At 71.5% G+C, this 54,604-nt stretch carries 61 protein-coding genes (1 of these 61 cut by a window edge); 30 read left to right on the top strand and 31 right to left on the bottom strand.

Annotated features, from left to right (window positions below; all coding sequences use genetic code 11):
* Positions 1-114, bottom strand: partial view of a hypothetical protein gene (locus tag ACFHWU_RS22595; RefSeq protein WP_416591511.1) — the 5' portion only. The gene continues 42 nt to the left of window position 1, outside the view; only the first 114 of its 156 coding nucleotides appear in the window; the start codon lies at positions 112-114; its stop codon lies beyond the left edge, outside the window.
* A 155-nt stretch (positions 115-269) separates the two neighbouring features.
* Between ACFHWU_RS22595 and ACFHWU_RS22590 the strand changes: the two genes are divergently transcribed.
* Together ACFHWU_RS22590 and ACFHWU_RS22585 are read left to right on the top strand one after the other, a co-directional pair.
* Positions 270-998 (top strand): class I SAM-dependent methyltransferase, encoded by a 729-nt coding sequence (locus ACFHWU_RS22590; protein ID WP_416591510.1) that lies wholly within the window; start codon positions 270-272, stop codon positions 996-998.
* A gap of 236 nt (positions 999-1,234) precedes the next feature.
* The gene (locus ACFHWU_RS22585; RefSeq protein ID WP_416591509.1) at positions 1,235-2,047 is read left to right on the top strand and encodes a class I SAM-dependent methyltransferase; all 813 of its coding nucleotides are present in this window, start codon (positions 1,235-1,237) and stop codon (positions 2,045-2,047) included.
* Positions 2,048-2,099: 52 nt separating this feature from the next.
* Here the strand turns inward: ACFHWU_RS22585 and ACFHWU_RS22580 are convergent, their stop codons facing one another.
* Both ACFHWU_RS22580 and ACFHWU_RS22575 read right to left on the bottom strand, forming a co-directional pair.
* On the bottom strand, positions 2,100-2,561 hold the full coding sequence (locus ACFHWU_RS22580) for a hypothetical protein (RefSeq protein ID WP_416591508.1): 462 nt from the start codon (positions 2,559-2,561) through the stop codon (positions 2,100-2,102).
* Complete coding sequence (locus tag ACFHWU_RS22575) at positions 2,558-3,349, bottom strand: MerR family transcriptional regulator (RefSeq protein WP_416591507.1); 792 nt, start codon at positions 3,347-3,349, stop codon at positions 2,558-2,560. The genes ACFHWU_RS22580 and ACFHWU_RS22575 overlap by 4 nt, the downstream gene beginning before the upstream one ends.
* A 53-nt stretch (positions 3,350-3,402) precedes the next feature.
* Between ACFHWU_RS22575 and ACFHWU_RS22570 the strand changes: the two genes are divergently transcribed.
* Positions 3,403-3,873, top strand: a complete 471-nt coding sequence (locus tag ACFHWU_RS22570) for a DUF6194 family protein (protein ID WP_416591506.1) — start codon at positions 3,403-3,405, stop codon at positions 3,871-3,873.
* A 19-nt stretch (positions 3,874-3,892) separates the two neighbouring features.
* Here the strand turns inward: ACFHWU_RS22570 and ACFHWU_RS22565 are convergent, their stop codons facing one another.
* Positions 3,893-5,059, bottom strand: coding sequence for an erythromycin esterase family protein (locus ACFHWU_RS22565; RefSeq protein ID WP_416569425.1), 1,167 nt, complete (start codon positions 5,057-5,059; stop codon positions 3,893-3,895).
* 57 nt (positions 5,060-5,116) lie between these two features.
* Here ACFHWU_RS22565 and ACFHWU_RS22560 point away from each other — a divergent pair, with 57 nt between their 5' ends.
* The 4 genes from ACFHWU_RS22560 to ACFHWU_RS22545 all read left to right on the top strand — a co-directional run bounded on the left by ACFHWU_RS22560 (position 5,117) and on the right by ACFHWU_RS22545 (position 7,501).
* Positions 5,117-5,266 carry a MerR family DNA-binding transcriptional regulator gene (locus ACFHWU_RS22560; RefSeq protein ID WP_416591505.1) on the top strand — a complete coding sequence of 50 codons (150 nt, stop codon included), beginning with the start codon at positions 5,117-5,119 and terminating at the stop codon, positions 5,264-5,266.
* A gap of 15 nt (positions 5,267-5,281) precedes the next feature.
* Positions 5,282-5,794 (top strand): MerR family transcriptional regulator, encoded by a 513-nt coding sequence (locus tag ACFHWU_RS22555; RefSeq protein ID WP_416591504.1) that lies wholly within the window; start codon positions 5,282-5,284, stop codon positions 5,792-5,794.
* 43 nt (positions 5,795-5,837) lie between these two features.
* A complete protein-coding gene (locus ACFHWU_RS22550; RefSeq protein ID WP_416591503.1) occupies positions 5,838-6,587 on the top strand; it encodes a methyltransferase domain-containing protein in 750 nt (249 codons plus the stop codon).
* Between the two features lie 134 nt (positions 6,588-6,721).
* Positions 6,722-7,501: a Clp protease N-terminal domain-containing protein gene (locus ACFHWU_RS22545; RefSeq protein ID WP_416591502.1), complete on the top strand. Its 780-nt coding sequence runs from the start codon at positions 6,722-6,724 to the stop codon at positions 7,499-7,501.
* Positions 7,502-7,676: 175 nt separating this feature from the next.
* Here the strand turns inward: ACFHWU_RS22545 and ACFHWU_RS22540 are convergent, their stop codons facing one another.
* From ACFHWU_RS22540 to ACFHWU_RS22530, 3 genes are all read right to left on the bottom strand, one after another.
* The gene (locus tag ACFHWU_RS22540; protein WP_416591501.1) at positions 7,677-8,051 is read right to left on the bottom strand and encodes a hypothetical protein; all 375 of its coding nucleotides are present in this window, start codon (positions 8,049-8,051) and stop codon (positions 7,677-7,679) included.
* A 348-nt stretch (positions 8,052-8,399) separates the two neighbouring features.
* A complete protein-coding gene (locus tag ACFHWU_RS22535; RefSeq protein WP_123601560.1) occupies positions 8,400-8,591 on the bottom strand; it encodes a lysine biosynthesis protein LysW in 192 nt (63 codons plus the stop codon).
* A gap of 169 nt (positions 8,592-8,760) precedes the next feature.
* A complete protein-coding gene (locus ACFHWU_RS22530; protein WP_416591500.1) occupies positions 8,761-9,546 on the bottom strand; it encodes a phosphotransferase enzyme family protein in 786 nt (261 codons plus the stop codon).
* A 163-nt stretch (positions 9,547-9,709) separates the two neighbouring features.
* On the opposite strand from ACFHWU_RS22530, the gene ACFHWU_RS22525 reads away from it, so the two are divergent.
* From ACFHWU_RS22525 to ACFHWU_RS22515, 3 genes are all read left to right on the top strand, one after another.
* Positions 9,710-10,135, top strand: coding sequence for an Hsp20/alpha crystallin family protein (locus tag ACFHWU_RS22525; protein ID WP_281567351.1), 426 nt, complete (start codon positions 9,710-9,712; stop codon positions 10,133-10,135).
* A 121-nt stretch (positions 10,136-10,256) separates the two neighbouring features.
* On the top strand, positions 10,257-11,081 hold the full coding sequence (locus tag ACFHWU_RS22520) for an SDR family NAD(P)-dependent oxidoreductase (protein ID WP_416591499.1): 825 nt from the start codon (positions 10,257-10,259) through the stop codon (positions 11,079-11,081).
* A 121-nt stretch (positions 11,082-11,202) separates the two neighbouring features.
* Positions 11,203-12,216 (top strand): tyrosine-type recombinase/integrase, encoded by a 1,014-nt coding sequence (locus ACFHWU_RS22515; RefSeq protein ID WP_416591498.1) that lies wholly within the window; start codon positions 11,203-11,205, stop codon positions 12,214-12,216.
* A gap of 22 nt (positions 12,217-12,238) precedes the next feature.
* Here the strand turns inward: ACFHWU_RS22515 and ACFHWU_RS22510 are convergent, their stop codons facing one another.
* Both ACFHWU_RS22510 and ACFHWU_RS22505 read right to left on the bottom strand, forming a co-directional pair.
* Positions 12,239-13,243, bottom strand: coding sequence for a TerC/Alx family metal homeostasis membrane protein (locus ACFHWU_RS22510; protein WP_416591497.1), 1,005 nt, complete (start codon positions 13,241-13,243; stop codon positions 12,239-12,241).
* 155 nt (positions 13,244-13,398) lie between these two features.
* The gene (locus tag ACFHWU_RS22505) at positions 13,399-15,210 is read right to left on the bottom strand and encodes an acyl-CoA dehydrogenase family protein (RefSeq protein WP_416591496.1); all 1,812 of its coding nucleotides are present in this window, start codon (positions 15,208-15,210) and stop codon (positions 13,399-13,401) included.
* A gap of 116 nt (positions 15,211-15,326) precedes the next feature.
* Here ACFHWU_RS22505 and ACFHWU_RS22500 point away from each other — a divergent pair, with 116 nt between their 5' ends.
* Complete coding sequence (locus tag ACFHWU_RS22500; protein WP_416591495.1) at positions 15,327-16,343, top strand: reductase; 1,017 nt, start codon at positions 15,327-15,329, stop codon at positions 16,341-16,343.
* On the opposite strand, the gene ACFHWU_RS22495 is transcribed toward ACFHWU_RS22500, so the two are convergent.
* Positions 16,292-16,996 (bottom strand): thymidine kinase, encoded by a 705-nt coding sequence (locus ACFHWU_RS22495; protein ID WP_416555991.1) that lies wholly within the window; start codon positions 16,994-16,996, stop codon positions 16,292-16,294. The genes ACFHWU_RS22500 and ACFHWU_RS22495 overlap by 52 nt on opposite strands.
* Before the next feature lie 184 nt (positions 16,997-17,180).
* Here ACFHWU_RS22495 and ACFHWU_RS22490 point away from each other — a divergent pair, with 184 nt between their 5' ends.
* Both ACFHWU_RS22490 and ACFHWU_RS22485 read left to right on the top strand, forming a co-directional pair.
* The gene (locus ACFHWU_RS22490; protein WP_416591494.1) at positions 17,181-17,591 is read left to right on the top strand and encodes a hypothetical protein; all 411 of its coding nucleotides are present in this window, start codon (positions 17,181-17,183) and stop codon (positions 17,589-17,591) included.
* A 57-nt stretch (positions 17,592-17,648) separates the two neighbouring features.
* Positions 17,649-20,348 (top strand): Hsp70 family protein, encoded by a 2,700-nt coding sequence (locus tag ACFHWU_RS22485; protein ID WP_416591493.1) that lies wholly within the window; start codon positions 17,649-17,651, stop codon positions 20,346-20,348.
* Between the two features lie 35 nt (positions 20,349-20,383).
* Here the strand turns inward: ACFHWU_RS22485 and ACFHWU_RS22480 are convergent, their stop codons facing one another.
* Positions 20,384-21,430, bottom strand: a complete 1,047-nt coding sequence (locus tag ACFHWU_RS22480; protein WP_416591492.1) for a S1 family peptidase — start codon at positions 21,428-21,430, stop codon at positions 20,384-20,386.
* Positions 21,431-21,840: 410 nt separating this feature from the next.
* Between ACFHWU_RS22480 and ACFHWU_RS22475 the strand changes: the two genes are divergently transcribed.
* Complete coding sequence (locus tag ACFHWU_RS22475) at positions 21,841-22,830, top strand: threonine/serine dehydratase (protein WP_416569436.1); 990 nt, start codon at positions 21,841-21,843, stop codon at positions 22,828-22,830.
* A gap of 154 nt (positions 22,831-22,984) precedes the next feature.
* On the opposite strand, the gene ACFHWU_RS22470 is transcribed toward ACFHWU_RS22475, so the two are convergent.
* Complete coding sequence (locus ACFHWU_RS22470) at positions 22,985-24,064, bottom strand: cation diffusion facilitator family transporter (RefSeq protein WP_416569435.1); 1,080 nt, start codon at positions 24,062-24,064, stop codon at positions 22,985-22,987.
* Here ACFHWU_RS22470 and ACFHWU_RS22465 point away from each other — a divergent pair.
* The 8 genes from ACFHWU_RS22465 (at position 24,063) to ACFHWU_RS22430 (ending at position 29,793) form a co-directional block, all read left to right on the top strand.
* Positions 24,063-24,281 carry a hypothetical protein gene (locus tag ACFHWU_RS22465; protein ID WP_416591491.1) on the top strand — a complete coding sequence of 73 codons (219 nt, stop codon included), beginning with the start codon at positions 24,063-24,065 and terminating at the stop codon, positions 24,279-24,281. The two genes, ACFHWU_RS22470 and ACFHWU_RS22465, sit on opposite strands and share 2 nt — an antisense overlap.
* Entirely contained in the window at positions 24,251-24,478 is a 228-nt protein-coding gene (locus ACFHWU_RS22460) for a hypothetical protein (protein ID WP_416555973.1), read from the top strand. Before ACFHWU_RS22465 ends, ACFHWU_RS22460 begins: the two co-directional genes overlap by 31 nt.
* A 312-nt stretch (positions 24,479-24,790) precedes the next feature.
* Positions 24,791-25,207, top strand: coding sequence for a hypothetical protein (locus ACFHWU_RS22455; RefSeq protein ID WP_416591490.1), 417 nt, complete (start codon positions 24,791-24,793; stop codon positions 25,205-25,207).
* 99 nt (positions 25,208-25,306) lie between these two features.
* Complete coding sequence (locus tag ACFHWU_RS22450; RefSeq protein WP_416569432.1) at positions 25,307-25,984, top strand: adenylate cyclase; 678 nt, start codon at positions 25,307-25,309, stop codon at positions 25,982-25,984.
* Positions 25,985-26,474: 490 nt separating this feature from the next.
* Positions 26,475-27,962 carry a rifampin monooxygenase gene (rox, locus tag ACFHWU_RS22445; RefSeq protein WP_416591515.1) on the top strand — a complete coding sequence of 496 codons (1,488 nt, stop codon included), beginning with the start codon at positions 26,475-26,477 and terminating at the stop codon, positions 27,960-27,962.
* Between the two features lie 39 nt (positions 27,963-28,001).
* Positions 28,002-28,361, top strand: coding sequence for a hypothetical protein (locus ACFHWU_RS22440; protein WP_416555970.1), 360 nt, complete (start codon positions 28,002-28,004; stop codon positions 28,359-28,361).
* On the top strand, positions 28,358-29,020 hold the full coding sequence (locus ACFHWU_RS22435) for a nucleotidyl transferase AbiEii/AbiGii toxin family protein (protein ID WP_416591489.1): 663 nt from the start codon (positions 28,358-28,360) through the stop codon (positions 29,018-29,020). Before ACFHWU_RS22440 ends, ACFHWU_RS22435 begins: the two co-directional genes overlap by 4 nt.
* A gap of 113 nt (positions 29,021-29,133) precedes the next feature.
* Entirely contained in the window at positions 29,134-29,793 is a 660-nt protein-coding gene (locus tag ACFHWU_RS22430) for a flavodoxin family protein (RefSeq protein WP_416591488.1), read from the top strand.
* On the opposite strand, the gene ACFHWU_RS22425 is transcribed toward ACFHWU_RS22430, so the two are convergent.
* From ACFHWU_RS22425 to ACFHWU_RS22400, 6 genes are read right to left on the bottom strand one after another with little or no spacing between them, the layout of a single operon-like run.
* Positions 29,733-30,272, bottom strand: a complete 540-nt coding sequence (locus ACFHWU_RS22425) for a hypothetical protein (RefSeq protein ID WP_416591487.1) — start codon at positions 30,270-30,272, stop codon at positions 29,733-29,735. The genes ACFHWU_RS22430 and ACFHWU_RS22425 overlap by 61 nt on opposite strands.
* Positions 30,262-30,654 carry a carboxymuconolactone decarboxylase family protein gene (locus ACFHWU_RS22420; RefSeq protein ID WP_416591486.1) on the bottom strand — a complete coding sequence of 131 codons (393 nt, stop codon included), beginning with the start codon at positions 30,652-30,654 and terminating at the stop codon, positions 30,262-30,264. The genes ACFHWU_RS22425 and ACFHWU_RS22420 overlap by 11 nt, the downstream gene beginning before the upstream one ends.
* Positions 30,655-30,658: 4 nt before the next feature.
* Positions 30,659-31,888 carry an MFS transporter gene (locus tag ACFHWU_RS22415; RefSeq protein WP_416591485.1) on the bottom strand — a complete coding sequence of 410 codons (1,230 nt, stop codon included), beginning with the start codon at positions 31,886-31,888 and terminating at the stop codon, positions 30,659-30,661.
* 7 nt (positions 31,889-31,895) lie between these two features.
* Entirely contained in the window at positions 31,896-32,408 is a 513-nt protein-coding gene (locus ACFHWU_RS22410; protein ID WP_416591514.1) for an aromatic-ring-hydroxylating dioxygenase subunit beta, read from the bottom strand.
* 5 nt (positions 32,409-32,413) lie between these two features.
* Positions 32,414-33,679 (bottom strand): aromatic ring-hydroxylating oxygenase subunit alpha, encoded by a 1,266-nt coding sequence (locus ACFHWU_RS22405; protein ID WP_416591484.1) that lies wholly within the window; start codon positions 33,677-33,679, stop codon positions 32,414-32,416.
* On the bottom strand, positions 33,676-34,842 hold the full coding sequence (locus tag ACFHWU_RS22400; RefSeq protein WP_416591483.1) for a glycosyltransferase: 1,167 nt from the start codon (positions 34,840-34,842) through the stop codon (positions 33,676-33,678). The genes ACFHWU_RS22405 and ACFHWU_RS22400 overlap by 4 nt, the downstream gene beginning before the upstream one ends.
* Before the next feature lie 422 nt (positions 34,843-35,264).
* Between ACFHWU_RS22400 and ACFHWU_RS22395 the strand changes: the two genes are divergently transcribed.
* Both ACFHWU_RS22395 and lepB read left to right on the top strand, forming a co-directional pair.
* Entirely contained in the window at positions 35,265-35,624 is a 360-nt protein-coding gene (locus ACFHWU_RS22395) for a PadR family transcriptional regulator (protein ID WP_416555961.1), read from the top strand.
* Positions 35,625-35,626: 2 nt separating this feature from the next.
* Positions 35,627-36,367, top strand: coding sequence for a signal peptidase I (gene lepB, locus ACFHWU_RS22390; protein WP_416591482.1), 741 nt, complete (start codon positions 35,627-35,629; stop codon positions 36,365-36,367).
* Positions 36,368-36,423: 56 nt separating this feature from the next.
* Here lepB and ACFHWU_RS22385 read toward each other — a convergent pair whose 3' ends face one another.
* The 3 genes from ACFHWU_RS22385 to ACFHWU_RS22375 are packed head-to-tail and all read right to left on the bottom strand — an operon-like array spanning position 36,424 to position 38,965.
* On the bottom strand, positions 36,424-37,368 hold the full coding sequence (locus ACFHWU_RS22385) for an aminoglycoside phosphotransferase family protein (protein ID WP_416591481.1): 945 nt from the start codon (positions 37,366-37,368) through the stop codon (positions 36,424-36,426).
* Positions 37,365-38,354 carry a prolyl aminopeptidase gene (gene pip / locus ACFHWU_RS22380; protein ID WP_416591480.1) on the bottom strand — a complete coding sequence of 330 codons (990 nt, stop codon included), beginning with the start codon at positions 38,352-38,354 and terminating at the stop codon, positions 37,365-37,367. Before pip ends, ACFHWU_RS22385 begins: the two co-directional genes overlap by 4 nt.
* A complete protein-coding gene (locus ACFHWU_RS22375; protein WP_416555956.1) occupies positions 38,351-38,965 on the bottom strand; it encodes a TetR/AcrR family transcriptional regulator in 615 nt (204 codons plus the stop codon). Before ACFHWU_RS22375 ends, pip begins: the two co-directional genes overlap by 4 nt.
* 108 nt (positions 38,966-39,073) lie before the next feature.
* On the opposite strand from ACFHWU_RS22375, the gene ACFHWU_RS22370 reads away from it, so the two are divergent.
* Entirely contained in the window at positions 39,074-40,297 is a 1,224-nt protein-coding gene (locus tag ACFHWU_RS22370; RefSeq protein ID WP_416555955.1) for a macrolide family glycosyltransferase, read from the top strand.
* Between the two features lie 74 nt (positions 40,298-40,371).
* On the opposite strand, the gene ACFHWU_RS22365 is transcribed toward ACFHWU_RS22370, so the two are convergent.
* Positions 40,372-40,917, bottom strand: coding sequence for an NUDIX hydrolase (locus ACFHWU_RS22365; protein ID WP_416591479.1), 546 nt, complete (start codon positions 40,915-40,917; stop codon positions 40,372-40,374).
* Positions 40,914-42,053, bottom strand: coding sequence for an adenosylhomocysteinase (locus tag ACFHWU_RS22360; RefSeq protein WP_416591478.1), 1,140 nt, complete (start codon positions 42,051-42,053; stop codon positions 40,914-40,916). Before ACFHWU_RS22360 ends, ACFHWU_RS22365 begins: the two co-directional genes overlap by 4 nt.
* Before the next feature lie 385 nt (positions 42,054-42,438).
* Here ACFHWU_RS22360 and ACFHWU_RS22355 point away from each other — a divergent pair, with 385 nt between their 5' ends.
* Positions 42,439-43,407 (top strand): XRE family transcriptional regulator, encoded by a 969-nt coding sequence (locus tag ACFHWU_RS22355; RefSeq protein ID WP_416591477.1) that lies wholly within the window; start codon positions 42,439-42,441, stop codon positions 43,405-43,407.
* On the opposite strand, the gene ACFHWU_RS22350 is transcribed toward ACFHWU_RS22355, so the two are convergent.
* Together ACFHWU_RS22350 and ACFHWU_RS22345 are read right to left on the bottom strand one after the other, a co-directional pair.
* Positions 43,349-43,531: a DUF397 domain-containing protein gene (locus tag ACFHWU_RS22350; protein ID WP_278169122.1), complete on the bottom strand. Its 183-nt coding sequence runs from the start codon at positions 43,529-43,531 to the stop codon at positions 43,349-43,351. The two genes, ACFHWU_RS22355 and ACFHWU_RS22350, sit on opposite strands and share 59 nt — an antisense overlap.
* On the bottom strand, positions 43,521-44,408 hold the full coding sequence (locus ACFHWU_RS22345; protein WP_416591476.1) for a helix-turn-helix domain-containing protein: 888 nt from the start codon (positions 44,406-44,408) through the stop codon (positions 43,521-43,523). The genes ACFHWU_RS22350 and ACFHWU_RS22345 overlap by 11 nt, the downstream gene beginning before the upstream one ends.
* 228 nt (positions 44,409-44,636) lie before the next feature.
* On the opposite strand from ACFHWU_RS22345, the gene ACFHWU_RS22340 reads away from it, so the two are divergent.
* Positions 44,637-44,918 (top strand): flavin reductase, encoded by a 282-nt coding sequence (locus ACFHWU_RS22340; RefSeq protein ID WP_416555948.1) that lies wholly within the window; start codon positions 44,637-44,639, stop codon positions 44,916-44,918.
* Between the two features lie 40 nt (positions 44,919-44,958).
* On the opposite strand, the gene ACFHWU_RS22335 is transcribed toward ACFHWU_RS22340, so the two are convergent.
* On the bottom strand, positions 44,959-46,263 hold the full coding sequence (locus tag ACFHWU_RS22335) for a pentapeptide repeat-containing protein (RefSeq protein WP_416591475.1): 1,305 nt from the start codon (positions 46,261-46,263) through the stop codon (positions 44,959-44,961).
* Entirely contained in the window at positions 46,260-47,096 is an 837-nt protein-coding gene (locus ACFHWU_RS22330) for a PP2C family protein-serine/threonine phosphatase (protein ID WP_416591474.1), read from the bottom strand. The genes ACFHWU_RS22335 and ACFHWU_RS22330 overlap by 4 nt, the downstream gene beginning before the upstream one ends.
* 200 nt (positions 47,097-47,296) lie before the next feature.
* Here ACFHWU_RS22330 and ACFHWU_RS22325 point away from each other — a divergent pair, with 200 nt between their 5' ends.
* Both ACFHWU_RS22325 and ACFHWU_RS22320 read left to right on the top strand, forming a co-directional pair.
* Positions 47,297-47,686 (top strand): DUF1304 domain-containing protein, encoded by a 390-nt coding sequence (locus ACFHWU_RS22325; RefSeq protein WP_416591473.1) that lies wholly within the window; start codon positions 47,297-47,299, stop codon positions 47,684-47,686.
* A 274-nt stretch (positions 47,687-47,960) separates the two neighbouring features.
* Positions 47,961-48,785: a poly-gamma-glutamate hydrolase family protein gene (locus tag ACFHWU_RS22320; RefSeq protein ID WP_416591472.1), complete on the top strand. Its 825-nt coding sequence runs from the start codon at positions 47,961-47,963 to the stop codon at positions 48,783-48,785.
* 32 nt (positions 48,786-48,817) lie between these two features.
* On the opposite strand, the gene ACFHWU_RS22315 is transcribed toward ACFHWU_RS22320, so the two are convergent.
* Positions 48,818-50,248, bottom strand: coding sequence for an MFS transporter (locus tag ACFHWU_RS22315; protein WP_416591471.1), 1,431 nt, complete (start codon positions 50,246-50,248; stop codon positions 48,818-48,820).
* An 18-nt stretch (positions 50,249-50,266) separates the two neighbouring features.
* A complete protein-coding gene (locus tag ACFHWU_RS22310) occupies positions 50,267-51,202 on the bottom strand; it encodes a glycerophosphodiester phosphodiesterase (protein ID WP_416591470.1) in 936 nt (311 codons plus the stop codon).
* Here ACFHWU_RS22310 and ACFHWU_RS22305 point away from each other — a divergent pair.
* Entirely contained in the window at positions 51,186-52,511 is a 1,326-nt protein-coding gene (locus ACFHWU_RS22305) for an Hsp70 family protein (protein WP_416591469.1), read from the top strand. The two genes, ACFHWU_RS22310 and ACFHWU_RS22305, sit on opposite strands and share 17 nt — an antisense overlap.
* A 28-nt stretch (positions 52,512-52,539) precedes the next feature.
* Here the strand turns inward: ACFHWU_RS22305 and ACFHWU_RS22300 are convergent, their stop codons facing one another.
* Positions 52,540-53,697 (bottom strand): glycosyltransferase 87 family protein, encoded by a 1,158-nt coding sequence (locus tag ACFHWU_RS22300; protein ID WP_416591468.1) that lies wholly within the window; start codon positions 53,695-53,697, stop codon positions 52,540-52,542.
* Positions 53,698-53,933: 236 nt separating this feature from the next.
* The coding region (locus ACFHWU_RS22295; protein WP_416591467.1) for an IS66 family transposase at positions 53,934-54,604 on the bottom strand (671 nt) is incomplete at its 5' end.

The following is a 54,604-nucleotide window of genomic DNA, read 5'->3' as shown; positions in this document are numbered from 1 at the left end:
GTCGTTGAGGGCGGGGGTGAGGTGCGTCGGCACCTGGTCGATGTGGTAGATGTCGCGTTCGAGCAGGTGCCGGCGGTCCGCTCGTTCCCGTCGTACTGGTACGGCAGCCGCCATTTCCCACCCCTCACAGAGTGGATCATGGAGAAATCGCCGCCCTCCGGGATCCGTATCACTTCCGGCTCCGGTCACGCCTCCTGTCGCCTGAGCGGTTCGAGGACAGGTAGTCGATGTCCGTCACCGAGTCGCTTGACGGTGGATATGGTCCCCGGATGCCCGATGCGATCTTTGCCCACCCTCTCCTCGCAGGTATCTACGACGCTTTCGACGGAGACCGCGACGACCTGGCCGCCTACCTCGCGATCGCCGGCGAGTTGACCGCGAACCTCGTGCTTGACATCGGTTGCGGGACAGGATCCCTGGCAATCCTGCTCGCTGGAAGCGGCTACAATGTCGTGGGCGTCGACCCGGCCGAAGCGTCACTCAAGGTCGCGAAACTGAAAGATCAGGCAGGGAGGGTCCGCTGGATTCATGGCGACGTCACGGCACTGCCGGCGCTCGATGCAGATCTGGCGACGATGACCGGGAACGTGGCCCAAGTCTTCCTTACCGACGACGACTGGGCGCAGACCCTCCAGGGCATCCACGCCGCCCTTCGCCCGAACGGCTATCTCGTCTTCGAAACCCGACGCCCCGAACATCGCGCTTGGCGGGAGTGGGCGGCGGACGTCGATCCGGTCTCCCTCGAGATCCCGGGCATCGGACTGGTGGAACGGCGCCTTGAGGTCACGGACATCAGCCTTCCATTCGTCTCCTTCCGATACGCCTACCGGTTCCTGGCCGGCGGCGAGGTCATCACATCTGACTCGACCCTCCGGTTCCGCGGCCGCGACGAGGTCGAATCGAGCCTGGCCGCCAACGGCTACCGAGTCCTCGACGTGCGGGAGGCACCCGATCGCCCAGGTCGAGAGTTCGTGTTCATCGCCGAACGTTCGACCTGAAGCAAGCCGACCCGAACAACCTAAACCTCCTGTCAGCTTTGTTGGCAGGCGACAGCGACAGCAGGACGGCTTGACGCGGCCGAGCCAGTCCGCCAGCCGCCACCAGACGTCACGCTTAGCTTGGCGCTGGCGACGACCTTGGCCTTGGAGCCGCAGGGGTGCCGACATCTGATGTGTCGATCCGTAGGCTTGTCCGGAATCGGCACGTCGGCGACGGTCTCGGCGAGGATGGTGCGGTGGCAGGCGCGGATCGACGGGGCCTCGGTCAGGTGTTCAACGAGGTGCCGGAACTGTACGACAGGGTCCGGCCAGGGTACCCCGACGCGCTGTTCGCCGACCTCGTCACCATCACCGGCATACGTGAGAGGTCGCCTGTGCTTGAGGTCGGCTGCGGCACCGGTCAGGCGACCCGTTCGCTGGCGGCGCTCGGGTGTTCGGTGACCGCCATCGAGCCGGGCGCGGGTATGGCCGCGCTTGCCCGCCGACGGCTCGCCACCTTCGGCAACGTCACCGTCGAGTCGTCGACGTTTGAGGAGTGGGACGACCGCGGTCGACGCTTCGACGTCCTCGTGGCAGCTTCAGCGTGGCACTGGGTCGATCCTGCGATCGGCTGGCGGCGGGCACGCGAGGTGCTCCACCCCGGGGGCTGGACGGCGCTGCTCGGCCACGTCGTCATCCGCCGGCCCGGCGAGCCGGAGGTGTACGCCGAGACCACCGATCTCCACGAACTGTTCTCCCCCGGCAATCCCGACTGGGGCCATCCGCCGCTTGAGGGCGACGTGCGCAGCACCGACAAGGGCCGGGGACTGGTCAACGATCCCGGCAGCCTGTTCAGCCCCACGATCGTGCGCTGGTACCCCACCGCTCAGTGGTTCGACGGCGACGGGTTCGCCGACCTCCTGCGCTCACAGTCGTCGTACCGCAGGCTCGACCACGACATCCGCGAACCACTGCTCGACGCCATCGCCGAACGCATCCGCACCCGCATCGGCGACCGAGCGGCACGCCGGTACCTGAGCGTCCTGCGTATCGGTCAGCGAGCGGAGTGAGCTCAGCGGTAATCCGGTCACGTTCTTCAATGGCGTCCGTTAGCTGGTGCTCCTACACGGACGCCAGCAGCTGCGTCAGCCGGTCCAAGCCGGCTCCGATCAGCCGGGCGTACTCGTCGTCGCCGAGGGCGTCGATGCCCGCCTGCGCGTGCCGCAGGTGTTCCCGGGCCCGGTCGAGGTCACCGAGTCTGCGGTGGCACTCGCCGAGGTTGAGGTGCAGCGACGGGTACAGGCCGGCAACCGGCAGGGCCACCCCGGCCTGCGCCACCCGGGTGTCGGTGAGCAGGTCGGCCGCAGCCAGGGCCCGCTGGTCCCAGAGCAGCTCCTGGTGCACGTCGTCCTGCACGTCGGCCATCGCGTGGGCGAGGACGCAGACGTGCAGCGGATCTCCGTCCTGTCCGCCGATCTCGTCCCAGATCCGCGCGAACAGGTCACGGGCGGCGTCCCGTTGGCCGCGCTGGTGGTGCAGCTGCACCCCGTCGTTGATGCGGGCGAGCGTGGCGTCGACGGTCATCGGTCGCTCCCGGCAAGAGGTACGTGTCGCGGCACCGATCGTACCGTCGGGCGATGGCCCGGGGTGGCGGTGAGCGCGAGCACCGCGGCCAGTGCGGCGGCTGCGTCGACAAGGGCCCGGGACCGGGCGGTGAGGTCGACGTCACGGACCGCCAACGCGGCGGTGACGTCGGCCGACCGCCCGGCGGAGCGCAGTCGCGGCATCAGGGCCCGCAGCGGTGCGACCCGGTAGCCGGCCTGGCGTAGCTGGTGCACGACGCGGGCGTCGCGGACCTGGGCCGGGGTGTAACGGCGCGGTCCGCCCGGTCGGTCGCGGCCGGGCACGACGAGACCCTCGGCGTGCCAGTGCCGCAGGGTCGATAGGCGTACGCCGAGAGCGGCGGCCAGCTCGGAGATGCTCATCGCGTCGCAGTCGCGTACGTCGTCGAGGGGTTCGGCGGTGATGGCCCGGGCGGCCAGCTGGGCCTGTCGCAGGTCGGCGCGGTCGGTGTGCAGGCGGGCGTGGGCCGCGTCGAGCAGGGCGAGCATCCGGTCGGCTGGGCGGCGGTGGGCGGCCCGGACAATCCTGCGCGCCTCGGCCGGTCCGGTCGCCGCGGCCAGGGCCCGGTAGGCCAGCGCGCACCGCAGGTGCAGTTCCCCGAAGACCCGGTGGCCGGTGGCGGTACGGGCCGCCGGCGGCAGGACACCGTCGCGTTCCAGGTTGCGGATCTGCTGAACGCCGTACCCGGCCCGCCGGGCGACGTCGACCGTGCGCATTCGCAGCGAGTGGAGACCTTCCGCCTTGTCCACCTGCTGTCGTGACCGTGAAGTCTCCATAAGCACTGCAATGTAACGCTTGAGGTATGACCCAGGACGAGATCATCGCGTTCGTCGCCGGTCTCGGCGACGTACTGACCCTCAGACCGGCGTCCGGCGACGGCACGCCGCCGATCAGCTGGGGCGACACGTTCTTCTACGTCTCGCCCGACGGCACGGTGCCGACCGGGCGGCAGCCGTTCGCGACGATCGTGACCAAGGACTACCCGGGCGACGCGACGTCGCGCCTGGACCGGCCAGGGGTGTTCCGGCTCAACGTCGCCGTCGGACGGGACGATTTCCTGCGGCACGCCGGGCATGAGCCTCGCGGGGCCGCCCCGGCCGGGGTCGATCCCGCCGCTGCCGACACCGTGTTCGCCCATCCCGTGTACGGGGCCGGCGGCTGGCTGGCGGTGGTCGACCCCGGTCCGCGCACCGACGCCGTGGTGCGTGATCTGCTGCGCGCGGCACACCGACACGCCGGCGCACACCACCGACGACGAGCCGGCAGGAGTTAGCGGGTGGGCGCGCCGGTGGTCACGCCGGTGTGCCCGGTCGGGGGACGTGGTTGACGAACACGACGCCGTCGATCGTGTCGAGCCGCGCCGGGTCCAGCGGGAAGTAGGCGAAGTCGGGGCTGACCCGGGGTACGGCTGCGGTGAGGGTCCGGGCCAGTCGGCGGGTGTCGACGAGGCAGGTGTCCCACGGCAGGGTGGCGAGGGCACCTTCGACGGTGTCCGGTGGTGGGGTGGCGTCGCCGAGGGTGCCGAGGGCGCAGGCCAGGTGGGCGTACCGGTCACCGAGGCGGGCCGCGGTGATCGCGCCGGCGCTCCACATCCGTAGCTGCTGGTCGCCGAACGACATGACGCTTCGGGTGCGCTGCAGGTGCAGGTTGTGGGCGAACACCAGGGCGGGGCCGTGGTCGGCGACGGCCCGCAGGTTGGCGGCCATCATGGCGTCCCGCAGCGCCGACAGCCGGGCGATCCTGGTCGGGGACGGGTCGGCCATCGCGTGGTGGTAGCGGAGCAGGCCGACGGCGGTACGCCCGTACAGTTCGGCCCGTTCGCGGTCGGCGGGGTCCAGCTGCGGCGCCTGGGTGTCGAGCAGCGCCAGCAGGTCGTCGGTGATCAGCCGGAGCTGCTGGGCGTCGGCGGACCGGCCGATCGACCGGGACGGGTCGGTGACGGTGGCCGGGTCGGACCAGCGGTCGTCCGGGCCGAGCAGCGAGTCGAGGGTGTCCCGGGTGCCGGGCGGCGGGTCGTCGAGCAGGTCGTGCAGGCCGGTGAGTGCCTGGCGTGGGCTGGCCGCCCAGTACTCCAGGGGACCGTCGAAGCCGTGGAACCGTAGTTTGTCGTCGTGGTCGGTGTTGTAGGCCCGCATCCAGCTGACCAGGTCGCGGTTGGCCGGTGAGGTGCCGAACTGGTGGCTGAAGCCGTGACGCATGACGTCGTCGAGGGTGCCGGTGCCGGCCGTGACGTACTCGTCGACGACGAGGCCCATCAGGCAGTCGCTTTCGACGGCGATCGACCGGTAGCCCTCGTGGGTGACGAGGTGCCGGAAGATGTCGTTGCGCAGCTGGCCGAGTTCCTCCACGAAGTGCCGGGCCTCACCGAGGCCGAGCAGCAGGGGGCGGGCGGGCAGCGACCGCAGCAACGCCGAGATGCCCGCGCCGTCGACGGGGCGGGCGGTGTCCGTGATATCCATTCCTTCAACGGTATCGTTGAAACAACGGTGTAAGGTTTGTGTGCGTTCGGCGCTGGGATGCTTCGTCAAGTCTCAAACAGTGGGGTAGCTGTGCGGCCGGTGGACCTGGCGCGGGAGCATGGTCTGTCCCCTCAGGCTGTGCGCAACTACGAGCAGGCCGGTGTCCTGCCGGCGGCTGCGCGGACCGCCGCGGGCTACCGGGTCTAATCGATCATGCGGGCGGTGAACCGGGGCGCCGTCGACGAGGCGCTGCGACGTGTCGACGACAGCCACTGCCAGTTGGTCGAGGACCGGCGTACCGTGCAGGCGGTCGAGGTCGCGCTGCGTGATCTGGTGCCGGTCGCGCCCGAGCGCGGCGGGACGTTCATCGGCCCGTTGGCGGCCCGGCTCGGTCTGCGCCCGGCCACCCTGCGTGCGTGGGAGGCCGCCGGTCTGGTCCGGCCGGGCCGGGACCGGCGGACCGGCTACCGGGTCTACGACGCCGACGACGTGCGGGACGTGATGCTGGTCCACCAGCTGCGCCGGGGTGGCCATCTGCTGGCGCAGATCGCGCCGTTGATCACCCAGGTCCGTGCGGTCGGTGGCGTCGCCCCGCTGGAGTCGACGCTGCGTGTCTGGCGGGACCGGTTGTCCGCGCGGGGCCGGGCGATGCTCGCCGGTGCCGCCGAACTGGACGCCTATCTGCGTGTCCGGGCGGCGGCGTCAGCCGGGTCGGCTGCGGGTGGGCCGGACTGATTCTCGGTGGCCGGGGTCGCCCGGTGCGGGTCAGACTCGTCCGGTGTCGACGTTCGACGAGCTGATCGCCGAGGCTTCGGCGGTGCCGGTGGCGGGCTGGGACTTCTCCTGGTTCGCCGGCCGGGCCACGGAGCAGCGGCCGTCCTGGGGGTACGCGCGGCTGCTGGGCCGTCAGATGGCCGGTGCCCGGCGGGCGGTGGATGTGCAGACCGGTGGCGGCGAGGTGCTGGCTGGCGTCACGTCGGTGCCGCCGCTGCTGGTGGCGACGGAGGGCTGGCCGCCGAACGTGGCCGTGGCGCGGCGGCGGCTGGCGCCGCTGGGTGTGCATGTCGTGCGCGCCGCGCAGGACGGCGGGCTGCCGTTGCGGTCCGCCTGTTTCGACCTGGTGGTGAGCCGGCATCCGACGGTGGTGGGCTGGTCCGAGGTGGCGCGGGTGCTGGCGTCGGGCGGTTCGTACCTGTCCCAGCAGATCGGCCCGGACTCGGTCGGTGAGCTGCGGGCGGCGTTGGGGGTGTCGGTGCCGCCGCGTGCCGATCAGCGTCCGGACCGGGTGCGGGAGGCGGCGACGGCGGCCGGTCTGGACGTGGTGGACCTGCGGGTGGAGTCGCTGCGGGTGGAGTTCTTCGACATCGCCGCGGTGGTCGTGTTCCTGCGGAAGGTGGTGTGGACGGTGCCGGGTTTCACGGTGGACCGCTACCGGGACCGGTTGGCGGCGCTGCACCGCAGGATCCGCGCCGAGGGGGTGTTCGTGGCGTACTCGCGTCGGGTGCTGGTGCGGGCGTACCGGCGGTGACGTTGGTACGCCCGGGAGCGGGCATTCCGCATCTCGCCAGCCAGACCGACCTCACCTAACCCCCTATATGCCCCCACAGGGGCTAGGTGAGGTACGCTCGTTGGGTCCGACCCTGCACCGAGGAGGCGAAAGCCGTGCCGAAGATCAACGTTTATCTGCCGGACGACCTCGCGGACGCGGTCCGCGACACCGGCATCGCGGTGTCGGCGGTGTGTCAGCGGGCACTGGAACAGGCCGTCCGACGGGTCACCGCGATCCGGGCGACCAACCTGGCCGACCTGGACGCCGACCAGTTGGCGGCGCAGCTGCCCCACCTGACCGCCCGTACCCGCGACGTACTACTGCGGGCCCGGACGCAGGCGCGCTCCGCGCACGCCGCCGAGGTCGGCACCCGGCACCTGCTGGCCGCGCTGCTCGACGAGGGTGACAACCTCGGTGTCCGGGTGCTGCAGACGATCGAGGTGCCGCCGGCGCAGGTCACGGCCCGGTTGGCCGCCGTGGTCGCGACGAGCGGGTCGGCCCCGACGAGTGCCCCGGTGTCGACCCTGCGGTTCACCGGCACCGGAGCGGGCGCGCTCGAGTTGGCCGTCACCGAGGCCACCGCGCTCGGGCACAACTACGTCGGCTGTGAGCATCTGCTGCTCGGGCTGGTCGCCGAGCCGGACGGCACCGCGGGGCGGGTGCTGCGTGAATCCGGTGTCGAGCTGCGGGCGACCCGGCGTGCGGTGGTGGCGGCCCTCGCCGGGTACGCGCACCTGCGTGCCCAGGCGGCGACCGCGTCCGACGGCGGCGTGACCGCGCCGGCCGGGACGGATCCGCTCGCCGCCGTCGCGGCCCTGGTCCGCCGTGAGCTGGCGCCGGTCACCCGACGACTGGAGCAGTTGGAGCGCCGGGTCGGGGCCTCGGCCGAGTAGGACCGGGTCCATCGACGTTCGCGGGCCTGGATGTCCGCGTCGCCGGTGCTGGAACACGGTGACCGCCGTCGGTGCGGGAACGCAGCGGAACCGGTTCGGGAAGGCGGTCCTGGACGATGGCTGCTCCCGAACAGGTCAAAGGAGGTCTTCCATGCCTGTGCTCACCCTGTTGAGATCAGGCGGCGAGGGTGAGCCCGGAGCGCGCCACCTCGGTCGCGTACGCCGCGCAGTGGCCGGCCACGTCCACGCCGTGGGTGTCGCAGGAGCGGGCGAACTCGGGGTTCGCGTTGACCTCCAGCACCACCATCGCGCCGGTGACGCGGTCCTCGATCAGGTCCACGCCGTAGAAGCCGGGGCCCAGCGCGGCGACGACGTCGGCACAGAGCCGGCCGATCTCCGCGCAGATCTCCACGCGTTCCACCTGGGCGCCCAGGTGGGTGTTGGTACGCCAGTGTTCGCTGCGCCGCCGGAACGCGACGACCGGACGCTCGCCCACGACGATGACGCGCAGGTCGTGGCCGGGCTTGTCGACGTACCGTTGGACCAGCACGGGGAACAGCCTGCCGGCCGCGTCGGCGGATTCCCGGCCACCGGTCCACGCCTCCAGACAGCAGCGCCTGCAGGCCCTTGTCGCCGCAGACCTCGATCGCCGACGCGCTGTTGACGGTGGTGATCCCGGCCCGGTCCAGTCGCCGGGCGATGCTCAGCGCCTCGCGATGCGACAGGTTCCTGATCAGCGCGACCCGGGGCGGCTCCTCGCAGCCGGAGAGCACCTCGCCGATGTCGGGTGGCAGTGCCGGGCGGGCGGTCAGGCCCTGCGCGCGCAGGGCGTCCAGGAGCCGCTTCTCCTCCGGGCGCAGCACCGTCACCGACAGCAGGACGTCGGTAGGCGCGCCGCTCATTCGCCCCAGTCCTCCTCCACCTCCGGTGCGATGCAGACCTCGTACACGCCGTCGGCCGCCGCGGTCAGTTCGTGCTCCTGGCCGCAGGCCGAGCACTCGATGATTTCGCCCTTCTCGGCGTCGCCGTCGATGGTGAGCGGGCTGTCGCAGACGAGGCAGACCACAGCTTTGTCGGCGATAACCGGCATGACCTTCTTCCTTTCTGTCCTCGGTCGATGGCTGCTTCCGGGGCGGGCCGTTTCCCGGCTCCCGGGCATCTCCACGGTAAGAAGGCCGCGTCCGACGGCGCACTACGGAACCATGAAGCGCCGCAATGAACGGGTGGGTGTCCGCCGGCTCCCGCCCGGGGGGCGCCGGTCAGTCCAGCAGCGCGGCCGTCCAGTCCGCTGCCCGGTCGCCGATGTGCTCGGCGTCGCGGCGCCAGGTCTCGCCGTGGCCGTCGTCCCACAGTCGGGTCCACGGCAGCACGCCGGCGGCCGACTGCTCGGCGAGGAAGTCGTGCATCGACCGGGCCCGGCGGGCGAGCAGCGGGACGAGGTCACGGCGCTGGCGTTCGTCGAGGCCGTACGCGTCGACGAGGGTCCGTAGCCGGCGGGCGGCGTCGGGGCGCTGCCAGGCGGGGTCGGCGGTCAGCGGCACGAACGCCTTGGCCGCGTAGGCGAGGTCCCACAGCCGGGTGCCCGGCGCGGCGGTGTCCCAGTCGATGAAGGCCCACCGGTCGCCGACGACCAGGTTCCAGGGCGCGAGGTCGTGGTGGACGACCAGATCGGTGCCGTCGGGTGGGATGAGCCGCCGCCAGACGGCACCCGGTGGTGGGGTGAAGCTGGCGGCCGCGTCGTGCAGGTCGCGTACGAGCCGGCCGACCCGGCGCAGGGCCGCGACCGGGCCGAGCAGGTCGGACCGGTCCGGCCAGGGGACCGTTCCGGGCAGGTAGGTCAGCACCTCGCGGCCGGCGGCGTCGACGCCGAGCGGCCGGGGTGCGCCGCCGAACCCGACGTCGTGCAGGTGGGCGAGGAAGGCGTGCACAGCGGGGGTCCACGCGCCGGCGGGTCGGCGGACCGTGTCGCCGATCCGGACGACGGCGTCGGCGACGTTGCCGCCGGTCAGCGGCTGTTCCGGTGGGCTGTCGGCGGGGGTGGGCACGGCGGTGATCCTGCCGGAGGGCGGCGGGTCCGGTCGACCGGTTTGTCCCGCGCACGGGACGACTTGACGCTCACAGGGTTGCGCGCTATAGCTATAAGTAAGTTGAGTCTGCGGGGCTCAACTTGAGGGAGTGAGAAGCCCGCACCCGTGAGGAGGTCCGACAATGTTGATGCGCACCGACCCGTTCCGGGAGATCGACCGGATCGCCGAGCAGTTCTTCGGCACCACCACCCGTCCGGCCGTCATGCACCTGGACGCCTACCGCGACGGCGACTGGTTCTACGCCGCGTTCGACCTGCCCGGCGTCGACCCGGACAGCATCGAGTGCACCGTGGAACGCAACGTCCTGACGGTGCGTGCCCAGCGCCACCGCCCCACCGGCGACAAGGTCGAACTCGTCGCCGCCGAGCGGCCGATGGGCACCTTCACCCGGCAGCTGTTCCTCGGTGACACCCTCGACACCGACAAGCTGGAGGCCGGCTACGAGGCCGGCGTGCTGACCCTGCGGATCCCGGTGGCGGAGCGCGCCAAGCCGCGCCGGGTCTCGATCAGCGTCGGCGACGACGGCCGCCGGCAGCTCAGCAACTGAAACCCACCCACCGAGTCCCCGCCCGGCGCCGGAGCGCGCCGGGCGGGGACTCGTCATGTCCGGCGGGGGACAAGCCGGCAAACGCCTCGCGCCGGTGTCGCCGGCCGGGCATCCTGGGCAGATGATCGACCCCCGGTTGACCGGGCACGTCGCGATCGTGACCGGCGCGAACCAGGGCATCGGCGCGGCGATCGCGCTCGCCCTGGCCACCCAGGGCGCCGCGGTGCTCGCCACGTACCTGCGGATGGACCCGTCCCCCTACGCCGACGATCCGTCGTTTCCCGCCCAGTACGGGCGGGTCCGCGCCCAGGACGCCCGCAGTGTCGTCGACCGGATCGTCGCCGCCGGGGGCAAGGCGGTGGCCGTGGAGGCGGACCTGGCGGATCCGGCCACCCCGGCCCGGCTGTTCGACGAGGCGGCCGCCTCGTTCGGCCCGGTCGACATCCTGGTCAACAACGCCAGCGGCTGGCTCAGCGACACGTTCCGGCCGGACAGCCGGGACCGGTTCGGCCGGCCGTTGACCCACGTCGACGCCGGCACCTTCGACCGCCAGTTCGCCGTCGACGCCCGCGCCCCGGCGCTGCTGATCGCCGAGTTCGCCCGCCGGCACCTGGCCCGCAAGGCCAACTGGGGGCGGATCGTCGGGTTGACCTCCGGCGGCCCGCACGGCTTCCCCGAGGAGGTGTCGTACGGGGCGGCCAAGGCCGCGCAGGAGAACTACACCATGTCGGCCGCCGCCGAACTCGCCCCGTACGGGGTCACCGCCAACATGGTGCAGCCGCCGGTCACCGACACCGGCTGGGTGACACCGGAGGTGGAGAAGCAGATCACCGGTTCGAGTCCGCTGAGCCGCATCGCCCGCCCGGAGGACGTCGCCGAGGTGGTCACCCTGCTGGCCTCGCACCAGGCCCGTTACGTGACCGGCCAGATCGTCCGGATGTCCTGACCCCGCCGCACCGCAGGTCGCGGCCGCCGCTGGCCGGCCGGCCGAGGTCACCTAAAGCGCGGAAAGATCACGTACGGCGTTTCGGCGCTTGCGGCGACGCCGGTTTTGGCATCCTGCTGCGATGCGTCACCCCACCACCCCCGGTCTCGTCCCCCGGCCGGTCGACCGCGGCCTGACCGCCGCCACCGCCCCGGTCGACTTCACCGAGGCGTGGCTGCGTAACCGTCGGCTGTCCGAGCACACCCGGGCCGCCTACCGCCGGGACGTGACCGGCTGGTTGTCATGGTGCACCGCCACCGGGCTCGACCCGCTGCAGGCGTCGTTCCTGGACGTCAACGCGTACGCCCGGGCGTTGGAGGCCACCGTCGACCCGCGCAGCGGCCGGCTGCTGACCCCGGCGACGGTGGCCCGGAAACTGTCCGCCATGTCCAGCTGGTACGCGTTCCTGGTGCGGCTGCGGGCGGTGCCGGCCAACCCGGTGACCGACGCGGACCGGCCGAGGATCGACCGGGACCATTCGGCGACCGTCGGGTTGAGCCCCGACCAGGTCGACGCGTTGTTCGCGGCCGCCCGCGCCGACACCGGGGCGAGCGGTGCGCGCAACCTCGCCGTGCTGGCGCTGCTGGCCGATCTGGGGCTGCGCGTCGGTGAACTGGTCAGCCTCGACGTCGCCGACGTCGGCGACGAGCGGGGGCACCGCAGTGTCCGGTTCGTCGGCAAGGGCGGCCGGTCCCGCCGCCGGGCGCTCGCGCCGGACACGGCTGCGGCGCTCGACGCGTACCTGGCTGTCCGGGCCCGGACAGCCGGTGTCGCGGCCGATGCGCTCGACGGCCCGCTGCTGGCCACCGCCAGCGGCGCCCGGCTGGACCGGCACGCGGTGTTCCGGCTGGTCCGGCGGCTGGCCCGGGCCGCCGGTCTGCCGGCGTGGGACCGGCTGTCGCCGCACTCGCTGCGGCACGCGTTCGCCACCACCGCCCGCGCCGAAGGGGTGCCGCTGGAGGACGTGCAGGACGCGATGGGTCACGCCGATCCGCGGACCACCCGCCGGTACGACCGGGACCGGTACAACCTGGACCGGGATCCGGCGTACCGGATCGCGGCCGCGCGGGCCGCCCGCGCCGCCGCGTCCAGTTGAGCGTCTCACCGGATCCGGCAGGTCACCGTTGTCGCTGCTGGTCGTCGTGGCCGCGCAGCGAACCGGCGTGGGCGCGGGCGGTCGGGTCGCGGTGGACCTTGACCAGGCTGGCGACGACGGTGACGGTGAGGATCACCAGGATCAGCCCCAGCGACACCGGGGTCTGCACCTCGGGGACCCGGTCGTCGAGGGTGTGGCCCCAGTGCAGCACCAGTTTGACGCCGATCAGCGCCAGCACCAGGGCCAACCCGGTGGACAGGTAGACCAGCCGGTCCAGCAGGCCCTTCACCAGGAAGAACAGTGCCCGCAGCCCGATCAGGGCGAAGGCGTTGGCGACGAAGACGATGTACGGCTGCTGGGTGACACCGAACACGGCGGGGATCGAGTCGAGGGCGAACAGCAGGTCGGTGCTGCCGATCGCGATCAGCACGATGAACAGTGGGGTGACGACACGGCGACCGTCGAGGCGGGTGACGAGCCGCCCGTCGACGTAGTCCGGTGTCACCGGCAGCACCCGCCGGGTGGCGCGGACCAGCACGTTGTCGTCGACCTGCGGGTCCTCGTTGCGGTGCCGGAACAGCTGCACGGCGGTGAAGATCAGCAGCAGGCCGAAGACCAGGAACATGAAGGAGAACAAGTTCAGCAGGGTGGCGCCGGCGGCGATGAAGATCGCCCGCAGGACCAGCGCGGCGATGATGCCGAAGGTGAGCACCTTGTGCTGATGTTCCTCGGGAACGGCGAAGGTGCTGATGATGATGACGAAGACGAACAGGTTGTCGACGGACAGGCTCTTCTCCACCAGGTAGCCGGCGAAGTACTCGGTGCCGTAGTCGCCGCCGGCCCAGGCCATGAACACCAGGCCGAACACGACGGCGACCGCGACGTAGAACACCGACCAGGCGACCGCCTCACCGAACCCGACGGCGTGCGGTCGGATCGCCGCTACCGCCAGGTCGAGGGCGAGCAGCGCGATGATGACGACGAGCGTGACGGCCCACACGCCCGGGCCGATCTCCAGCGAACCCATGTCAGAGATCGTGCACCTGTCGGCGGCGTCGCGCGCGCCGACACACGGCATTGGTGGACAATCCGGGACGTTGCGCTACGATGCCCGGCCGCCGGGTGATGCGCGGCCGCGCAGGCTCGGTTGCTCATGGCCGCCGGCCGCCCGGGCGACGGGACTCAGGTCCGGCTGAGCAGTTCCAGGTGCCGGTGGGCGTCGGCGGCGATGTCGGCGCCGACCAGCCAGCGTCGGGTCCACAGCCGGGCCGCCACCTGGGCGGCGTCGGTCTCGTCGGAACCCGCCGCGTCGGCGGCGGTGTCGTCGGAACCCGCCGCGTCGGTGTCGCGACCGGGCCCGTCGGCCAGGTCGACGAGCAGCGCGGCGGCCAACGTGTACGCCGTCCGCAGCGCCAGCGGGCGCGCGCCGGCCGCCGTGTCGGCCCCACCCGGGTCGGCCGCGACCCGGGCCAGGTCCGTACGCAGCCGCCCGGCGGCGTCGGTGAGCGCCGCGGCCACCTCGGGGTCGGCGGCGGTGGCGGCCGCCCGGTCGACCCGGGCCAGCAGCGGCCCGGCGGCCTTTTCGCGGGTCACCGCCCGCAGCGCGTCCAACGCCAACACCGTGGTGGTGCCCTCCCAGATCGGCAGCACCTGGGCGTCACGCAGCAGCCGGGGCACGCCGGTGTCCTCGACGTAACCAGCGCCGCCGAAACATTCGACGTACTCGCTGGCGGCGGCGACCGCGAGCCGGCCGGTGGCGAGCTTCGCCAGCGGTGCGGCCAGCCGCAGTTCGGCCGCCGGGTCCACCTCGGCGGTGGCGTCCGGTCCGCCGGGTGTCGACCGGCCGGCGACGCCGGCCTCGACCTGTCCGAGCAGGTCGAACACGTGGCCGGCGAGGACGAACGCGCCGGCGGCGTCGACGGCGAGGGTGCCGAGCAGGCCACGGTGCGCCGGGGAGTCGACCAGCCGGCCGCCGGCGACCCGGCGGGCGGTGGCGTAGGCGTGCGCGTACGCCAGACCGCGGCGCATCCCGCTGGCCGCGGCGGAGGCGTTGTGCAGCCGGGTCACCACCACCAGGGTCATCGCCCGGGCCAGGCCGGGCCGTGCGGGGTCGCCCAGCGGCAGCGCGTACGCGTCGCGCAGGCCGACCTCGGCGGTGGGCAGCGCCCGGGTGCCGAGCTTGTCCTTGAGCCGGTGCACCCGCACGCCGGGGGCGGGTGCGTGCGGGTCGGTGCCGGCGGCGGCCAGCGGCGAGTCGGCGGCGTAGCGGGGCACCAGGAACGGCACGAGCGTGCGGCTGCCGTCGGCGGCGCCGACCGGGCGGGCCAGGGCGACCGCGACCGCCGAGTCGATCGCGGAGCAGAACCACTTCTCGCCGGTCAGCCGCCAACCGTCGCCGTCGTCGTCGGGGCGCGCCACGGTGGTCGACCCGGACAGGTCGGAGCCGCCCTGGGCTTCGGTCATCCACTGGCCGCTGGTGATCGCGGCGGCGGGGTCGGTGGCGGTGAGCCGGGGCAGCCAGGTGTCGCGGACCGCCGGGTCGACGTCGGGGTGGCGCAGCAGCGCGGCGGCCCCGTCGGCCATCGCGACCGGGCAGGAGAACGTCGCCGACTCCGGCGCGTACAGGTGCAGCAGGGCGTGCTGCACCATCCGGGCGTCCGGGCCGAAGGCGGTGCGGGTGTCGGCGCGGTACGGCAGCGCGACCAGGGCGTGCCGGGCGGCGGCGGCCCGTAGCCGCTGCCAGCCGGCACAGGTGTCGACCCGGTCGACGCGCCGGCCCCACGGGTCGTAGCGGACCAGCCGGGGCGGGTGCTGCTCGGCGTCGGTGTGCGCGGCCCGCAGCGGGCCGGTGACGTCGGCGGCGAGGGCGGCCAGCCGGGGCCGGGCGGCGGTGTGCGCGGCGGGGTCGATCCGGCGGCGCAGCCACCGGTCGAGCAACCAGTCGGTGCGGTACGGGTCGCCGGGGGCGGGCACAGGTTGGACGTACCGGTCCACGATGATCGATCCTCCTCGCCACGCACAGCGGTTACTACCCGACAGTAACCTGTGGTGGGTTTCGCTGGCAGCGTGACGGTCTTCCGCGTCGTCGGGCCGGACGGCACAGTGGTGGTATGCGACTGCTGATGCTGGGCGGCACCGGGTTCGTCGGCCGGTGCGTCGTCGAGGACGCGCTGGCCCGCGGCTGGGCGGTCACCCTGCTGCACCGCGGCCACCGGCCGGCGCCGGCCGGCGCGCAGGTGCTCGTCGGCGACCGGACGGCCGCCGACGGTCTCGCCGCGCTGCGCACCGGTGACTGGGACCTGGCCGTCGACACCTGGGCCGGTGCGCCGTCGGTGGTCCGCGACGCGGCCCAGCTGCTACGCGACCGGGTCGGGCACTACACGTACGTGTCGAGCCGCTCGGTGTACGCGTACCCGCCGCCGGCCGGGCTCGACGAGACCGGGCCGCTGGTCGACGCCGACGCCGACGCCGACGCCGACGACGACGTCACCTACGCCCGCGCCAAACGCGGCGGTGAACTCGCCGCGGTCGCCGCCTTCGGTGACCGGACGCTGCTGGCCCGGGCCGGGCTGATCCTCGGCCCGTACGAGGACGTCGGTCGGCTGCCGTGGTGGCTGCACCGGGTCGCCCGGGGCGGCGACGTGCCCGCCCCCGGGCCGCCCGACCTGCCGCTGCAGTACGTCGACGCCCGGGACCTGGCGGCCTGGCTGCTCGATGCGGCCGCCGCCGGTGTCGGCGGGCCGGTCAACGTGGTCAGCCCGCGCGGCCACACCACGATGGGCGAGCTGCTGACCCACTGCGTCGACGTGACCGGGGCGTCCACCCGGCTACGCTGGGTCGACCCGGCGGCGGTGGCCGCCGCCGGTGTCGCGCCCTGGACGGAGCTGCCGATCTGGCTGCCCCCGGGTGAGCTGCACGACGCGCTGCACCACGGCGACGTGTCCCGGGCACTGGCCACCGGGCTGCGCTGCCGGCCGGCGGCCGAGACCGTCGCCGACACCTGGGCCTGGCTGGTCGGCGTGGACCACCGTCCGGCGCTGCGGACCGACCTGCCGCCGCTGGGGCTCGACGCGGGTCAGGAGGCCGCGCTGCTCGCCGCCGCCGGACCGGATCCGTCCGTCAGTTGACGGTTCGCCCGGCCGGGGCCGAGGTCGCCGGTGCGGTGGTGCCGGCGGCACAGCACCTGGTACCGCACGTCGGAATGGTCGACGGTGTCACCGATCACCACCTGCTCGCCGTGGCGGGCCACCACACCGTCGACGACTCGGGCGTTGAGCAGGCCCTGCCGGCCGCACCAGCACAGCACCTCGACCTGGATGCGGCACACCTCGTCGGCGATCTCGAACAGCCGCTGCGCGGCCGGGAACAGCACCGACCGGAAGTCACTGGCCAGCCCGAACGCGAACACGTCGACGTCGTAGCCGTCGACCAGGTCGGCCATCTGTCCGACCTGGTCGACGGTGTAGAAACACGCCTCGTCGCAGATCAGGTAGTCGACCCGAGTGCCGTCCGCCCACCGGCCGCGCACCAGCGCCACCAGGTCCAGGTCGTCGGTGACCTCGATCGCCGAGTGGGCCAGCCCGATCCGGGTGGTTACCTGCGGCCCCATCGACCGGTCGTTGCGGGTCAGCACCAGACCCCGGCGGCCCTGCCGGGCGTGGTTGTGGTCCATCTGCAGGGCCAGCGTCGATTTGCCGCAGTCCATCGGACCCCAGAAGAACTTCAACGCCGCCCCGTGCCGTAGCCGTCCGTCGCCGGCGGCCAGGCAGGCGGTCGCCAACGCGGACTGGTCGCCGCCGCCCGGCCCGGCCGTCCTCGGCTGACTGTCGTCGGTCACGACCGGGCAGCTTACTAGCCGTTACCGCCGGCACCGGCGGCCCGGGTCGCGATGTCGGGTCAGACGGCGTTGTCGGGTCGACCGGGCCGGGCGGCGATGTCGGACCACTGTGGCAGGATCTGCCGCCATGTTCCCCCGCACCTGGACCCTGACCCACATCGAACGTGTCATCCGTACCGCCTGGTCCGCCGACACCTGCGATCCCGCCGACCTGGCGGACTGGCACACCGGCAACCCGGCCCGCGGCCAGTGCGGGGTCACCGCGCTGGTGCTGCACGACCTGCTCGGCGGTGAGCTGCTGGTCGGGCAGGTCAGCGCCGGCGGGCGACGGACCGGCCAGCACTGGTGGAACCGGCTCGGCGTGGTCGAGATCGACCTGACCCGCGACCAGTTCGGCCCGCACGAGCGGATCAGCGGCGGTACGGTCGTCGACCGGCCGGACGGTCCGCCGCGCCGCTGCCGTGAACAGTACGAGACGCTGCGTACCCGGGTGTTGAAGCAGCTCGGTGCCGACACCTCGGTGGCGGCCGGCCGATAGCATCCCCGCCGGCGGCGTACGCACGTCGGCGCCATCCCGGGAGAGGACATCAGGACTGTGAACGGACCGGTACGGCTCGCCGTCGACCTGGGCACCACGCACACCGTCGCGGTGGTCCGCCGTGGCGACGAGCCACCCCGGCCGCTGCTGTTCGACGGCACTCCGCTGCTGGCCTCCGGGGTCTGCGTCGACGCCGCCGGTGGCGTCCACAGCGGACGTGACGCGCAGCGGTTGGCCGCCGGGGAGCCGCACCGGTTCGAGCCGCACCCGAAACGGCGCGTCGACGACGGCTCGGTGCTGCTGGGCGACCGGGAGCTGCCGGTCGCGCAACTGCTGGCGGTGACCCTGCGCCGGGTCGCCGCCGAGGCCGCGACCGCCGGCGTGCATCCGGCCGGCGGCACCGTGCTGACCTGCCCCGCCGACTGGGGTACCCCGCGTCGGGACCTGCTGCGGGCGGCCGCCACGGCCGCCGGGCTGGGCCCGGTGCGCCTGCTCGACGAGCCGATCGCGGCCGCCACCTACTGTGTCCGGGTGCTGGGCCGGCAGGTGCCGCCGGGCGGCACCCTGGCCGTGTTCGACTTCGGCGGCGGCACCCTCGACGTGGCGGTGGTCCGCAACGAGCCTGCGGTGGGCGGGGCCGGCGGGCTGCGGGTGCTGGCCACCGGCGGGCTCGACGACCTCGGCGGGCTCGACGTCGACGAGGCGCTGGTCGCCCACCTTGGTCACCTGGTCGCGGTCCGGGACCCGCAGCTGTGGCAGCGGCTCAGCCGGCCGGTGACCGCCGCCGACCGCCGTGACCGGCTTGCCTTCTGGTCCGAGGTGCGGGCCGCGAAGGAGATGCTGTCGCGGGCCTCTGCGGCACCGGTGACGGTGCCCGGGCGGGACGATCCGATGCATCTGACCCGGGAGGAGCTGGACCGCATCGCCGGGCCGCTGGTCGACCGGGCGGTCGACGAGACCCGCCGGGTGCTGCAGTTGGCCGGGGTCGACCCGGCGCGGCTGGCCGCGCTGCTGCTGGTCGGCGGGGCCAGCCGGATGCCGCTGGTCGCCAGCCGGTTGCACGCCCGACTCGGAGTCGCCCCGTCGGTGCCGGAGCAGCCGGAGCTGCCGGTGGCGTTCGGTGCGCTGCACCACACGCCGTCGACGGACGTCGCGGCGCCGTCGACCGCCGCCCCGACCGGGCCGCACATTGTGCAGCCGGGCCCACCGGTGCCCGGCCCTACCACACCGGCTGCTGGCGGCGATCTGCCGTCGCCGCCAGCACGTCGGCGGCGTCGCGGCCGGGTGGTCGCGGCGGTCGCCGCCGGCGTGGCGGTGACGCTGGCCGCCGGGATCGGCCTGACCAACGGCTGGCTGCTCGACCAGTTCACCGGCGACGGTAGCGGGCCCCGTGACACCAACCTGTTCGGTGGCCTGCTCGGCGACGACGGCGGCGGGACGGGGGACACCGCGGGCGACCTGACCGAGGTCCACCAGGTGACGTTGCCCGCCGGCACCGGCGGGTCGACGGTCACCGTCGCCGGTGACCTCGCCGTGTACGCGGCGGTCGCCGTCGGCGGCACCACCGTCACCGCGGTACCGGCCGACGGCGGCGACCCGGCCTGGACCGCCACGGTGGACGTCGAACCGACGGAGGTGCGGCTCACCGCCGTCGGTGGGCTGCTCGTCGTCGACGCCGTCGACTCGGCGACCGACGGCGGCGATGACATGCGGGTCGTGCTCGACGCCGCCGACGGCACGGTGCGGTGGAAACGCAGCTGGCAGGACCGTACCGACGTGGTCCGGCTGGGCACCGACGTGATCGTCGAGATCAAGGACGGCATCTTCGACAACGCGGTCGCCCGGGTCGACCTGACCACCGGGGAGCAGCGGTGGCGACGCGAGGCCCCCGACGACGACCTGCTGGTTCTCGACGCATCGCGGATCCGGGCGGCGACCCGGTGGACCGGCGCGGACCCCGTCGAGGACGCCGGCGTGCTGCCGGCCTCCGGGTACGGGCTGCGGGACAACCGGCACGCCGAGCCGGGCCGGGTCGTCGAGTTGAGTGAGGGCAGCGGCCGGGGGTTCGTGCTGGACACCGGCGACGGCGACCCGATCGCCAGCGGCGACCTGCCGCTGGACAACGACGCGTGGACCGTCTACGAAGGGCTCGCGATCGGCCGGCTGTCCGACGGCGCGTCGCCGGGACGGGCTGTGCTGGCCGCGTACGACCTCGACGGTTTCACCCGCGCGTGGGAGGTGCCGCTGCCGGCCGGTGACACCATCGAACTGGTCAAACCGTGCGGGGAGCGACTGGTGTGCGCGGCGGTCGACGGCGGCACGTACCGCACGATCGCCGTCGACATCGGCACCGGCGACGAGAAGTGGAACCGCACAAGCGAGTTCGGATTCGAGGACAACTGGTACGCGGTGCCGGGTGGGCTCGTCTTCGGCGACCAGACGTTCGACACGGTCGACGACTTCTGCCTGCTCGACGAGGACGGCGGGGAGATCACCGCCGCCGCCACCCGGTCGGCGGCGGCGGTGGCCGACGGCCGGGTGGTGGTGCTGGGCCACCGGATCGACACGGCGTCGAGGACCGCCGTGCCACAGGTGTCCGTGTGGGACGCGGCGACCGGTCGACGGACCACACCGGTCGACGTCGGCACTGACCTGGTGGACAGCCGGGTGACGCACGCGGTGGTCGGCGGCGACACCGTCGCGGTGGTCACCGCCGACCATCAGGTGCGGGTGCTGTCCGTGATCGGGCCCGGCTGAGTGGGCGGCCATCGGGCCGCCCACTCAGGCCACGGTCAGTAGACGTTGACCCCGTACACCGACAGCGCCTCGGCCACCGGCTGGTGGTAGGCCCGGCACTCGGCCCGGTTGCTGCCCGAGTGCAGACCCAGCGCGGTGCTGCCGGCGAACACCGCGCCGCCGCTGTCGCCCTTGTCCGCGCACAGGCTGGTCTGGAACAGCCCGGTCACCGGACCCGCCGAGTAGTTGACGGTGACGTTGACCGCGACGACCGGGCCGGTGGTGACCCCGGTAGTATTGCCGCTCTTGCTGACCGTCTGCCCCACATACGGGTTGCCGGCGCCGGCGATGTCCCGCAGCGTCCCGTCGTACAGGTTGACCGCCCCGGGCCGGTTGACGGTGGTGTCGACCCAGCGGACCAGGCCGAAGTCGTCACCGGGGAAGTTGCTGGCCACCGTGGTGCCGGCGGCGGCGACCCCGTCGACCATCCACAGCGTCCGCGACTCGGTGCAGTGCCCGGCGGTGAGGAATCCCGGCCGGCCGGCGCTGTCGTACACGTTGAACCCGAGCGAGCAGCGGCCGTTGGAGTAGATCGGGTCGCCGCCGGCGGCGGTGGTCTCCACCGTGCCGGCGACGCGTTCGACGCGGACCGCGTCGCCGAAGCGGGCCGCGACCGCTTCGACCAGCGTCAGCCGGGTGTCGGTGACGGTCGCGTCGACCGAGACCACGACCTGGTTGCTGACCGGGTCGGCGTACCAACTGGTCCCCGGCACAGCCGCGGACCGCGACAGAGCACCGGTGACCCGGGCCAGGTCGCCGGAACCCCGATCGACGGTCCGGGCCACCCCACCCGCGGCCCGGACCACCCGGGCAGCGGCTGCGTCGGTCACGGTCACGACCAGGTCACCGGTGACCTCGTCCCGGTACGCCCCGGCGGACCGGTCACCCAGCCGGTCGGCCAGCGCCAGGGCGGCCTCACCGCCGAGTTCGGGGGCGGGCCCGGCGGCAGCGGCCGCCGGACTGGCCAGCAGGCCACCGACCAGTACGGCGGCGGCAGCCAACGCGGAGCCGATCTGTCTGATCGGCGTGGATATATCCCTCACACAGTCCTCCTGCGATCTGGTGAACGTGAGATGTCCGGTCAGGACGGCGATCATCATCGCCGCTGGCGGCGGCGCTGAACACCGTGCCATTGCCCATTTGTGGGCGACTTCCGGCCACGTGCTTGACGCTGACCGGTGCCGCGTCCCCGGGCCGTGGCGAGTGGACCTGCCACAATGGCGACATGGCGCGACCGGACCGGGACTCGTTGTTCGCCGCCGGGCGGCAGTTGAACATCGGACAGCTGCGGACCCGACTACCGGTCTCGCCTGGCCGGGCACGTCCCGCTGCTCGGCTCGACGGCGCTGTTGACCGCCGCCGTGGTGCTGAACGAGGTGCCCCGGCGCGGGTGAACGGGTCGCCGTACCGGTGGGCATACTGGTAGCGCTGCTGACCAGCGCACCCGGAGGGCATGATGATCATTGACGTCGCGCAGATTGAGGCGGCGGCGCGGCGGATCGCCGACCATGTGGTGCGGACGCCGACGGTGCCCAGCCCCGGCCTGTCCGGGCTGCTCGGCGTACCGGTGACGGCGAAGCTGGAGCTGCTGCAGCGGACCGGGTCGTTCAAGGCGCGGGGCGCGGCGGCGAAGCTGCTGACCCTCGACGACGGGCAGCGGGCGGCCGGCGTGGTGGCGGTCAGCGGCGGTAACCACGGCATCGCGGTGGCGGTGATGGCGCAGGCCCTGGACGTGAAGGCGACGGTGGTGATGCCGCGTTCCGCGCCGGAGCGGGCGGTGGAGGTCGCCACCGCCGCCGGGGCGACGGTGCGGGTGGTCGACACCATGGACGAGGCGTTCGACCTGACGGCGCGGTTGCGGGCCGACGGGCTGGCGATGGTGCATCCCTTCGACGACCCGGTGGTGGTCGCCGGGCAGGGCACCGTCGGTCTGGAGTTGGCGGCTGACGCGTTCGCCGACGACCGCACGGCGCCGACGGACGTGCTGGTCAGCGTCGGCGGCGGCGCGTTGATCTCCGGGGTGGCCGCCGCGCTGCGGGCCCGCCGGCCCGGCGTCCGGGTCTGGGGGGTGGAGACCGACGGCGCGTCGGCGATGGCGCAGGCCTGCGGGCACGGCGGCCCCGTGCCGGTGAAACTGTCGTCGATCGTGTCGACGTTGAGCGCGCCGACGGTGTCGCAGCTGACCTACGACCATGTCACCGAACTGGTCACCGACGTGCTGGTGGTGTCGGACACGGAGGCGGTGCGTGGCAGCCTGGACCTGGCCGAGCACGCCAAGGTGTGGGCGGAGCCGGCGGCCGGGTGCCTGCTGCCGGCCGCCCGCCGGGTGGTCGAGCGGGTCGGCCCGGACGTCCGGCTCGGCCTGGTGGTCTGCGGCGGCAATGTCACCGTCGCCGACCTGGCCGGGTGGGCCCGCCGGTTCAACCTGATGGGGCTGATCTGACGGGCCGGGCACGTCACCGGCGCACTGGCACCGGAGTCAGTACACCCGGGCGTTGCACACCGTGAGTACCTCGGTCACCGGCTGGTGAAAGGCGATGCACGCGCCGACCACTCCACCCGAGTGCAAGCCCAGGGCTGTGACCGGCTGCCATCTTCTACCGCAGCGTCGCGGCCCGACGGCGGTGCGACAACGTGACGTGGTGGTGCGCCCCGGCGTGCCCGGCCGGGTCGGTGTGCACGGTCGCCGACACCAGCCGGGGTACGGCGTGGGTGAGCTGGTGTTCGGCGTCCGCGGCCACCTCGTGCGCGGCGAGCAGGCTCAGGTCGGCGTCGACGACGAGGTCGGCTTCGGCGTGCAGCCGGTGGCCGATCCAGCGCAGCCGTACCGCTGTCACGTCGCGGACGCCGGGCACCGCGCGCAGGGTCGTTTCGGCGTTGTCGACCAGGGCCGGGTCGACGGCGTCCATCAGCCGCCGGTACACCTCGCGGGCGGCGTCACGCAGCACGTACCCGATCGCGACGGTGATGGCGAGGCCGACCAGCGGGTCGGCCCACTGCCAGCCGGCCGCCGCGCCCCCGGCGGCGGCGACGACGGCCAGCGAGGTGAATCCGTCGGTACGGGCGTGCAGCCCGTCGGCGACCAGCGCGGCCGAGCCGATGCGCCGGCCGACCCGGATCCGGTAGCGGGCGACGATCTCGTTGCCGGCGAAGCCGACGACCCCGGCGGCGGCCACCCACGGCACGTGGGTCATCGACGCCGGGTGGATCAGCCGGTCGACGGCGGTCCAGCCCGCGGCGATTGCCGAGCCGGCGATGACGACCACGATGACGACGCCGGCGAGGTCCTCGGCGCGGCCGAACCCGTAGGTGTAGGCGCGGGTGGCGGCGCGCCGGCCGATCAGGAACGCGATCGCCAGGGGTACGGCGGTGAGCGCGTCGGTGACGTTGTGCAGGGTGTCGCCGAGCAGCGCCACCGAGCCGCTGGCGGCGACGATGACGGCCTGGGCGGCGGCGGTGGCGGCGAGGACCGCCAGGGAGATCCACAGGGCGCGGAGTCCGTCGCGGGACGCTTCGAGGGAGTCGTCGACCTTGGCGGCGGTGTCGTGGGTGTGCGGGGTGAGCCGGTGCAGCGCCCGTCGCCACCAGGCCCGCCGCGCCGGATGCCGGTGACCGTGCGGGTGGTGGTCGTGACGGTGGTGGTCGTGGTCCATGGCGATGGCAGAATACGTGCTCATGTACGCACGCGACAACGCTGCAGGTGCCACGGATGGGCAGCAGCAACCGACCGGCGCGCAGGTCGACACGGCGGTGACCGCGTTGAAGATGCTGGCCGACCCGACCCGGCTACGCCTGCTGTGGCAGCTGCGCGACGGCGAACACGACGTCGGCACCCTCGCGGCGGGCTCTCCGGCAATGGCGTGGTGGGCGGCATCATCCCGATGGATGGCGTGACCGCCAAGGACCAGGCAAACTGGGCCGAGCTCGCGTTTCAGCGACGGTTCAATCGTCGCCCGGTGGTGTCCGCACTGGTCGTCCGGGCGTCGACATCCTCGACCGAGATCGAGAGGTTGCAGAGCGTGATGGCTGCGGCGTCACCTGCGGTCACCACCACCGCGCCGGCAGTGGTGTCGAGAAAGGTTTTCGGTTGAGCGTGCACGCGACACCGTACAACCTCTCGACGGTTCCATCGATGAGCACTGCCCATCAATATGGGAAGGCGACACCTACCGTACCGTTTACCCACCGGTACAGGAAGAACTTCGAGTTTATGACTACTGGTTCGTCTACGAAAGCGCCTACAGCGCGCAACCTTCGACTTTTCCGAGTGATTGGGGAATGGAACTCGGCATAACAACGTGGAACGACGATCTTCCTGGCTGGGTCGTCCGCCCGTTTTGTCCGCCCGGCTTTGGTGACTCCGATTGGGACTTCTGGTCCGGCACCTACGAGATGGGTGGCATTTGGGGGGGGACGTCCCGGAATCCTCTGCTCCCTACGCCGACTACAACATCGCAAGTGATGGTTGCGACGAGAACGGAGTCGAGATCGGAATCGGTTTCCCGCGCCAACTGGCCCAGGACACACTGTACCTGGCGTTCGCCGAGCTGTATCCTGGCAACGAAAGCTCTTCGCGGATGGCCGCGTCCGTAAGCATGAAGAGTAACGACTGCAACAATCTTGGACTATCCCCGCAGACCGATTGCATGGGACTGAACACCGATCGAGATCCTCCAGTTGGGTTCGACGGCAGCGCCCTGCTGGTCAACTCAAGCCGCAACCGGACAGTGCCGGCCCGCTTCCTGATGGGAGAGGAATTCACCAATCCGATTCGCTACGCTCCGGGAGTAAGTGGCTGTCCAACCGTGGTCTACTACTGACGCCTACGCTGATAGTGCCGGCCCAGGTAGTCTGACCGTCACCGGTTTCATGGCTGCCTGGGCGCACGGGCCATTGTCGGTCTCAGGGAGATGATCAGGATGTCGCAGCAGAGTCCTCGGCGCCGATTCGGCGGGGAACAGCTGTTCATCTGGTACCTCGCGACCGCAGCCGCCGCTGCGGTGGTCGGCGTGGTCGCCGGCGGAGTCGGCCTGCTGGTGCTGTCCGCGTTGCGAATCGGGTGTCGTCCCACCGGTGGGGACGTACTGCCCAGCGGCGAGCTGCAGTGCCCCGACGGCACCGGCAAGGTACTCCCGGCGTTGGTGTTCGCGGGTCTCGGCTGCGTCGTCGTCCTGGCGGTGGCGGCGGAGCTGCTCAGCCGGCGGGGCGACGCCTCCACGGTTGCCCGCGTGGCCCGGCACGGCTTGTGGCTGGCCGCCTGGGTGGTGGCGCTGCCCGGCCTGGCGTGGGTCAGCGTGGTGTCCACGTCGGCGGCGACACGACAGGCCTTCTGGGGTGTCGTGGTGGGCGTCTGCGCGGCGATCGCCTTCGTCGCGATTCCGCTGGTCACGTCCTACGTCCGTCCGGCGTACGCGACAGTGGTGCTGGCGGCGTGTCTGGCGGTGCCGGCCACCGCCGTGCTGGTCGGCTTGTGGTTGCCGCTGCTCGTACCGCTCGCCCTGCCGGTGACCGCCATCTGGCTGGTGGCGTTGTGGCTGTCACGGGCGGCCCATCGGATCGGCGTGACAGCTGCGGCGAGCCAGGTGAGCGGCCCGTAGGCCGGTCACGGGCCGGATTGCCCGCTACCCCGAGAGGGTGAGACGCAGCGAGACCGACGGGCGCAGCCAGGCATGGTGCATGCCAGGCCCGGCCGCCGCGCGGTCGTCGCCGCTGATCTCTCCGAGCTGCGCGGACCGGTCAGCGGGATCGTCGAGCTGCCGCACCGGCTGCACTGGCAGCCGGACCGCCGGGTCGACCTCTCGGCAATCCCGCGCTGCTGCGGTGGATGTACGAGACCGGCACCAACACCAGGTGGTACGGCTGCAGCCGGTGCGGTTCGACCGGCACCGCCAGCCGGTGATGACGCGGATCGGTCCAGCCAGGGGACCAGATCGATGTCGAGCGGGTGTCGGGTCGCCACGACGTTGCCGCCGTGGCGGCCCGGCCGATTCGTCGTCAGTCGGCGTGGACGCGCAGCGCGGCGATGAACCATTCCGTCGCCGGCACCTGCGGTGGGGCGGCCAGCCAGCCGTTGAGGACGCCCAGCAGCTGCCAGTAACGCTCCATCAGCCCGTTCCTCGACGGCCGACCGGGGTGATGCTGGCCAGCGAGTTACGGCTGCACGGCGTGTCCGTACTCGTCGTGGAGAAGGACGCGGAGCCGACCAGCCACGTCCGGGCGGGCGGCCTGCATGTGCGCAGCATCGAGATCATGGACCAGCGTGGCCTGCTGGACCGGTTCCTCGCGTACGGCCAGCGGTATCCGTTCGGCGGTTTCGCCGGCATCGACAAACCCGTGCCGGACCGGCTGGACACCGCGCACGGGTACGTGCTCGCCATCCCGCAACCCGTCACCGACCGCCTGCTGACCGAACGCGCCGCCGAACTCGGTGCCGAGATCCGGCGCGGCTGCGAACTGGTCGGCCTGCGCCAGGACGACGTTCAGGTGACCGCTGAGCTGGCAGACGGGACCTGGCAGCGTTCGTGCTACCTCATCGGCTGCGACGGCGGCCGCAGCACGGTGCGCAACCTGCTCGGTGTCGCCTTTCCCGGCGAACCGACCCGGGTCGACACCCTGCTGGGCGAGATGAGGGTGGCCGTACCGGCGGAGACCGTCGCCGCCGTGGTCGCCGAGGTCCGCGCCAGCGAGAAACGGTTCGGGGCGGCGCCGCTGGGCGACGGCGTGTACCGGCTGGGGGTGCCCGCCGCAGGGGTGGCCGCCGACCGTAGCGTCGCACCGAACATCGAGGAGTTCACCCGGCAACTGCGGGTGACCGCCGGAACCGACTTCGGCGTGCACTCACCGCGCTGGCTGTCCCGGTTCGGTGACGCCACCCGGCTGGCGCAGCGCTACCGGGTCGGCCGGGTCCTGCTGGCCGGCGACGCCGCGCACATCCACCCGCCGCTCGGCGACCAGGGCCTCAACCTCGACATCCAGGACGCGGTCAACCTCGGCTGGAAACTCGCGGCCGTGGTCGCCGGCTGGGCACCCGACGGGCTGCTCGACAGCTACCACACCGAACGGCATCCGGTGGCGGCCGCCGTGCTGGACAACACCCGGGCGCAGATGGAGCTGCTGTCCACCGAGCCGGGCCCGCAGGCGGTGCGCCGGCTACTCGCGGAGCTGATGGACATCGAGGAGGTCAGCCGCCGCCTGATCGAGAAGGTCACCGCCATCGGGATCCGCTACGGCGTCGGCGGCGAGGACGGGGACGGCGGTGGCGGTTTGACCCATGACCTGCTCGGCCGGCGGCTGCGCGACGTAGCGCTGACCGGCGGCCGCCGCCTGTACGAGCTGACGCGTGGCGGCCGTGGGCTGCTGCTCGACCAGACCGGCCGGTTGTCGGTCACCGGCTGGGTGGACCGGGTCGACCACGTCGTCGACGCCAGCGACGACCTGGACGTAGCCGCCGTCCTGCTGCGTCCCGACGGCCATGTGGCCTGGGTCGGCGACGACCAGCAGGATCTGCTGCATCACCTGCCGCGCTGGTTCGGCGTAGCCGACAACCGGCTCAGGCCCGCCGCGTCGACACCGTAGGGCCAGCTCGCGGCGGGATCGCCCGCTACCCTGGATGACGTGAGACGCAGCGAAGCCGAGGGTGGCATCGTGCCGTACCTGGCTCGGCCGGGTCGTCGCGCGGCAGTCGTTGCTGACCTCGCGCAGCTGCACGGACCAGTCAGTGGCGTCGTCGAGTTGCCGCATCGGCTGCACTGGCAGCCCGACCGCCGGGTCAATCTCGACAACCCCGCACTGCTGCGGTGGATGTACGAAACCGTCCTGGTCGAGGCGGTCACCCCGGTCGAGCTGGTCACCTGGCTCCACGGCCCGACGCTGGTCCGGCTCTGGCCGGACCTGTGGGTTCCACGTGGCGTCAGACAGGCCTGGGAGCAACGGCACCCTCAGCTGCGCAGCGCCCACCAGCCCGCCGCCGCGTGACATCAGAGGAGTTCCAGGCCGAGGTGGCACGGCTGGCGCTCGCCGTGGCCCAGCGACACGGCTTCGCGTTAGCAGGCGGACACGCGCTGATCGCATACGGCGTGGTGGACCGGCCGACCGAAGACGTCGACCTGTTCACGGACCAGTCCGGTGGGGTCACCGCGGCTGCCGACCTGGTGATGTCGACCCTGAGTCGTGCTGGACTGCACGTCGAGGCGGTCACGGATTCAGCCGACCTCGGCGACGTCTTCGACGGTTTCGAGCATGATCTCGTCGAGTGCGAGGTGCGTCGCGGAGACCAGACGGTGCGGCTGCAGATGGTGCGGTTCGACCGGCACCACCAGCCGGTCATGATGCAGATCGGGCCGGTGCTGCACCTTGATGACGTGGTTGCCTCAAAGGTGGTAGCACTCGCTACCCGGGCTGCCCCTCGCGATTACATCGATACTGCCGCTGCCCTAGCCCGCTACTCCAGAAATCGGCTGACCGAGCTCGCCCGGCAGGCGGATTCTGGTCTGACCGAGGAGGACTTCACCGATGCCATGCAGCGGCTGGACCGGATGGACGACGCCGTCTTCCGCGAGATCTATGGGCTGACCGCGACACAGGTCAACGAGATTCGCCACTGCTTCTCCACCTGGCCGAGGTTTGCGCCCTGACCCACGCGGGCGGGCGGCCCGGTAGGTTGGGGCTGCCTCGGTGAGCGGCCACGTACGCATGGTCAGGTGGCCGGTCCACGCGTGGCGCTGAGCGGACAGGGGAGGCCCCTCGGGTGAAGATCATCGCGTTGTCCTGCACACAGAAGCGTCTGCCGTCGCTGACCGACGCGTTGCTCGAGGCGGCGATCACCGGTGTCGTCCGGGAGGTCGGCGACGCGCGGATCCAGCGGATCCGGTTGATCGACCATCGCATCGCGATGTGCGAGGGCGAGGACACCTGCCTGGACCCCGAGGTGGGTCGGTGCACACTCGACGACGAATTCGCGCATGTTGTCGACCTGGCCGAGGGCGCGCAGGCGATGCTGCTCGCCATGCCCGTGTACGCGGGCAACGTACCGGCGGTGTTGAAGATCTTCCAGGAGCGGTTGAAGAGTTTCATGAACGCCGGGCAGCGCCCGTTCGGCAACCTGCTGGTGGGGACGATCGTGCATTCGCGCACGATGCTGACCGAGCCCGCGCTGGGCTCGTTGTTCCCGTGGTACCTGCGGCTACGGAACAGGAACGTGGCGTCGGCGTGCGTCACCCAGGGCGAGCATCAGGACCTGACCCGTACGGCCGCGGTCGACCTGTGTGTGGCGGTGGGCCGGCAGCTCGGCATGACGCTCGCCGTCAGCCGTTCACCGACGGACGCGCGGACGGCGTTGCCGGTGGTTCAACCGTCGGTCCGGCCCCGCTGCGGTGACCCGGCCGCGTCGTCGTCTTCCGGCGGGTGAGTGGACTCCGCGCGCCAGGTGCACCCGTCGCCGGCCTGGTCGCACGACACCGTGACGTCCGGTTCCACGTAGCGGGCGGCGATGGCGGTGTTGAGTTCCTGACAGTACGGGCACGGCGACGAGAAGGTCAGCACGACGCCGGCGCGGGCGGCCCGTCTGCGGTAGCGGAGGATGCCGCAGTCGGCGTTGCGCAGGACGGTGCCCGAGGGTTGTGGCTCGCGGGTCACCGCCGAGTCGTACAGCAGCAGTTGACGTTGCAGCCGGGTCATGAAGTGGTCGGTGGCGGACACCCCGGCGGGCCGTTGCGCCCGCAGCAGGTCGGCGGTGATGCGCGAGTTCGCCTGGATCCACGCGGTCAGGCCTTCTTCGCCGTGCTCGGCCAGGATGAACTCCTCAGCGGCGGCCTGGGCTTCGAAGAACCTCTGCCGCCACAGGTCGACCTTCTCGGCCGGGTCGAGTGCGGACGGTTCACTGGTCATCGTCCGGGTCCTTCCCGGTGACGCCGTCCAGTTCGGCGAAGACCTCCTGGGCGACCCGCAGCCCGTTGTTGGCGACCGGCCAGCCGCCGTAGTAGGCCAGCTGGATGATGACTTCGATGATCTTCTCCCGTGACATCCCGAGGTGCAGGGCGGCGCCGATGTGGCCGCGCAGCTCCCAGTCGGTGCGTGCCAATGTCACCGCGCTCAACGCGACCAGTTCACGTTCCTCGACGCTCAGGTGCGGGCGGGTCCAGATCTCACCGAACAGGTGGTCGACGGTGAGCTGCAGGAACTCCGGGTAGGAACCGGGGCGCGGTTCGCGGCCGAAGACCTGCTGGAACATGGCCTCGCCCCGGTCACGTCGGGCAGCCGGCCGGTCCATGTGATCAACTCCTTCGGGTCGGTGGGACAGCAGTCGTCGGTCGAACCGTGGTCAACGCCCACGCCGCCGCGAAGGCGACGACCAGCAGCGCGGCGCCGCTGCCGAAGGCGGCCGCAGCGCCCGCCTGCTCGGCGACCAGCCCGACGACGACCGGGCCGACGACGGCGCCGACGTCGGTGCACATCGAGAAGACGGCGACGCCGCTGCCGGCCCGGCCGGCGACGACGTCCCCGATCAGCGCGGCCGGCGCGGCGTTGAGCAGCGCTGATCCCGCCGCGTACGCGCAGAGTCCGACGACGAGCCAGGGGTAGGTGTCCACGAACACCAGGGCGGTGATCGCCGTCGCGGCCACCCCGGTGCCGGCGATCATGGCGGGGCGCCGGCCGGCCCGGTCGACGACCTGGCCGGCCGGGACGATCAGCAACGCCTGGACGACGGCGGAGATGGTGAACGCCCACCCGACCCAGGCCACGTCGTGTCCCCACGCGACGACCACCGTGGGCACCAGCGCGCTGCGTAGTCCGAACAGGACCCAGCCCTGGGCCAGTGCCGCCGTACAGGCCACCAGGTAGCGCCGGTCCCGCAGCAGGACCGGCAGCCGGAGTGCGCCACGACCCGGTTCCGTGCCGTGGCGCGCGTCGGTCCGCAGTACCGCCAGGGTCAGCACCGTGGCGGCCAGCAGCAGTGCGGCGTACACCAGGAACGGCGCGGACAGGGCGATGAGCGCGAGGAGCCCGCCGAGCGCGGGCCCGCAGATGCCGCCGAGCAGGAAGCCGGCCTCGAACACGGCGCTGGCCCGGCCCCGCTGGTCGGCGGGGGCGACCGCCAGCAGTGTCGCCAGCGCGGACACCGAGAACAGCACCGAGCCGACGCCGCCGAGGCCGCGGAACACGAGCAGCTGCCCGTACGATCCGGCGAACGCCGCCAGGGCCGAGGAGACCGCGCACAGCAGCAGGCCGGCGACCAGGATCCGCCGTTCCCCGAACCGGGCCGCGAGCCGGCCGCAGAACGGGCTGGTGGCCAGCCGCAGCAACGCGAACAGGGCGACGAGTACGCCGATCTGGGTGGGTCCGGCGCCGAACGTCGCCGCGTACACCGGCAGGACCGGCAGCACCAGTCCCAGGCCCAGCATGACGCAGCCACCGACGACGCTGAGGACGTACACCTCGCGGGGCAGACCCGGCGGCCCGAAGGCGGCGACGGGTGGGGCGCTGCCCGGGGCGGCCGCCGTCACTGGCAGGTCACAGGATGATGCTGAGCTTGCCGTGCTCGTACAGCGTCTCGTGGTCGAGCACGACGAGCCGGCGGCGGACCCGGAACGTCTCGCCGTCGACGACGAGCTCGAACCGGTACTTTCCGACGTACGCGTCGGTGCGCCCGTGCCCGAACCGGTGCACGACGACGTTCGCCGCCACGTCGAGGTGGGTGCCCCGGTCGGCCAGGATCTCCACGTTGCTGATCGTCCGGTTGGTCCGCGACCGGGGGTTCTCGCACCACACCTCGCCGTTGAGCAGCTGTTCGATGCGCTGGCGCAGCCGGGCGGCGTCGTCGTCGATGAGCCCGAGCGCGTCGGCCGGCTCGCCGCGCACGTCGGTGGCCGGCACCGAGTAGCGGATGTCGTCGGTCAGCATCTCGGCGTACCACTCGCGTAGTCGCCACTCGTCGAGCAGCCGCGCCTCCCGGAAGAGGAACTGGCTCACCCGGTGCCACAGCCGCACCCGGGCCTCGTCGTCGACCGTCAGCTCGGTGATCATCGTCGTCACGCCCCTTGCATCAGCCGGTCCCACTGCCGCCAGAACTCGCGGGCGGGAAGCTCGTCGGTGGTCTCCGGGACCGCCTTGTTCATGCCGCGCGACAGGTCCGAGTAGCGGACCGCGCGGTTGAGGTATCCCCGCTGGCACGACTCGATGATCTCGATGTCGTCGGGGGTGGCGAAGCCGGCGGGGCCGAGGAACGTCAGGTAGTGGCTCTTGCGCAGTTCCCGGATGTCGGGGTCCTCGTCTCGGGGGGCCAGGGCGACCGAGGTGATCGCCATCTGGTCCGCGCCGACCGGGTCGATCTTGCGGATGGTGATCGCGATCGCGTCGATGATCATCAGGTTGGGGAAGATCAGCACCGCGCGGTTGGTGCCGGTGATCCGTTCGGCGCGTTGCGCACCGAACCGTTCGACGAACCGGGCGGCCGTCGCCTCGATCCGGGGCCGCAGCGCGGCGCCGAACATCGGCGTCCAGTAGGCGAGCGGGCGGGCCGCCGCCGGTGGCAGCTCGTTGGCGCCGTGCCCCAGCCCGAGGGCGCGACCGAAGCCGCCCCGGCGTCGCGGTGGCACCGACCCCAGCGACTCCATGTAGCTGACGTACCGCTTGTGCAGGGCGCGGAAGTGGTAGATGTCGACGCTGTTCTCCATCATCAGCTTCCAGTTGGCCCGGGCGCCGTGCAGCTGCGCACCCTGGATCACCTCCATCCCGACCTCCGACTGGTCGTCGATCAGGTCGAGGTACTCCGTGGCACCCGCCAGGTACTCGGTCAGGGTGCGCGGCTGCTCCGGGTCGAAGGTGACGAACACGAAACCCCGGTAGCTGTCGCTGCGGTGCCGCGCCAGGCCGAAGTCCGCCTTGCGGAAACCGGGCCCGTACCCGTCCGGGATCGGCACGCCGACCAGGTCGCCCTGGTTGGAGAACGTCCAGTCGTGGTACGGGCAGCGGAAGGACCGGGCCTGCCCGGCCGGCTGCGAACAGACCAGCGCCCCACGGTGCGGGCAGCTGTTCGCGAAAACCCGGAGCACCCCGTCGGAGCCGCGCGCCAGCACCACCGGCCGTCCGCCGACGTCACGCGCCACATAGGAGTCCGGCGCGGGTATCTCCGACTCGTGCCCGACGTACAGCCAGCAGCGGTCGAAGATCCTGGTCATCTCCTGTGCGGCCAGGTCGTCGTCGGTGTAGGCGCGGCGATCCACCCGGAACGAGTGACGGTCGGGGTCGTCGACCACGATCGGGGCGCCCACCGGCCGTTGCAGTTCGATCGTCACCGTTCGTCCTTGCCCTGCAGCGTTCCGACGGTGTCGACCACCAGGTCGGCGGTACGCGCGGCGGAGTCGCCGCACTGCGGCTGCGCGGCCCGCAGCCGGGCCCGGTAGTCCCGGGCGGGGTCGAGCAGATCGGTGACGGCGTCGGCGACCGTCTGCCGGGTGACCTCGGCCGGTTCCAGCGCTGTTCCGAAGCCGGCGCTGCCCACGAAGGACGCCTGGATGGGCTGGTCGACGGCCAGCGGGATCACCAGCATCGGGGTCTGCGCCCTGATCGACTCGGCGACCGAGTTGTAGCCGCCGTGGGTGATGAACACGTCGGCGCGTTCGAGGACCGCACGTTGCGGCAGGTACGGGGCGGTGAGCACGTCGTCGGGCAGCGCCAGCTCCCCGGTGAGGTCGCCGACCGACGCGATCACCTGCGCCCCGGTCGCCGCCGCCCCGGTGATCACCGTACGCAGCAGGTCCGGCCGCCGGTAGAAGATCGTGCCGAAGGAGACGTACACCAGTGGACGGTCAGGGTCGATCCGGTCCAGACCCGGAAAGGAGACCTCGTCGCCGCGGACTCCCGCCGCACCGGGCAGCCCGACCAACTGCACCCCGTCGTCGGTGACCGCGTCGTCGCCGACCAGGGCGGGGATCGTCGGCATCAGATTGAGAATCGGCGAACGCGCCGAATGGGTACGCATCGACCACATCACCCCGTGCCTGGTCAGATAGTTGCCGACCTGTTCGTCGTACAGCCAGCGACCGCGTCGATGGACAGCGGGGCACACGCCACCCAGATTGGCCCATATCATCCCGTACGGCACGCCGGACGCATGTGCGCCGACCATCGCCGACGCGGTGACCGGCAGCGAATCGACGAGTACGAAATCCGGTGCCGTCGCGCGCAGTACGTCGGCTGTCTGCTCGGCGACCGGCGACGACTGCAGCATCGGGCCGATCTTCGCCGGTTCGTCGCTCCACGGTGCCATCTCGACCTGCCCGATCGTGTGCACCTCCGCCTTGCCCAGGGCCTGGCCGCGCTGCTCGTCGAGCACGCCGCCGTCGGCCGACAACAGCAGCAGCGCGACGTCACAGCCGGCTACCTGAAGCGCGTTGACCACCGGAATGTACGGGTTCAGGTGGCCGTGTTGAGTGGTGGTGAGCAGGGCGACACGCATCAGATCTCCGATCTATCGAGAGAAGACGGCCAGGCCGAATCAGAATCTGTACGCATCCACCACCATCGCTGAGGGGTGCAAATCGACTGACGCTACTCGGAACAGCCTCGAAACAACCGGGTCCGCCGCCCGTCCCGAGGGGGTTCGCAAAAGCCTGCCGGGATGTGTCATCGATGTCAATGCCCTGCGGCCGTCGGCCCGCCGCGCGGCTCTCCGCCTGGCCGAGGTCCGCATCCTGACTGGACGGCCGGCGGGAGGTGCACCTGGCGTCGGGCAAAATCAATTTATATTCATCGATAGTGATCGAGCCGTTCGGTGCCTCAGGCGTGCTGCCGGCCGGCGATCGACCGACAGCAGGGCCCACCGCAGGCTCAGGCGGGACGGACTGGACCGGCATAGTCTTTATATGTAGAGTTTTGGTCATGCCACGTCGACCGAACAGCTCGCAGCAGACACTGCGGATCTTCGCCTGCTTCCTGGCCGCGCCCGACGACTGGCGCTACGGCTACCAGCTCAGCAAGGAAACCGGCCTGGCCAGCGGGTCGCTCTATCCGATCCTGATGCGCCTGACCGAGCAGCGCCTGCTGGAGGCACAGTGGCGGGAACCGGCCAGCCCTGGCCGGCCACCCCGGCACGTGTACCGGCTCACCACCGACGGGGCCGCTCTCGCCCGGACCCGGCTGGCTGAAGCCCAGCACAACGAAGCCGCCAACGCCCAGTCCCGCCGCCGCGCCACCGGCCACACCGCGCCCGCGCCCCGGCCGACCATCCAGGAGGCTTGACGATGCCCAGCTCCAAGCCGGCCCCGCCGCTGACACCGACGGCCGCCGGCCACAACCCCGTCCGGCGAGCCGCGCGGGCGGTTCTGCGCTGGGCGGTACGCCGCGGCGGCGACCGGGGCGGACCGTGGGGCGAAGCCGTCCTCGCCGAGTTCGACGAGGTCACCACGGACGCGGAAGCGGTACGCTGGGCGGCCGGCGGCGTGTGGGTGTCACTGCGGGAGCGGTCCACCGGTGCCGGCCGGTGGGTGGTCACGGCCGCGAGCTGGGTCACGGCCACCTGGGTACGGCGGGCCACGGCCGGCGTACTCGTCGTGGCGTTGCTCGCCGCCGTGGCACAGCAGTGGGTGCTGACCGTCGTGTACGTACCGTCGTGGTCGATGTCGCCGACGATCGACGCAGGGCAGCGGATGCTGGTCGACCGGGTGGCGTACCGGGTCACCGGCGTGGACGTCGGCGACGTCGTCGTGCTCGGCCCGGTCGACCGGGCCTGGACCATGCGGGTGATCGGCCTACCCGGCGACGAGCTGACCTGCCTCGACGGCCTGGTGTACCGCAACGGTGCCGCGCTGGACGAGCCGTACCTGCCGGCCGGCACCTACACCGAATGCACGCCGGTGACCGTGCCCGCCGGCCAGGTGTTCCTGCTCGGCGACCACCGAGACGGCGCATTTGATTCGCGGCACGATGGACCGTGGCGCCTCGACGACATCACCGGCCGGATGGTGGCCCGGCTACCGAACTGAGGACCTGCGCCACTGGTCGGCTGGGCGAGAGCGCCGGGGCCAGGCGTCGGCCGCCGTCACGGGCGAGTCTCGGTGACAACGTTGGCCGTGAGTTCGGAGCAGATTCCGGCGAGGATACGGTGCGCGTTCGCGAGTTCTTCTGCCTTCTCGGGATCCGCCGAGGCATTGGAGCAGCTGGCGAGGGTTTTCCAGAGTGCCCAGCCTCGTCCGCGTGCCCACGTCGCGTCATCCACCGCCAGCCGCGCGCGGAACGCCTGCCGGCTGTCGCTGGTCAGCAAGGTCCAGGCAATCGCCAGGTCACAGGCCGGGTCACCGACGCCGCAGGTCCCGAAGTCGATGACGGCCGCCAACTGTCCGTCAGCAAGGAGGAGGTTCCCCGGGGCGATGTCTCCGTGGAACCAACGGTCGACACCGTCCCAGCGGGCGTCGATCGCCGCCGCCCAGACCTCGCGCACCAGTTCGGCGTCAACGTGGTCGCCCAACTCGGCGAGCGCGTGCTCAACCTCCTGGTCGTACGTGCGTAGGGTGCCGCCCCGGAACCAGTTGTGGAGACCCGGCTGCGGGCAGTCAGCGGCGTCGACGCCCTGCAAGGCTGCCAGGAACTCGGCCAGGTCGGTCGCGAATCGGACCGGGTCGGCAATGTGTTCCGCCCTCGCCGGATCACCGTCGAGCCACCGGTAGATCGACCACGGGTAGGGATAGCCCGCAGCAGGCTCGCCTTTCGCCACCGGTGTGGGGACGGGCAGCGGCAGCCGGGCGGCGAGGGCCGGGAGCCACTGATGTTCCTTGTCGACGGCCAGGGCGTACTCGGCGGCGCTGGGTAGACGGACCAGCATTTCCGAGCCGAGGTGGAAGGTCCAGTTGTCCCAACCGCCATTGGCCACCGGCTTCACCGGCAGGTTCGCCAGGTGCGGGAACTGGTTGGCGACGAGCCGACGCACCTGGTCCGCTCCGACGGTGACGCGTTGGGGCGGGGGACCGAGGTCGGGAACGTCACTCACCGAACCGTACCGCCCCCGGTCTGCTGGGCCATGGTGTCGGCGGCGTCGGCCAGGACGCGCCGCATCGTGGCGGTGCCGGTGTGTCCGGCGTCGCCGATGACGTGCAGCCGCGCGTCAGGCCAGACCTGCGCGATCTCCCACGGGGTGATCGCCGGCCCACTGACGTCGGTACGCCCGTGGATCAGCACCCCCGGGATCCCGGCGAGCTTCGGCACGTTGCGCAGGATCTCGCCGTCGGCGAGGAACGCGCCGTTGCCGAAGTAGTGCGCGCAGATCCGGGTCATGGTGAGCCGCTGCCGCAGCTCCCGGTCGGAGTACGCGCCCGGGTTGCCGTTGTGCTCCTCGGAGATCAGCGCGTCCTCCCAGGCGCACCACTCGTCGGCGGCCCGCTGGCGTACCGCCGGGTCCGGGCCGGCGAGCAGCTGGCCGTAGCGCAGCAGCACCGGTTCGATCGGCGGCTCGCTGTCGGTCGGCAGCCGGTAGCCGGGCAGGCCGGCGTGGGCGATGAACCGCTGCCACGCTTCGGGGAAGAACCGGCCGGCACCCCGGTACAGCCAGTCGACCTCGGACCGGCGGGTCATGGTGACCGCGACGAGGATCATGCCGCGTACCCGGTCGGGGTGGTTCGTCGCGTACGCCAGGGCCAGCGTCGCGCCCCAGGAGCCGCCGTACACGACCCAGCGGTCGATGCAGAGGTGCGCGCGCAGCCGTTCGATGTCGGCGACGAGGTGGCCGGTGGTGTTGGTGCTCAGGTCGGTGGCCGGGTCGGCTGCCGACGGGGTGCTGCGTCCACAGTTGCGCTGGTCGAGCAGGACGACCCGGAACCGCTCGGGGTCGAGCGACCGGCGGTGCCGGGGCGTGCATCCGCTGCCCGGCCCGCCGTGCAACATGACGACGGGTACGCCGTCGGGGTTGCCGCAGACCTCCCAGTAGACCTGGTGGCCGTCCCCGACATCGAGCATTCCGGTGTCGTACGGCTCGATCATGGCGTACTCCTCATCGGGTTTCCGGCGGGGTTGATGGCGGGGTTGATGGCGGCGACGACCAGGTCGACGATGCTGTCGGCGTAGTCGTCGGTCAGGGGGCCGTTGCGCAACAGCCAACGGTGGTAGAGCGGACCGAACAGCAGCTCCACGACCTGGTCCAGGGGAGCGTCGGGGCGGACCTGGCCGGCGTCGCGGGCGGCTGCCAGGCGGGCGCGGACCATGTCCAGTTGGGGGCGGAGCAGCCGGTCGCGCGCCTGGTCGGCCAACTCTTCGTCGGTGAGTGTCTCGATGGTGATGGCGCGGGTGGTGGCGGACAGCCGTGGATCGGCGAACTCGGCAACGGTGGCCCGGAGCACCTGACGCAGGTCGGCCTGCAGGTCGCCGGTGTCGGGCAGGGCGAGGGCGTCCGGCAGGTTGTCGGTGAGCGCGTCCAGGATGACCGCGCCCTTGCCGCGCCACCAGCGGTAGATGGTCTGCTTGCCGACCCCGGCGCGGGCGGCGATGGCCTCGATGGTGACGGCGGCGTAGCCCTGCTCGGTCAGCAGCGCCAGGGCGGCGGCGAGGATCGCGCGGCGGGACTGCTCGCTGCGCCGGGCGGGCTGTGGGGTCACCGCGACAGCCTACTGCGAGACGGTACGTCTCGTCTTGACGCGCCTGCGGTGGCGTGCTTCGCTGTTGGCGAGACGAAACGTCTCGTCTCCAAGTTTCCGGAGGTCCCCGTGCCGCAGCCGCACATCGCCATGGTCAGCATCCCGTTCCACGGCCACGTCAACCCGAGCCTGGAGATCATCCGGACCCTCGTGCAACGCGGTCACCGGGTCACCTACGCCAACGACCCCGCCTTCGCCGAAGTCATCGAGCACACCGGCGCCGAGCTGAAACCGTACGAAACGACGCTGCCCAGCGACGGTGGCGCCGGGACCGACGACCCGATCGAGCAGCTCACGCTCTTCCTCGACGACGCCATCGCCATGGCACCGCAGCTGCGGGCCGCCTACGCCGACGACCGGCCGGACCTGTTCCTCTACGACATCGCCGGCGCACCGGCCCGGCTGCTCGGCGAGCAGTGGGGCATCCCGGCCGTCCAGCTGTCGTCGACGTTCGTGGCCTGGGACGGCTACGAGCAGGAGATGGCGTCGGTCGTCGAGGCGATGCGGGCCGATCCGCGCGGCGCCGACTACTACCGGCGGTTCGAGCAGTGGCTGGCCTCGGAGGGTTCGTCGGTCACCGACAGCATGGCGTTCCAAGGTCGGCCGACGCGCAGCCTCGTGCTGCCGCCGGAGGCGCTCCAGCCGAACGCCGACCGGGTGGACCGGTCCGTCTACAGCTTCGTCGGCCCGGTCCTCGGCGACCGCTCCGACCAGGGGACCTGGGTCCGCCCGGTCGGCGTCGACAACGTGCTGCTGATCTCCCTCGGCTCCGCCTTCACTCGGCAGGCCGAGTTCTACCGCCGGTGCGTCGCCGCATTCGGCGACCTGCCCGGCTGGCACACCGTCCTGCAGATCGGCAGCCACGTCGACCCCGCCGAGCTGGGTCCCGTCCCGGACAGCGTCGAGGTCCACCCGTGGGTGCCGCAACTCGCCGTACTGGAGCAGGCGGACGCCTTCGTCACCCACGCCGGCATGGGCGGCAGCAGCGAGGGCCTCTACTGCGGGACCCCGATGATCGCCGTACCGCAGGCGGCCGACCAGTTCGCCAACGCCGAGCAGCTGGCCAGCCTGGGTGTCGCCCGGGTCGTCGACTCGGCCACCGTCACCGCCGCCGAGCTACGTGGGACGCTGCTCGCCCTCACCACAGACCCCGCCGTGGTGGCCCGCAGCGCCGACCTGAAGCGGCAGGCCCGGTCGGCAGGCGGCGCCGACCGGGCCGCCGACCTGATCGAGGCCGAAATCGCCGGTACGGCACGCAGCCACGCCGGGCAGCGTTCGACGATCGGCGGATGAACGGGTCGACGGTACGTCGCCGCGCTGCAGGTGCCTTGGTGGGTGTCCGCCCCTGGCGACCCAGAAGATTCCGCTTACGCCGGCGCGGCGACTGCGGCGATCCGCTCGGCCAGAACGGCGGGGGTGATCTCGGTGGCAGGCAGCCACGCGTAGTCGTGAACCTCCTCGGCCTGCAGCGTCACGTCCCGGGCGGTGGTGGTGAAGGCGTAGCGCAGGTCGAAGTGCTGGTGGTCGGGTTCGCCCTTGGCCGGGTTGGCCGGGATCGGGTGGACGTCGATGTCTATCGGCGTCTCGTCGAGCAGAGTCAGCGCCGTGGTGCTGATGCCGGTTTCCTCGGCGACCTCGCGCAGCGCGGCCCCGACCAGGGTGGTGTCATCGGGTTCGAGGTGCCCGCCGGGGCGCAGCCAGGTGTTGAGCGCGTTGTGGCGGATGTGCAGCACCCGCCGGTCCGCGTCGAGGACGAGCGCCGAGCAGGTGACGTGCCCGGTGAACGTTGCGCGGGAGGTCAGGTCGCAGGGCCCGCGCAGGGCGGCGGTCAGCGCGGCGAGCCGGTCGGCCTCGTTGGGGTGGCGGGCCAGATAGACGGTGACGGTCGCGGCGATGTGGTCGGCGTCGATCATCGGTGTGCCCCCGGAGGGTTGAAGTGGGCCAGCCAGATCTCGGCGATGCGCTGCCGGTCGGCCTCGGGCACCTCATGGTAGCCAGGCTCGACCTCGCCGCTGGCGCACCGAGCGGCAGCGGCCAGGATCTCGGCCTGTACCAGGAAGATGAACGCTCCGACCGAGGCGCCATGCAGGAAGTTGACCGCGTTCCCGCTGGCGAGAAGGTAGAAGTAGTGCCCGACGGTGGTGTAGCGGGTGACATGCTCGGCAACCACGCTTTGCTCGTACACCCCGGTCAGGGTGTCGAGTTCGAGTTCGTCCTCGCTGGAGGTGACCGAGGCCAGGTAGGCGCCGTTGGCCAAGCCGGTGAAGTCCTCGCCGCGCAGCGCCAGGTTGCCGGTGGCGCACATGACCATACCCGCCGTCGCCAGCGCCGCCGGGCGGCTGGCCGCGACATGGAAGCCTTGCGCTAGGGCTTGCGTGGCGCGCACCGGGTCGGCGTCGTAAACGGTGACCCGCACGCCCTTGGCGTGCAGGGTGCGGGCGATGCTGGAGCCAAGCTTACCGAAGCCGACCACGGTCGCGGCCCGACCGGGGAGAATGTCTCCCCGTGAGCGCATCAGCGCCTCGGTGGAGAACACGATGGACTGGCCGACCAGGTGATCCTCGGGCTGCTTGAGCGGGCTGCGTGCCACCGAGTAGACCGCACACGGCGGCTTGCCCAGTTCGAGGTAGCGGCGATGGCCGTTCTCGGTGTCCTCTACCACGCCAAGGATCCGACCGGAGAACCGGTCGCACAGCTCGGCCAGCACCGGGGCGAAGTAGCCGCCCACGTCGAGCAGCACCACCGCCCGGCCGGCGGCGCGCTGTTCCAGGTAGGCGCACGCGGCATCCGGGTCGGCGAACCGGTCTCGGGACAGCTCGTCGACCGAGTAGGCCAGGCCCACCGCACGAGCTGCGGCGCGGTGCACGCTCTTGGGTTTGGGCAGCACCCCAGCCACCGGCGTGATCCGGTCGACCGCGCGGATGAACGGCGGCCGGTCCGCCAGCAGATGCGTGATCACCAGCGAGCGGGTGTCGGCACCCCCCGAGCAACCAGTGGCGGTGACAGCGCGGAAGTAGCGGTCCAGGCGGGCGGTCTCAAAGGTCTCCACGGCAGGGACTCCTCAACAGACAGGCGAGCACGGCGAGACCGTCGCGGCGGCGGTTTAATACGCAGCATCACCAGCGGGCTCCCGGGTTGTGAACGCCCGTAGTGTTGCGGCAACATCGGCAGTGACAAATCCGCTTGGCACCCGATGGTGGTGGCGATGGACGCCGGTTGACCCTGCCGACCGGTGGGCTACACGTCGACGATGGCGATAGCGTGACCTTGCAGCTGCAGACACCGGACGGAAGGACCGTACGAGTGAGCCTGTCCCGACGCGACCTCGGCAAGCTTCTTGCCGGCGGCGCGCTGCGCGCGGTCGTGCCTGCCGACGTCGACGCCGCCGAGCGGGTGTCGAAGGTGCTGCGTTCGCCCCGCCGGGTCGACCCCAGGTGCTCGACTACTTCCACACCTTGCTGGAGCAGCACTTCACCGCCGATAAGATGCTCGGCCCTCGCCAGTTGCTCGGCCCGGTCCTGGCGCAGATCCAGGTCCTCGACGAGCTGCGCCGCCACACCCGCCCCGGCACCACCGAACCGACGCTGCGGCTGCTCGCGCAGTACGCCGAGTTCGCCGGCTGGCTGCACCAGGACGCTGGCGACACCGCCGCTGCGATGTGGTGGTCGCACCGGGCCAGCGAATGGGCTCAAGCCGTCGGCGACTACCAGATGGTCGCCTACATGCTCATCCGCAAGTCCAACATCGCGCTGGCCGACGCCGACCCGGTGGGCGTCGTGGACCTGGCTGCCGCCGCGCGCAAGGTACCCGGCCCGGTCAGCCCCAAGCTGCACGCTTTGGCCGCGCAGCAGGAGGCCCGCGGCTGGGCGCTGTGCCGCGACGCCGACACCTTCCAAGACCGCCTCGGCTTGGCCGCCGAGCTCCTACGCGAGCACCCCGACGACGTCAACGAGGATGCACCGGTCTACCTGCACCATTACAACCTGGCCACCCTGGAGGAACAGTCCGCCTCCGGTTACCGGGCGTGTGGGCAGGCCGAGATCGCGGTGGCCATCCTGGAACGGCAGATCGCGGCAACACGGGCGCACCTGCACCGCGACACCGGCTCGGCCCGCATCTCCGCTGAGCTGCACACCCTTGACCGCATCCTGACCCACCGCTGGCCTACCCTGCCCGCTGCAGTCGAACTGCACGAAGCTCTGGCCACCGCCTGGCCGCACGGCTGCTCGCCTCCACCTTCGGCTGACGCGCTCGCGGGCCGATCTGAGCGGCGCGGAGCCCTGGTCCGCCGCTGCGTGACAGCCGGGGGACCAGGGCTCCGTCGTTGTCCGGGGGTGGTGCGGGTCAGTGTGGGGTCTTCACCGTGTCGACGAAGTGCTGCCAGGCGGCGGCGTCGAAGGTGAGGACCGGGCCGGTCTGGTCCTTGCTGTCGCGGACTGCGACGCGGTACGGGTGGCCGGCCACCTCGACACAGTCGCCTTCGCCACCAGACCGGGTCGACTTACGCCAAACGCCGTCAGCCTTCATCGTCGTACTCCTTGGCGATCCGGGTGATGAACTCGGTCGATTCTAGCGGCGTCAGACACTGTTGCTTGAGCGAGGACCAGATGCCCTCGTAGGTCTCGATCTCGGTGGATTTGTCGAGGTAGACGGCACCGCAGGGGCCGTCGGAGTAGACGGTGGTCGGCTCGGGCGGGCGGACGCTGACCTTGGGGAAGGTAAGGATGGAGAAGGATCCTGTGCTTGTCCAGCGGGCGAGCCCGGCGGCGAGCGGGAGGACTCGGACGGTGACGTTGTGGCGTTGGGTGGCGACGGCAGCGAGGTGACGCAGTTGGCGGGCCATCGCGGCGCGATCCTTGAGCGGGCGGCGCAGCGCCGGCTCGCCGATCACCACGTCGAGGTCGGGGGCCTGCGGGACGACGCGGGCGAAGAGCTTCTGTCGCTTGGACCGGACCTCGACCTTCGCCTGTAGGTCGGCCGGGCTGAGACCCGGGGTGTCGATGCTGATGATCTCGGTCATGTACTCCAGGGACTGGAGCAGGCCGGGGATGACGTTCGGCTCGTACTTGCGGATCGTTGAGGCGGCGGCTTCGAGGCCGACGTACAGCTTGAACCATTCTTTGATGGCGTGGTCGTAGCTGTGGTACCAGCCGCGTGACTTGGTCTCGCGGGCCAGGTCGCGCATCGTCTTGATCGTTTCTGCGGGTGCGCCGTAGAGCCGGCACATCGCCTCGGCGTCGTTCGGGTGGATCGGCACCTGGCCGCCCTCGTAGCGCCAGATGCGCGGCGGCGACCATTCGAGTGCCTTGGCCGCTGCGGCGACCGTGACATGAGCGTCTTCGCGAAACTCTCTCAGATATCGACCCAGTTGCCTGCGTGGAACCGTGCTGCCGGTGTCGTCCACGAAACCCCGTCCTCTCGTGTCACGTAATGGTGGGTGGATGTTGGGTCCGAACCTACCGGTGCGAGATTGCGCTGAGCCAGTTGGCGAATAAGCATGATGTGAAGGAAGAGTTCAGTGATCATGGGAAATGAGTTGTGAGAAGGGTTGACAGATGAATCTGAGGTCCACACGCGACCGCGTGACGCGGTTCGCGCGACGGCACAACGCCTACGCGGACGGAGAACGCTGATGCACATCGCCAGTCGGCCCGACTGGAACTGTCGCGAGTGCGGTACAGAATGGCCGTGCGAAACCGCGAAGATCGAAATCACCGCGGACTGGTTGGACGACCGGATCGGGATGTGCGTCTACCTCGCCACCCTCATGTACGAGGCGATCGACGACCTGCTGGAATGCGACGCCGAGCAGCTCAGCCCGCCCGACCTGTACCGCCGGTTCCTCCGCTGGCCCGACCAGATCGCCGAGACCGAGGCCATGGCTCGGCTGTCAGCGAGTCTCGGTAGGCACTGACCACTGTCGCGGCACCCCGCCGGAGTGACAGCACCGCCCGTCACTCCGGCTCCGCCTCCCCTTCTGGCTTCTCCTCCACCGGTACGCGCACCAGCCGCCGCGTGTCCGGATCGACGCCCCATTGAGACGGCCACAGATCACCAACACGATCACCGCCCCCAACCCCTACCTCATCGAAAGTCGGCCCTGTATCGAACGTCGCCCCGGCGAACCTGGCGGTGCCGGTGAAGGTCGCCCAATCGAATCCGGCGTCGCTGGTGAAGGTCGCCCCAACGAACCAGGCCGTGCCGGTGAAGGTCGCCCCAACGAACCAGGCGTCGCTGGTGAAGGTCGCCCCGATGAACCGGGCAGTGCCGGTGAGCGTCGCCTCGATGAATCCGGCGTCGCCGATGAACGTCGCCCCGTCGAACCGCGCGTCGCCGATGAACGTCGCCCCGTCGAACCGCGCGTCGCTCAGGTAGCAGTCGGTGAAGTCGACGTCGAGGAGGGTGGCTTCGGTCAGGTCGAGGGTTACGCCGTTCCAGTAGGTCGGGCTCGGTGCACCGTCCGGCGTCGTCGGCCGCAGGTGGCGGGCGAGGATGCGCTGCGCGGCCAGCCGTACCTGGCGTTCCTCACGGGGGTCAGGCTGCGTCGGCTGGTCCGGTTTCGGCGTCTGCTTCTCGGCTGGTGGGGTGTACGGCATGCGCAGGTAGGCGCAGATGACCTCGACGATGCTCTGGCGGTGCACCAGGTTGTCCTGAGCTAGGCGTTCCAGGGCGTACAGGCCGGCCAGGCGTACCGGCGCCTTGTCGGAGCCGAGCTGGTCGGCGGCCTTGACATACAGTTCGGTGACCCGTTTCTCGCCCGCGTCATACTCGGTGGCCTGCTGGGTCCGTTCGGTGACCTGCTGGCGGCGTAACGCCAGCAGCAGCGCGGCGGCGGCACCGACACCCGCGCCGACCGACAGGCCGGTGCGGATCGTCTCCACCCTCAGCTGCGCCCGCTCCAGCGGCGTCCCGACACCGGCCGGGACGGTGGCCTGCAGCGCCAACACCGCCGCCCAGGTGATGCCGGCGACGACCAGCGCGCCGACCGGGAGGATCCAGGTCGGCAGCGGCCGCAGTGGCCGCTGCGGCGGTACGGGTGCCGCCGACGATTCGACCGCCGGCAGCGACCGCCGCCACAGCACACCACCGACGGCCAGACCGGCCACCCCGACTGCGGCGAGCAGCAGTTCCAGCCAGTGGCCGAGGATCAGCCGACCCAGCATCGGCCACGCCCGCCCCGGCAGCAGCGCGACGGCGGCGGCGAGCAGGGCCGCCGCACCCGCTGCGGCCGGCGTCGCCGCTTTCCAATGCTTGATCACCTGTGTGTCCCGCCGCCCGCTGGAAACCATTCGCCGTCGGCCCACCACAGTAGAGCCGTACCGCCAGGAGGAGCGGACCGGCGCGGTGTCGGATGCCCTACGGCGGAGGTGTCACAGCGGGGTGGGCAGGACGCGGACGGCGGCGGTGCGGGACCACTCGGCCAGCAGCAGAGTGGCGTCGTCGTCGGGTGCGCCGCCCCGGTGCTCGGCGGCGGCGCGGGCCAGTCGCCGTACCGCCTCGGGGGCCGGCAGCCCAGTCGCGGCCTGCCGTTTGGCGAAGTCGACCAGGCGAGGCAGACCGAACGGTCACCGGCGCGCACCCCCGCCTCCGGCACGCCGTCGGTGAACAGCAGCAGCTGGTCGCCGGGTTCGAGGATCTCCTCGCCGACGCGGGCGGCGGTGGCGGGGATGCCCAGCGGTAGCCGGCGGCCGGCACGCAGCTCGCGGACCATTTTGCCGCCGCGCAGCAGCAGCGGCCTCGGGTGCCCGGCGTTGACGTAGCGCAGCAGACCGGTCTCCAGGTCCAGGTCGGCGAGGAAAGCGGTGACGAACCGGGCGTCGGTGAACTGGTCGGTCAGGGCCGCGTCGGCGGTGCGGCCCTGGGTGACCAGGTCGTGCCCGCAGCGGCGGGCCGACCGGACGGCGGCGATCACCGTCGTGCAGGCCAGGCCGGCTTTCAGGCTGTGCCCAACCGCGTCGAAGACCGCCAGAAAGGCGTGGTCGCCGTCGCCGTCGATGGCGTAGTCGAAGCCGTCGCCGCCGACGTCGTAGCAGGGTTCGAGGACGGCGCTGACGGTGATCCGCTGCGTGGCGGCGGTCAGCGGCGGCAGCACCTGCGACAGCAGTTCCCCGGCGACGGTCGCCGACCGGGACCGGCCGACCAGCCGCAGATGGTCGCCTTTCGGCCGGGTAGCGGTGATCAGGTGCCCGATCAGCCCGGCGACGGTCTCGCAGCGGCGGCGGGTGTGCCGGCCGTCGGCATGTCCGATAGATTGCGTCCGGTCGGTACACGACTCGTGGGAGCGGGGACACCGTGGTTGTCGCAGGTCTGGTCCTCGCCGGTGCGGCGGCGCTGATCCACGGCTACATCTTCTACCTCGAATCGGTGGTGTGGACCGCGCCGCGTACCCGCGCGGTGTTCGGCATCCGCAGCGAGCAGGACGCCCTGACCACCCGGACGTTGGCGTTCAACCAGGGCTTCTACAACCTGTTCCTGGCGGTCGCGGTCGTCGCCGGCATCGTCGTGGTCGCGGCCGGGGCGACCGCCATCGGCGCGACCCTGGTGTTCACCGGCGCCGGCACGATGGTGGCGGCCGGCGCGGTGCTGCTGATCTCGCGGCCCGCGATGGCACGCGCCGCGCTCATCCAGGGGTTGCCGCCACTGCTGGGTGTGGTCGCCCTGGCGGTCGGGCTCGCCGGCTGACGGGCCGGCTCACCGTCTGAACCACTCCGTACGGCAGGCCAGTCGGTGACCGGTGGCCTGCCGTCGATGTCGGATCACGAACACCGGATGGGTCGCTGATCCGACGATTCTTCTGCGCAAATGGCGCCGTACCGCTGCATTTTTCAGCCGGACAGGGCATGCGCGGACGGAAACCCGGTCGGCAAATGGTTCGCGGCGCTGCCGGCGGTCGTGACACGGTGTGCCTCGCCCGACACCGGAGGGCGAACCGCAACCACATCTGAGGAGACACCTCGTGAACACCAGCAGAAGGACGGTCCTCGGCCTGCTCGCCACCGCGGCGGTCGCCGGACCCCTGGCGACGCTGCCGGCTACCCCGGCGGCCGCCGCCGACATCTACACCTCGAACACCGACCTGTACTCGGACCCGAACCTGGCCGAAGGGGTCGACTACGCCCGCCGCTACCGCCGGCATCCGCTGCTCGACAACTCCGACGCCACCGCGACGCCGTTTCCGCGTACCGCGATCATCGCCCCGCACGGCGGCGGCATCGAAGGCGGCACGTCGGAGCTGTGCCTGGCGATCGCCGGCTACCATCCGGCGAATCTGGCGGCGACCCCACCGGCCGGCCCGACGTACGACTACTGGATGTTCGAAGGCATCCGCTCGTCCGGCAACGCCGAACTGCACGTCACCGCCAGCCACTGCGACGACGTCCCGGCGTTGTCGGTGGCGGCCGGCGCGCTGAACGTCGTCACCCTGCACGGCTGCACCCCGGGCACCGCCGGGCTGCCGTCGGGCGCGCAGGCCGTCGCCGTCGGCGGACGCAACGCCGCGTTGCGCGCCGAGCTGATCTCCGCCTACACCACGGCCGGGATCACCGCGTTCGACGCCACCGGCATCCCGGCGATCGCCGGCACGTCGACCGACAACATCGTCAACCGGACGCTGCTCGGCACGGGCGCCCAGCTGGAGCTGACCACCCCGCTGCGGGCGGCGATGTTCGGCACCAACACCCGCTCCCAGCGCAAGCACACCACCAACACGCTGTTCTGGGACTTCGTGGCGGCCACCCGCACCGCCATCACGCAGATCGAAGCGACGCAGCCGATCCTGTGACGCTTACCGCGACACCCCGCCTCGCACCCGGGTCACAGTACCCGGGGCGGGGTGTTGCCGGCGGCGACGATCGCCCGGCGCATCGGCACCGCCAGCAGCAGAACGAACCCGACCACAAAGAAGATCAACAACGAGACCAGACCGACCCGGTACGAGTTCGTCAGCTGGAACACCAGCCCGAACGCCAACGGCCCCAACCAGCTGGTGCCCTTGTCGCTGATCTCGTAGAAGCCGTAGTACTCGCCTTCCTTGCCGGCCGGGATGAGCTGGCTGAACAGTGACCGGCTCAACGCCTGGGAGCCGCCGAGCACCAGCCCGATCGCCGCGCCGAGCGCCATGAACTGCGCCGGCGCCTCGGCCGGCAGCCGGAACGCCGCCACGATCACCCCGGTCCACAGCACCAGGCTGCCCAGCACCGTCTTCCACGCGCCGATGCGCTGCGCGACCGCCCCGAGCGCCAGCGCCCCGCCGAACGCCAGGAACTGCACCAGCAGGATCGTCACGATCAGCGTCGACTGGCCCAGCCGCAGCTCCTCGGTGCCGTACTGGCTGGCCAACGCGATCACCGTCTGGATGCCGTCGTTGTAGACCAGGAACGCCAGCAGGAAGAACAACGTCAACGGGTACGCCTTCAGCCCGCGCACCGTACGGCCCAACTGTTTGAACCCGTCGGTGAGCACGTTACCGCCCGGCCGGGCATCGACCGCCGGATGCTCCCGCAGCCACGCCAGCGGCACCAGGGTGAACACCGCCCACCACACCCCGGCCGACACGATCGACCAGCGGGCCAGGTCCAGGGTGCGCTGCGCGTCACCGTCGACGCTGAACGACTGCACCACCACCAGGTTGACGGCCAGCAGCAGCCCACCACCGAGGTAGCCGAGCGCCCAGCCCCGGCTGGAGATCCGGTCCCGGTCGTCGGGGCCGCCCAGCTGCGGCAGGAACGAGTTGTACACCACCACGCTGGCGCCGAACGCGATGTTGGCCAGGACGAACAGCCCACCGCCGAGCAGGTAGCGGTCCCCGGTGACGAACACCATCGCGACGGTCGCCCCGGCGCCGACGAACGCCGACACCGCCAGCAGCCGCTTCTTGTGCATCGACCGGTCGGCCAACGCGCCCATCACCGGCAGCACCAGCACCGTCAACGCCACCGACAGCGACACCAGGTACGGGAAGTACGACCCGGCGGCCACCTTGATACCGAGCGGGTACACGTACGCCACACAGGAGTCGGCGTCGATCGCGCAGCCGGCGGCCTGTTTGGTGACCGTGGTCAGGAACGGCCCCAGGAACACGGTGATGACGGTGGTGGAGAACGCCGACATCGCCCAGTCGTAGAAGTACCAGCCGGTGCGTTCCCGCCGAGTGCTCGACGGCGCGGCACCGGGCGGCGCCGACGGCGGCGGCACGGGCGCGGGCCCGGTGGGCGGCACGCTGGGTGGCTCGGTGGGGTCGGCCATCGGATCCTTCACTGTCGGTCAGCGGGCGGCGTGGTCCACGTCGACCCGCCGGTCGGGCGGCCAGTGGCCACGGGCGAGGTACACGTCACGCAACACCTCGACGTGATCGGTCATGATGCCATCCACCCCGAGGTCCAGTAACTCGTGCATCTGGGCGGGTTCGTCGATCGTCCAGACATGCACCTGCAACCCCAGCCGGTGGCAGTACGCCACGAACCGGGCGTCGACCACCCGCACCCGGTTGAACCGCACCGGCACCTGCGCGGCCACCACCGACGGCGGCAGCCGCAGTCGCCGGCCGGTCAACGACCCGACCCGCAGCCGGGTCATCGCCCGCATGCCCAGCGACGTCGCGACCCGGCCGCCGGTCGACGTCCGCAGCCGGTGCAGCCGCCGGTCGGAGAACGACGCCAGCAGCACCCGGTCGGCGGCGGCGCACCGGTCGACCGCCGCCAATGTCGGCTCCACCCCGCCGTCGGCCTTCACGTCGACGTTGAACCGCACCTGCGGCCAGCTGTCGAGCACGTCGTCGAGCCGCGGCACCACCGACGCCCCACCGACCCGCACCGTGGCCAGGTCCGCCCAGCGCAGCCGCGCGATGCTGCCCCTGTCGCCGGTCACCCGGTCCAGCGTCGGATCGTGGAACACCACCGCCACCTGATCGGCGGTGCCGTGCACGTCGGTCTCCACGTACCGGTAGCCGAGCCCGACGGCGCGGCCGAACGCCTCGGCGGTGTTCTCGTCACCGCGGGCCGCGCCGCCCCGGTGCGCGAACGCGATCGGAGCGGGCGAGTCCAGGTACGCGAACCGGTGCGACACGCAGCGCAGTATGCCCGCCGCCGGCAACCTGCGGGCGTACGGCAGGTTGCGCGACGCCGACCGGTCACCGGCCGGTGACCGGTGCGGGCCGCCGCGCCGCCGGCAGTAGGGTGCCCCCATGCGGGCACTCGGCATCGACTTCGGCACCTCGAACACGGTGGCGGTGGTACGCGGCGGCGACGGCCGGGTCCGGCCGCTGCTGTTCGACGGCACCCCGCTGCTGCCGTCGGCGGTGTACCGCGACGCCGACGGGCGGCTGCACGTCGGCGCGGACGCGCACCGCCGCGCCCGCATCGACCCGTCCGGGTTCGAACCCAACCCGAAACGCCACGTCGACGACGGCACGGTGCTGCTCGGCGACGCCGACGTTGCGGTGCCGCAGCTGGTCGCCGCCCTGCTGCGCCACGTCGCCGCCGAGGCCCGCCGCCAACTCGGCGGCGTCGACGAGGTCCGGCTGACCCATCCGGTGCGGTGGGGGGAGCGGCGCCGGATGGTCCTCGTCCAGGCCGCGCACGCCGCCGGGCTGCCCCGGCCGACGCTGATCGCCGAACCGGTCGCAGCCGCCTCCTACTACACGTCGGCGCTGGGCGCGGCGCTACCGCCCGGCCGGGCGTTGGCCGTCTACGACCTGGGCGGCGGCACCTTCGACGCCGCCGTGGTCCGGCGTACCGCCACCGGGTTCGACGTGCTCGCCGAGCAGGGCCTGACCGAACTCGGCGGACTCGACTTCGACCAGGCGCTGGTCGAACATCTCGGCGGCGTCTACTCACCCAGCCGCACGACCGTGTGGAACGGTCTGGTCGCCCCGGCCGACACCGGGTCGCGGCGGGCCCGCGCCCTGCTCTACGACGACGTCCGCGGCGCGAAGGAGATGCTGTCCCGTACGGTCAGCGCTGACGTGCACCTGCCGGCGCTGGACATCGCCGCCCACGTCACCCGCGACGAACTGGAGTCGCTGATCCGCGACCATCTGGCCCGTACCGTGACGTGCCTGGCGCAGACGGTCGCCGCCGCCGGTCTTACCCCGGCCGACCTGGTCGGCGTGTTCCTGGTCGGCGGTTCCAGCCGGATCCCGCTCGCCGCGCAGCTGATCCACACCGAACTGGGGGTGGCACCGACCACTCTGGAGCAGCCGGAGACCGTCGTCGCCGACGGCGCGTTACGGGTCGGCGCCGCCGCCCGCACCGGCCTGCCCAGCCCGCGTCCACCGGCGGTGGCGGGGTTGCCGCGTGCCGCCGCCGCGCCGCCGCGTATCGCCGGGACACCCGCGGCCGGGCCGACCTCGCCGGCCGCCCCGGCGCCGTTCATGGCACCGGTGCCGGTGTCACCGCACCCGGCGCCGGGCCGCCCCTGGTACGACGAACACGGCCCGGTCCTGGTAGCCGCACTGGCCACCATGGTCGGCATCGCCGTCGTCGTCATGGTCATGCTGCTGCTCACCTGATCAGGGCAGGGTCCGGGACCACATGAGGTCACGGTGTGGTCCGGTCTAGCACGGCGGTGACCGCGCCCGGCTGCCGCGGTGCGGTCCGCTCCCCGGTGCCTGTGGTGCGTCGCGCGTCCTGCAGCGGAACGAAACAGGCGACAGCGACAGCCAACCCGAAACGGAGATTGCCGACAACTGCGTCGCCGAGCAAATCACCGCCGACCGAGGTGACCGGGGCAATCATCATGAAGGCTACCAACATCGACCATGCGGCGTTGTATTTCCGATTGACTGACACCGCGCACAGTGCCGCAAACACCAACCAGATCTGATGGTGCGTCCACGACACCGGGGAAATAACGAGACCCGCCGCGCCGACAATCACCGCAGCTGCCAGGTTCCATCCCCGCCGGGATGCGCGTACCGCACGGTAGAAGGCTAGGCCGACTACCAGGAGGCCAAGTCCGCCAACCACCAGGGTACGAGCATCGTCAGCTACGTCGAATCTCAACAACACCGCGTTGAGCGACTGATTTCCGATGGAAACGATATTCCCAATCCGGTCGACACTCCAAATCTCGGTAAACCAGAAACGAATCGACTCGGCGGGCAGGATCAACCAGGCCAAGGCGGTCGACGTCAGAAAGGCGACACATGCGGTAACCGCCTTCCGCCATTGGCCAGAAACACACCAGTAGGCGATGAAAATCGCGGGTGTAAGCTTGATGGCCGAGGCGACACCGGTCGCGACTCCTCGGTATCTTATCGGGACGATATCCAGGCAGTCAATCAGAACCAGAACGCCCAGGACGAAGCTGATCTGACCGAAACGGATGTTGCTGGACACTGGTGCGGACAGAAATAGCAGGAGGCAAACGATCGGCAAGGCTGGCAGTATGGCGATGCGGCCGGCAACTGCATTACGAAGCAGACACCCGGCGAAGACGACAGCGGTCAGCGTGGCGGCCGTCCACAGGACCTGGATGACGGCTTCCGGGAAGATGGCAATTGTGACGAACAGCAGTCCCGCAAACGGCGGATATGTGAACGGAGCCTCGTTGTGGCCGGAAAACTCATATAGTTCTCCACCGTGCAACATGAGGCGAACGGCACCCCAGTATACGTTGAGGTCGGTAAGGCGCTCGCCTGGTAGTCGGAGAAACGCACCAGCCACTTGGCCGGCAGCAGCAGCAATTACGGACATCCAAGCCGTAATCACCACAACGTTGCGTCGCGTAGTGGTGCCCTTACGCGCTAGTCGACTCCGCACTCTGCCCCCGAATGTAGCAATCCCGATCTTCGAGTCGAGACTAGACTAGCAGCGTAGCTGTATCGCCACACGGCCGACCCGGCCCCATCCAGGTGAAGCCCGAGGACGTTAAATGGCCGTGACTGGATAGGTGCGTGGGACCTTGGAACACCGCAAGCGCGCGAGGTGGGTCAGGCGGTTGTGGGGATCCAGGGGTTGCCGGCGGCGGCTCGGGTGAGTGCGTCGAGCATGTTGATGCCGTGTCGGGTGGCGGTGGCGGTGTAGCTGCGGATCGCGGCGAAGTGTTCGGCTCCGGTCATGGTGCGCATACTGCCGGAGACCTTGATCCGGAGTTTCGGCATGCGGATGGTCCGCTCGGCCGGGTCGGTGACGAAGCGGAGGTAGTCGGTGTGTCGGTCCCGTAGTCGCACGAACAGGGCGTGGTACTTGCGGTGCAGCTTGTCGGTGCGGGTGGCGGTGGCCTCGGCGCCGAGCACGACGGCCGAGCGCAGCAGGTGGGTCTGTTCGGCGAGGTCGGCCGGGTCGGGTTCACCGCCGTCGGCGCGGGCCGTGACCGTCAGGCGGTTCAGGTGCCGCAGGGCGTCGATGGCCTGGCCGGCGAGGTCGGCGACCTGTCCGGTGGCGGTGTCGACCACGTAGACCAGTTCGCGCAGCACGTGGGCGTTGCACAGGGCGTGGACCGCGTCGGTGTAGGTGTCGTACGGGGCCCACGCGTCGTGCACGGCGACGCCGGTGTATCCGGGTGGCACGCCGGCGTCGTCCATTGCGGCGGTGCCGCGTCGGCGGTGCGCGGTGAGGAGCACGTCGGTGGGTGTGGAGGCGGAGTGCAGCCAGGCGAGGC

Origin of the sequence: Micromonospora sp. LOL_015, assembly GCF_048060275.1 — a bacterium.
GTDB lineage: Bacteria > Actinomycetota > Actinomycetes > Mycobacteriales > Micromonosporaceae > Micromonospora_E.
The sequence above is the reverse complement of the archived record's forward strand: the minus strand, read 5'-3'. Positions and strand labels throughout refer to the sequence as shown.

What these genes read in the sequence shown, in the direction of transcription:
- ACFHWU_RS22590 (WP_416591510.1), top strand. Translation starts at nt 270, where the DNA reads ATGCCCGATGCGATCTTTGCCCACCCTCTCCTCGCAGGTATCTACGAC.
- ACFHWU_RS22580 (WP_416591508.1), bottom strand. Translation starts at nt 2,561, where the DNA reads ATGACCGTCGACGCCACGCTCGCCCGCATCAACGACGGGGTGCAGCTG.
- ACFHWU_RS22570 (WP_416591506.1), top strand. Translation starts at nt 3,403, where the DNA reads ATGACCCAGGACGAGATCATCGCGTTCGTCGCCGGTCTCGGCGACGTA.
- ACFHWU_RS22565 (WP_416569425.1), bottom strand. Translation starts at nt 5,059, where the DNA reads ATGGATATCACGGACACCGCCCGCCCCGTCGACGGCGCGGGCATCTCG.
- ACFHWU_RS22560 (WP_416591505.1), top strand. Translation starts at nt 5,117, where the DNA reads ATGCTTCGTCAAGTCTCAAACAGTGGGGTAGCTGTGCGGCCGGTGGAC.
- ACFHWU_RS22535 (WP_123601560.1), bottom strand. Translation starts at nt 8,591, where the DNA reads ATGCCGGTTATCGCCGACAAAGCTGTGGTCTGCCTCGTCTGCGACAGC.
- ACFHWU_RS22525 (WP_281567351.1), top strand. Translation starts at nt 9,710, where the DNA reads ATGTTGATGCGCACCGACCCGTTCCGGGAGATCGACCGGATCGCCGAG.
- ACFHWU_RS22520 (WP_416591499.1), top strand. Translation starts at nt 10,257, where the DNA reads ATGATCGACCCCCGGTTGACCGGGCACGTCGCGATCGTGACCGGCGCG.
- ACFHWU_RS22515 (WP_416591498.1), top strand. Translation starts at nt 11,203, where the DNA reads ATGCGTCACCCCACCACCCCCGGTCTCGTCCCCCGGCCGGTCGACCGC.
- ACFHWU_RS22510 (WP_416591497.1), bottom strand. Translation starts at nt 13,243, where the DNA reads ATGGGTTCGCTGGAGATCGGCCCGGGCGTGTGGGCCGTCACGCTCGTC.
- ACFHWU_RS22500 (WP_416591495.1), top strand. Translation starts at nt 15,327, where the DNA reads ATGCGACTGCTGATGCTGGGCGGCACCGGGTTCGTCGGCCGGTGCGTC.
- ACFHWU_RS22490 (WP_416591494.1), top strand. Translation starts at nt 17,181, where the DNA reads ATGTTCCCCCGCACCTGGACCCTGACCCACATCGAACGTGTCATCCGT.
- ACFHWU_RS22475 (WP_416569436.1), top strand. Translation starts at nt 21,841, where the DNA reads ATGATGATCATTGACGTCGCGCAGATTGAGGCGGCGGCGCGGCGGATC.
- ACFHWU_RS22465 (WP_416591491.1), top strand. Translation starts at nt 24,063, where the DNA reads ATGTACGCACGCGACAACGCTGCAGGTGCCACGGATGGGCAGCAGCAA.
- ACFHWU_RS22470 (WP_416569435.1), bottom strand. Translation starts at nt 24,064, where the DNA reads ATGAGCACGTATTCTGCCATCGCCATGGACCACGACCACCACCGTCAC.
- ACFHWU_RS22450 (WP_416569432.1), top strand. Translation starts at nt 25,307, where the DNA reads ATGTCGCAGCAGAGTCCTCGGCGCCGATTCGGCGGGGAACAGCTGTTC.
- ACFHWU_RS22425 (WP_416591487.1), bottom strand. Translation starts at nt 30,272, where the DNA reads ATGACCAGTGAACCGTCCGCACTCGACCCGGCCGAGAAGGTCGACCTG.
- ACFHWU_RS22420 (WP_416591486.1), bottom strand. Translation starts at nt 30,654, where the DNA reads ATGGACCGGCCGGCTGCCCGACGTGACCGGGGCGAGGCCATGTTCCAG.
- ACFHWU_RS22410 (WP_416591514.1), bottom strand. Translation starts at nt 32,408, where the DNA reads ATGATCACCGAGCTGACGGTCGACGACGAGGCCCGGGTGCGGCTGTGG.
- ACFHWU_RS22400 (WP_416591483.1), bottom strand. Translation starts at nt 34,842, where the DNA reads ATGCGTGTCGCCCTGCTCACCACCACTCAACACGGCCACCTGAACCCG.
- ACFHWU_RS22395 (WP_416555961.1), top strand. Translation starts at nt 35,265, where the DNA reads ATGCCACGTCGACCGAACAGCTCGCAGCAGACACTGCGGATCTTCGCC.
- lepB (WP_416591482.1), top strand. Translation starts at nt 35,627, where the DNA reads ATGCCCAGCTCCAAGCCGGCCCCGCCGCTGACACCGACGGCCGCCGGC.
- pip (WP_416591480.1), bottom strand. Translation starts at nt 38,354, where the DNA reads ATGATCGAGCCGTACGACACCGGAATGCTCGATGTCGGGGACGGCCAC.
- ACFHWU_RS22365 (WP_416591479.1), bottom strand. Translation starts at nt 40,917, where the DNA reads ATGATCGACGCCGACCACATCGCCGCGACCGTCACCGTCTATCTGGCC.
- ACFHWU_RS22350 (WP_278169122.1), bottom strand. Translation starts at nt 43,531, where the DNA reads ATGAAGGCTGACGGCGTTTGGCGTAAGTCGACCCGGTCTGGTGGCGAA.
- ACFHWU_RS22340 (WP_416555948.1), top strand. Translation starts at nt 44,637, where the DNA reads ATGCACATCGCCAGTCGGCCCGACTGGAACTGTCGCGAGTGCGGTACA.
- ACFHWU_RS22315 (WP_416591471.1), bottom strand. Translation starts at nt 50,248, where the DNA reads ATGGCCGACCCCACCGAGCCACCCAGCGTGCCGCCCACCGGGCCCGCG.
- ACFHWU_RS22305 (WP_416591469.1), top strand. Translation starts at nt 51,186, where the DNA reads ATGCGGGCACTCGGCATCGACTTCGGCACCTCGAACACGGTGGCGGTG.
- ACFHWU_RS22310 (WP_416591470.1), bottom strand. Translation starts at nt 51,202, where the DNA reads ATGCCGAGTGCCCGCATGGGGGCACCCTACTGCCGGCGGCGCGGCGGC.
- ACFHWU_RS22300 (WP_416591468.1), bottom strand. Translation starts at nt 53,697, where the DNA reads ATGTCCGTAATTGCTGCTGCTGCCGGCCAAGTGGCTGGTGCGTTTCTC.